The sequence below is a fragment of the Aeromonas sp. 603079 genome (assembly GCF_049172135.1).
Classification (GTDB): Bacteria; Pseudomonadota; Gammaproteobacteria; order Enterobacterales; family Aeromonadaceae; genus Aeromonas; species Aeromonas veronii.
On the sequence record NZ_JAAKPX010000028.1, the window covers coordinates 1 to 56,697 of the forward strand.

Below are 56,697 nucleotides of genomic sequence, written 5' to 3' on the forward strand. Positions count from 1 at the left end.
GATTTGAACCGACGACCTTCGGGTTATGAGCCCGACGAGCTACCGAGCTGCTCCACCCCGCGTCCGAATTGTCACCCTCAAGCCGAGCAGTAGCTTGATGGCGTTTGTCTGCTTTCGACTGTTTACACAATCGCAGGCTGACGAAAAGTTGGTTGCGGGGGCCGGATTTGAACCGACGACCTTCGGGTTATGAGCCCGACGAGCTACCGAGCTGCTCCACCCCGCGTCTGAGGTCGCCAATAATAGGCGCCAGCGCACAGATTGCAAGTAAATATCTCAAAAAAAGTTTATTCGTAGATTAATCAGACAGAGAGTGAGGACATTAGCAGCATCATGCTGTTTTTTCAGGCAATAGAGTCAAAGCCACATACCAGGCACTACACTCAGTGAGATGAACACTCCTCATTTTGGGTAGGTATGATATGCGCATCTCCGCCGGTCACTGCCGTCAGTTGGGGGCGACACCCGACAACCGCGGCGTCAACTTCGCCATCTGGGCCCGCTTGGCCAGCCGGGTAGAGCTGCTGCTTTTCTCCAGTGCCGAAGATGATAGTCCCGAGGTAATTCCCCTCTCCCCCCGTTTCAACCGAACTGCCTACTACTGGCATATCCATATTGAAGGACTCCCCATCGGGCAACGCTACGCCTACCGTATCCAGGGACCATGGCGTCCCTATTGTGGCACCCGCTTTGATGGTGACAAGGTTCTGCTCGATCCCTATGGGCGCAGTATTGAACTGGGCCCCAACTATGACCGATGGGCGGCTGCACGCCCCGGCAGCAATATGGCTTGCTGCGCCAAAAATCGGGTAGTCGATACCCGCCACTACAACTGGGAAGGAGACAAACTGCCTGCTCACTCTCTCTCCCGCTCGGTGATTTACGAACTCCATCTGGGGGGGTTTACCAACTCCCCGAGCTCCGGGGTTGATCCTGCATTGCGGGGCACCTATCTTGGATTGATTGAGAAGATCCCCTATCTGCAATCTCTCGGGGTCACCGCCGTTGAACTGCTGCCGGTGTTTCAGTTCGACCCTCAGGATGCTCCCAGGGGGCTATCCAACTACTGGGGATACAGCCCCATGTCCTTTTTCGCCCCCCATGCCCAGTACGCCTGTGGCGATGATCCGCTGACCGAATTTCGCGATATGGTCAAGGCGTTGCACAGGGCCAATATCGAGGTGATCCTGGATGTGGTCTACAACCACACCGCCGAGGGGGGAGATGATGGCCCCACCTTCTCGTTTCGCGGCATCGACAACGAGGCCTACTACATCCTCGACAACAACCAGAAGGACACTAACTACTCGGGCTGTGGCAACACCTTCAACGGCGCACACCCGGTGGTACTGCGGATGATCATGGACAGCCTGCACTTCTGGCGCCAGGAGATGCACGTCGATGGCTTCCGGTTTGATCTGGCTGCCATTTTGTCGCGGGATGAATCGGGCCAGCCACAGGCCAATGCCCCGACCCTGCGCACCATAGATACCGATCCCAAGATCGCCGATATCAAGCTGATCGCCGAGGCCTGGGATGCAGGGGGGCTCTATCAGGTGGGATCACTGGCCGGCGCCCGCTGGCGTGAGTGGAACGGCCAGTTCAGGGACGACGTACGCCGGTTTCTGCGCGGGGATGACAACAGCGTCACCGCCTTTGTCGAACGGTTGTGCGGTAGCCCCGATATCTATCACTATCACCATGCAGATCCCGAGAAGAGCATCAATTTCGTCACCTGCCACGACGGCTTTACCCTGTGGGACTGGGCCAGCTACAACAACAAGCATAACGAGGCCAATGGCGAGCAGAACCGTGATGGCTGTGATCACAACTTCAGCTGGAACCACGGCCATGAAGGGGTAACGGACGATCCCCAGATCAATGCCCTGCGCACGCGCCAAGCCAAGAACATGATGGTGGCAACCCTGCTCTCGGTGGGATCCCCGATGCTGTTGATGGGGGATGAACTGCTGCGCACCCAGCACGGCAACAACAACGGTTACTGTCAGGACAACGCGACCTGCTGGATGGATTGGCAACCAACTCCCCGCAGCCAGGAGATGTTCCGCTTCATGAAGGAGCTGATCCAATATCGCAAACATCTGTTCCAGCGCCCGGAGCAGGAGAGCATGCCACTGTCGCTCACCGAAATCCTGCGGCACAGCGAGATCTGCTGGCACGGAGTCAATGCCATGCAGCCAGACTTCAGTCCCCACTCCCATGCCATCGCCATGTCGGCCCTGTCAAGCGAAACCCGACTGGCCCTTTACGTACTGTTTAACGCCTACTGGGAGCCCCTCACCTTCAACCTGCCCAGCCCGCCCAAGGGAGTTGGCGGCTACTGGCGGCGGATCCTCGATACCGCCCTCCCCTCACCGCAAGATATCTGCACTTTCGGCATGCCACTGGAAGGGTTGACCAGAGAGTATCTGGCCCAGCCACGCAGCAGTTGCCTGTTTATCTGCGGGGCCGATGACTTCTATTGATTCTCGAGAGTCAGATATGAAAAAGCCCCGGGCCTTGGCTCGGGGCTTGCTCTTTTCAGTACCAGTGTCAGATCAGCTGGTACAGCACGCTGGTAGCGGCGATCTGGGCGATAAGCAGGCCACACAGGGAAGTGGAAACCACCACAGGCGCGGTATCACGCTGCAAGTAGAGCGGGCTGAACCAGAGCAGCAGGGAAGCCACCAACAAGGCAGCCTGTGTCACCACCGCCGGGATCAGATCATCGAGATTGGCTTCAGCCCCTTGCCAGCCCACCAGCACGGCCAGCCAGATAAGGCTGGCCATGGCGCCCGCCAGCGCAGCCAGCGGCAGCAGAGTATTAAACGCCTTGAGGCGGTGACGGGCTCGCAACAGCATCAGGTGAGCAAAGGCAGCTCCCAGCATCACCATCTGCAATAAACCGCTCACCCAGCCCTGCAGCTGCAGCAGCCCGAAGCCATAAACAGCGAGTGGCAACGCCGGCAACCAGAGCAGCGTTGAGGGGACTGCACGCTTGCCCTCCAACCGTGACTGGGCCAGCGACAAGCCGACCCCGAGCACCAGTGCGGCACCACCACTCCAGATCAGCCAACTGGCCGCCTTGGCCTCTACCGCCAGCATCAAGGAGAGCGCGGTAATGACCCAGATGGAGAAGAGCTGCTGAGTGATGCGTGAGCGCTGGCCGGGGCAGATATCACCGCGCCATAACACGATACCGAGGGCAATGAGGGCACCAAGTGCCATCAAGCCGGTAAGGGGAAAGAGCCAAAGTGGGAGTTGGACGAACATGACGCCTCCAGCAGCAAGAATTCGGGAGCGCCACCGGGGCGCCAGAGAAGAGTGGGCGAGTATACCCAAACCTGCGGCTATCCCCAATCACGACAAACAGACCGGCAAAAAATGAGCAGATGCCCCGAAGGTCATGATGCAGCCGACAGGCCCATTATCACACCGACTTCACACCTGACCGCGAGCCAGTGCCACTACCCGCGCAAACATCTGACGCAGCACGGGAGGAATATGCTCGGCACCAAGCCGCTCGGCTTCTTCCACCACCGCCAGTGCCATCCCCGGCTTGCTGCGGTGATGAATCGCCTTATTGATGATATGACTGGCACTCCACATGGCTCGTCCGCCCACCCCTGCTTCCCGCCGGAACACGGCTTCAAAACCATTGTGATAGAGGTAATGTTCAATGTCAGAGGCTGGCAACTGAGTCAACCGATCCCGTTCCCGCTCCCCTTTGAGTTGGCCCCGGGCCGAAGCAGCATACTTGAGCCCCGCCTCGTCGCCATCGGTCAACAGGTGCCACTCGATACCAAAATCCCGCGCCACCTTGATCAGCGGTGACTGGCCGCACTGGGCAAACTCGATAATCCGCACCCCTTCGGCCCGCAAACTGTAACCACAGATCTGGGCCAGCTCGGAGAGCAGCCAGATCTCGGTCTCCCCCTCCACCAGCAGCCAGCAACGGGCAAACAGCGACATGGGGCGGTTGATCCGCACGTGGAAGGCGATCTTGCGCAGATCGTCGCTGCTGTAACGCTCGCCCCCCAGCTGGTGACAGAGGATATCCTGCTGACGGCGCACCAGTCGTCGCACCTGATTGAGCGGCAGGGAAGAGAGCAGATCTCCCGAGTTGGTGGTGAGCAGCTTCTGGCCCGGCAGTTGTTCCAGCAGCCCCCACGCCAGCGCCAGCATGGTCGGGTGCAGCCGGCTCTCAGGATCCTCCAGGATCATGATGGGACGGGCCCCCTCCTCCAGCTCGCGATTGCCTCGCGCCTGCAGCAGGGTCGCCGCCATCCCGGCCATCGCCAGTTGCAGGGTGCGGTTATCGGCATGGCGCAGCAGGGTGTGCAGGTTGCCAGGATTGCGCAACGTCATGGGACGATTGATGATGTCACGCTGGCTGCGCGGTTTGTTCTTGATGGGGGCCAGAGCGTTGAAATAGTGATCCATCAGCTGGCGCACTGCTTGCAGCGCCTCCTTCAACTCCGGCTCCCCGATGCGCTGGGGCTCATCGATCAGCTTGTCGGCCAGTTCACTGAGTCTGTGCTCCGAGAGATCTCCCCACTGCAGGGTTTCCACCCCGTTGCGGGCACTGCGAGCGTCCCGCAGCCGGAACACCGGGTTCATGGTGATCAGCAGGCTAACCAGTTCGTTAGTATTGGCAATAGGCAGGCTCTTGCCCACCCCGTCGAGAAAGTCGTGAATGGTGAGCACAGAGCCATCAGCTTGCAGCTCGGCACTGGCACGATAGTGGATGCGATGAAACTTGTCCTTGTGCAGCACCCAGGAGGCGCCAAGACGAGCCAGACGGCGAGAATGCTGGCACATTTGTGGCCTGTGCTCACTGAAGGTGAGCACCAGTTGCAGATGACGCGAAGGGGCCAGCTCGGGATCTTCCGGTTGGTGAAAATCATCGGCGGTGAACTGATAGGGCTCGGCATTTTGCCCCAGCAGACACCAGAGCGCGCGCAACAGGCTCGACTTGCCCCAGGTATTCTCGCCAATCAGCACTGTGGTGTGATCCAACCCGAGCGAAAGACGATTTATACCGCGAAAACCTTTTACTTCAATACGTTCCAGAAACATCCTGCAATGTCCACGTCACTCAGATTGAGCAATAGTGGCAAAGTTAACTGGAAAATCCTATCGGCAGCCGGGCTTTTTCAACGTGAACTGTGAGGCACTGCAGGTTCGGGAGGGGTGACGACAGCGGTGCGATCTTGCGGGGCATTCCAGTGGCTGAACCAAAGGTGACGGGTACGGATTTGACGTTTGCGATAATTCAATGGGCATTCCTTTCAATGGATAAGTGGTAGAGAGTACACCTCTTTTGCCCAAAGTCTCAGGCTTATCTGTGACGGGAAGATGACAATTGCGCCCGCCACTGCCCCGGCGTCAAACCAAACGCCTCGCGAAAACGATTACCGAAATGGGCCTGCGAAGAGAAGCCACACTGACTGGCGATGCTGGCCAGCGGCTCGGGGCCAGCCAACAGCTGCTTGGCCCGTTTGAGCCGCAGCCCCAGCAGGTAACGGTGGGGCGGGCAGCCGAGACTCTGGCCGAACATGCGGGCAAAGTGATACTCGCTCAGCCCCGCCTGCTGGGCCAGCTCTGCCAGCGTGACCGAATCGGCCAGATGGGCCTGCAGATACTCCTGCACCCGCTTGATCACCACGGGCGCCAGCCCGCCGCGCAGAGGCGGCAGACCGGGAGCCTCCTCGGTGTGGTGGCGATAGGCGTGGAGGATCAACATCCAGGCGCCGTGGGAGAGTGCCAACCGATCGACCCCGTGCTGCCACTGAAGTTGCATCAACTGGCGCTGCACCAGTCCGGCCGCCTGCGGATCATCGATGAAAGTCTTGTCCACCAGTTGCAGGTGGCGCCCCTCCTTGTCACACACCTCCTCGGCGATACGGGTGAGGTGAGTCGGGGTGAAGTAGAGATGAAAGAAGCGAAACTCTTCGCGCACCAGCCACTCGGATCTGTGGTGATCCGGCATGATGCACACCTTGCCGGTGCCGCCGTGGCCACCCGGCCCATCGAGTCGCTCGGTCTGCTCGCCTCCTTGCAGATAGACGCTCAGGGTGTGGTGGCCCGGCTTGTGATAGCGGGTCTGGTCATAGCAGTTGCGCCAACTGGCGACGCCAAGCCCGGGTTCGAGCCAGCAAGCGTCGTCCAGCCGGGCGCCGGTGCTGACCAGAGCATCAAATACCCCTGCTGTTTTCATTCGCCCCTGCCGCCTGTTCCGGTGTAAGTGTTATGTCGCTGCCACCCATCTTACCGACCGCGCCCGCAGATGACAGCGCAGGGCGATGAAAAACCGCAAGATGGTGCAATCCAGCCATCAGGGCTTGCCCCATAGTGGGTCATCTCTCCCTGACTCACCGGAACAGTGATGAACCTGATGCTCTATCTTGCCACCGTGCTTATCTGGGGCAGCACCTGGATTGCCATCGCCTGGCAACTTGGCCCCATCCCCATCGAGGTGTCGGTGCTCTACCGCTTCCTGCTGGCTGCGGTGGCACTGTTTGCCCTGCTCACCGCCAGCGGCCGCTTTCCGCGCCTGCCGTGGCATGGCCAGCGCTATGCGGCGCTGCTCGGTGCCCTGCTCTTTTCCACCAATTTTCTCTGTTTCTACCACGCCACCCGCTATATCCCGAGCGGCATGTCGGCGGTGATCTTTGCCAGTGCCAGCATCTTCAACGGCCTCAACCTCTGGCTGTTCGAGAACAAGCGCCCCACCCTGCGCTGGCTGCAAGGCTCCTTGCTGGGGCTCTTTGGCACCCTGCTGCTGTTCTGGCCGGTGCTGGCGGATGCGCAACTGGGTGCAAACGGCTGGAAGGGGCTGCTGCTCGCCTGCGGCGGCACCCTCTGCTTTTCGCTGGGCAATCTGGTCTCGGCACGGGGCCAACGCCATGGCTACCACGTACTGCAACTGGTGCCCTGGGGCATGGTTTACGGCGTGGTGCTGTTGCTGGGCTGGGTCATATTGCTAGGCCAACAGCTGGTGGTGCCGACCGATGGCCACTATCTGGTGGCCATGGTCTACCTCGCCCTGTTTGGCTCGGTGATCGCCTTTACCGCCTATCTGACGCTGGTGGGGCGCATCGGTGCCAGCAAGGCCTCCTACGCCACCGTGCTCTTTCCATTGGTGGCGCTTACCCTCTCCACCTTCTATGAAGGCTTTGTCTGGCAGCCGGTCTCGGTGGCCGGAGTGGTGATCAGCCTGATCGGCAATCTGGTGATCTTCGCGCCGCCCTTGAGCGAATGGCGCATTCGACCGGCCAAGGCAGCAAACGACCCTTGCTCCTGAGCCAGTCAGCCCCTAAGGTAGCGCTGATCAATCTGTGACGATCCTGATGGCGATAAACAAGGGGGCGAGATGTTACTGGAAGGGCTGGAGACGCTGAGCCTACTGGCAAGTGAAGGAACCATGGCCAAGGTGGCCAGTCGCCTCTATATCAGCCAGTCGGCGGTGAGCAAGCGGATTGCCCAGCTGGAGCAGCGCCTCGGCAAGAAGCTGATCGAGCCGGAGGGGCGCCAGATCCGCCTCACCCCGCAGGCCAAGGAGCTGCTGGAACGAGTGGCCCCGAGTCTGGCCGAAATGAAAGGGGTGCTTGCCGATAGTCAGGATCTGGCGGATCAGAGTCCTCTCCCCATCGCCTGCTCCGAAACCCTGCTGGCGGGTTATCTCGCCCACTTCATGCGCGACTATCTGGAGCACGATCCCCACCTTGCCCTCTCTACCCACCACACGCCGGTCATTCTGGCGCGGGTGCGCAGCGGTGATGCCCTGCTCGGCATCTGCGCCGGTCGGCTCCCACCCGGCCATGGCCTCGGCGCCGATCTGCTACTGGAAGAGCCCTTTTATCTGGTTGGCGAGGCGCAGCAGAGCCTGCCGCCAGCCAGCGCAGAAAGCAGGCGCAAGATCCTCACCATGGATCTGGAGAACCCCTCCAACCGCTACCTGCGCGAACCGCTGGCAGATATGGGATTGGAGCCCACCATGGAGCTCGACTCCTATCTGGCGCTCATCGAACTCGCCAAGGCAGGCATTGGCCCTGTGCTGCTCCCCGCTGGCCTGCTCGGGCTGGTGGGAGAACAGGGGGAGATGGCGCGCCCACTGCCCGGGCTGGGCCGCCCCCTCCATCTGGTCTACCGACCAAACAGCCTAAAGCGCGAGCGCATTGCCAGGCTGGTGAGCACCCTGCACCAACACTTTAGCCACCGCAGCGACACGCCGAGCTAGCGCTGTAAAACACCAGATGTGACAACGGGGCCCTTGGGCCCCGTTAACAATTGCGATGCGGCAAGCAAGGCGCACATCAGATCCAGGCAAACAGCTCCGGATACTGGCTCCAGACCAGCTTGGCAGACATCAGCAAGGAGACGGTCACCAGCAGCGGCTTGATCAGCTTCACCCCTTTTTTCAACACCATCTTGGAGCCAAAGCGAGCGCCGATGAACTGCCCCAGCGCCATGCAGAAGCCGACACTCCACACCACCTTGCCACCGAGCGCAAAGAACAGCAGGGAGGCGATATTCGAGGTGAAGTTGAGCAGCTTGGTATGGGCGGTGGCGCGCGCCATGCCAAAGCCCGCCAGCGCCACAAAACCGATGGCAAAAAACGAACCTGTGCCCGGCCCGAAGAAGCCGTCATAAAAGCCGACCCCGCCCCCCACCAGCAGCGCAAACAGCATGGGAGTCAGACGGCGGGAGCTCTCGGCATCGCTTACCCGCGGCGAGAAGTAGAAGTAGCAGGCAAAGGCCATCAGCAGGAAAGGGAGCAGGCGCTCGAGAATGGCGGCGTCTATGGTCTGCACCGCCAGCGTGCCGATGGCCGCACCGATAAAGGTGCAGATCACCGCAGGCCAGATCATGGCCCACTCCAGCAGCCCCTTGCGGGCATAGAACCAGGTGGCGGAGAAAGAGCCAAAACTGCTCTGCAGCTTGTTGGTGCCAAGCACCAGCGCCGGCGGCATGCCTGTCGCCAGCAGCGCCGGCACCGTCAACAGGCCGCCGCCACCGGCGATGGCATCGATAAAGCCGGCGACAAGCGCTACACCGAACAGGGCAAACAGGGTAACCAGTTCCAATTCCATCCATAGACCTCACGAGAGTGGGTTGCCCTAAGGGGTTGGGCAACCGGAGAACACCAAAACGACGTTGTGCGGGGAGCACAGGCTGTCCGCTATCCTAGCGGGCCACTGACCATGAATCTAACGAAACAGTGGCAGCCAATTGATTCCTGATTTTCATTAATTTGAGCGGTCACGCCCCTGCCCCAACCCTCAGAGGGCCCGTTACAGCGCGGGTGACGGGACTTCCGCTTCCTTGATGGCCGCCAGCGCCTCACATAGATGATCCTCATCGGCACCGGGGAAACGGCTGACCCGACCGGCCATGTAGCGGCTGCTGAACAGATTGAACCAGTGCTGCAGTGCCTGCCCCGCCTTGAGCTCTCCCGCCACTTCCAGCACGCAGGCCGCCACTTCGGCGGTGCAGAGGTGCTCCTCGCTGTTGGCCACCCGCATGCCGTAGGTGGAGAGCGCATCGGGTTTGATGGCAAGCACCGGAAAACCGTCCAGGTAGGGGCTCTTGTTGAACATCTTGCGCGCCTCCGGCCAGGTGCCATCGAGCAGGATAAAGAGCGGTTTTTTACCCGGTGTCAGCGTCACCTCGCCGGTCAGGCGGGCAGGCTCCTTCTCGCAAGCGGGAAAGACCACATAGGGCTGCCAGGTGGGATCGGCCAGCAGGGCCAGCAGCTCGGGATGGGGTTGGGTGCGTGACCAGAGAAACGCCCAGGTGGTATCCGGTAACACATCGGCGATGAGGCGACCGGTGTTGGAGGGCTTCATCGGCTCGCTGTCATACATCAGCAGGCAAAAGCCCGCCTCCGCTTTGAGCTCGGGGCGCCACTCGCAGGCACACCAATCCTCGCGCAGCTGACAGGCCGGACAGCGGGCCAAGGTGCCGCCACGGGCAAGAAACGGTCGGGTAGAGATACTCTTGCGCCAGGCCCGCAGGCGGTTGACGGCGTGATCAGGAACAGGCTTCATCTAGGTTCACAACTGGAGTCAAAACAGGAACGGCAGCGGTGCCAACATGTCATGGCGCCACAGGGCGCGATAACAGGGGGCTGCCGGAAAAGCGCAAGATTGTACCGAGTTACGCGCTGGCGGAACAGCAATCCCTGCCCCTTTCGCCAGACGCAGTGCCAACTCCTCTTGTCTTACGACTCCTGACAGCTGCGCAGCAGCTCCAGCAACAGGCTGCCATCGCGCAGTGCCTTGTGCACCTGCACCGAGGTGGGCTTGGTAGGATCTTCGTAGAAGTGGGTGGATTCGATCTGCAGCCGAACCAGATATTCGGCGGGCAACTGGCTGGCCAGCGACTGGTGCAGCATGGGGAACAGCAGCCGATCGGCACGGGTGATCTCGCCCCCCAGCAGCAGCTTGCCCGGATTGAGCAGGCAGATGAGGTTGGATAGCACCTTGGAGAGGCGGCCCGCCGCCTGATGGAGAATATCCTGACAGAGGCTGTTGCCCGCCAGCGCCAGCTCGCACAGCTCGCGGATGGTAACGCTCTCGGGCAAGTCGTGCTCCTGCATCCGCTCGCGCAGATCCCGGTATTGCGCCTCCAGCGCCTGATTGGTCACCAGGGTACAGGCGCAGCCAAAGCCGCCGCAGTAGCAGCGCTGGCCATAGGGCTCGAGCTGCAGGTGGCTGAGATCACCGAGCAGCGCATTCTCGCTCTCGATAAGCTGGCCATTGACCACCATGCCAACCCCGATGTCGTTGTGGACAAACACCAGCACCGCATCGGCGCAATTTTTGGCGGCCCCCCACTCCCGCTCTGCCTGGATCCAGGTGCGCACATCACCACTCACCAACACAGGTACCGAGAACACCTCCTGCAAGGTCGGCCCCAACGGCCAGTTGCGTAGATCGTAGAAGGGGAAGTGTTTGACCATGCCGGAGTGGCGCTCCACCTGACCCGGCAGGCAGAGGGCGATGCAGGCCAGACTGAGGGACTTTCTCGGCAAGAACCCCTGGATCGCATGTACTAAGCTGCCCAGCAGGTCGTTACGCTCAAGCTCGGTAAAGAGATGGCGATGGCGGGCCAGGGAGCGGCCTGAAAAGTCGAACAGCGCCATATCCACGTAACCACGACCAAGACGCATGGAGAGAAACTGGAAGCGGCGCTCGTTAATACGCAGCAGGGTCTGACGACGGCCGCGCCCCACCGAACTTTCACCACAGGTGACCACCAGACCCCCATCGAGCAGTTCCCTGGTGATCTTGGTGATACTGGCTGGCGAGAGGCCGGTCAGGCGGGAGAGATCGGTGCGCGACAGCTCCTTGTGCTCCTCCAGACTGGCATAGACCAGGCCATAGTTGAGCTGACGGATCAAATCGATACTGCCTTTCACGATCTCATTCATAGGGTATGGATTAAGGGCTGAAACTGGGGCCACCGATTTTCACACATTATTGCTCGATCCCCAAATAAAGCGCGGTCTGAACCGGGGTTCAGACCGCATTGTTGAGTGAATATCACCGAGATGGTCGGGCTCAATAACGGAACTGGGAGACCAGTTTGCGCAATTTGTCACCGGTATTGGCCAGATCGCGGGTGGTGCTATTGGACTCCATGGCTGCGTCGGTCAGCTCGCTGACTATCTGCTGAATGGCTACCAGGTTCTTGTTGATCTCCTCGGAGACCGCGTGCTGCTCTTCGGCAGCGGTAGCGATCTGAATATTCATGTCGTTGATGGTACTGACCGCCATCACCATGCTGTCGAGGGAGCTGGCAATATGGCTCGCCTCCTGCACTGTCTCCTGACTGCGATCCTCGCTCGCCTGCATCACATCCACCGCCTGCTTCACCCCCCCTTGCAAGCGCTGGAGCATCTCATTGATCTCCTTGGTGCTCTGCTGGGTACGACCGGCCAGCGAACGCACCTCGTCCGCCACCACCGCAAAACCGCGGCCCTGCTCGCCCGCCCGAGCAGCCTCGATCGCCGCATTCAGCGCCAACAGGTTGGTCTGTTCGGCAATGCCGCGAATAACCTCGACCACAGAACCAATCTTGGCGGTCTCTTGGGCCAACTGTGCGATGACGCCAGCCGCGGTATGCACCTCCCCCACCAGTCGGTTGATGCTGTTGATAGCCGTGCTGACCACACCACGAGCGGCGTCCGATTCACGGGCTGCATCACTGGTTGCCGTCGCCGCGTTGGAGGCACTGGCCGCCACCTCCTGGGCAGTGGAGCTCATCTCGGTCACCGCAGTCACCACCTGATCGGTTTCCCGGCTATGGCCATGCATCTGCTGGTCATAGTGCTCGCTCAGATGGTGCAGCTTGTCAACAGCGGTGAAGAGATGGTTACTGGTCTCGCCAACCTGACTCACCACCGACTGGATCCGCTCGACAAAGCGGTTGAAGGCGCTGGCCAGCTGGCCAATTTCATCGTCGCTCTGCACCTTGAGGCGCTGGGTGAGATCCCCGTCACCATTGGCAATATCGTTCAATGCCAGCACGGCATCAGCCAGCGGCTTGGTAACCCGATTCCCCACGATCACGGTCGCCGCCAGGGTGACACCCAGGATCAGCAAGATCACCAGCACACTGCTCTGCAGCGACTCGTGCATATTGCTTTCGCGCTCGGCGCGCAGGGCCGCCAGCTCGTTGTCGATGTCATCGATATAGAAACCGGTACCGATAACCCACTGGTATTTGTCGAGCGCAATGTTGTAGGCGAGCTTGGGAGCATCACGACCAATGGAAGGTTTGGCCGTCCAGTACTCGGCAAAGCCATCCCCCTGACGGGCCACCTTGATAATGTCCTGGATCAGCAACTTGCCCTTGGCATCCTTGTCGTTCCAGCGATTTTTTCCCTCCAGCTCGGCACGGGTAGGCAGCAATATAGTGTTGCCCTCAAAGTCATAGACAAAGAAATAGCCATCGCTGCCGTAACGCAACGGCCTGAGCAGCTCTTTGACCTTCTGACGATTTTCCGGAGAATCCGGCTGTGCATAAACGGCATCGACGGCGGTTTTGGCCATCATGATGTAACTGCTGAGCAGCGCTTTACGCTCCTTGATGGCATTCTCCCTCGCCACCACCAGCTCAGACTCCAGGTCGCTCTTGGAGACCATGTAGTTACTGAGATTGACCACCAGGGCCATCAGCAGCACGGGTACTGCACCCAATAACAGGATTTTCTGTTTTAGCGTCATCTTTCACATCCTTGCAGCTGTTTTTATTGGAATTCCTTGCTTACCCATCAGTATAGGTGCTGGCAGGGCGAGCCCAGCTTTCGTTACAATTCCCTTAAACAAATCGGCCAGAACGTGAAAATCATGAATCTTTGTCCTTGCGGCTCAACCCTTTCTCTCGAATTGTGCTGTGGCTTACGTCACAGTGGCGCGGTGGCTGACACCCCGGAGCAGCTGATGCGCTCGCGCTACAGTGCTTTTGTGCTTGGTCTGGGGGAGTATCTGGTCTATAGCTGGCACCCGGCCCACCTTGGCAGCCTCACCGCCGAAGAGCTTTCACGCATCGACACCCGCTGGGATGGTCTAGAGATCATCGCCAGCCAGGGCGGCTCGGAGGAGGAAACCGGGATGGTGGAGTTCAAAGCCTGGTTTCTGGAGGGGGATGAGCGCCACTGCCTCCATGAGCGCTCCCGCTTCGTGCGTTATCAGGGCCGCTGGGTCTACACCGAGGGAGAGCAGGATCCGGCGCCCCTCAAGGCGGGGCGCAACGATCCCTGCCCCTGTGGCAGCGGCAAAAAGCACAAGAAGTGCTGCGGCTGACCCCTAACACACCCACCAGACTCGTCAAACAGTGACAAGGGGCATCCGATGCCCCTTTTTTGTGCCTGTTATTCGCCACCAGCCCACAAACCGATGCGATAACAAGCGTGACAAATGTCACACAATGCTCATTAACGCGCGAGCAAATGAGCGTTTGCGAGCGCAAATTTGGCCCATATCAAACATTTCCACTCAGAAGTAGGCCACACTGGCCTCATCTGGAAGAGATGAGACGGGCAACAATGAAAAGAATAACTACACAAGTCGTCATCATAGGCGGCGGTGCCACAGGGGCCGGCATCATGCGCGATTGCGCACTGCGCGGCATCGACTGCATCCTGCTCGAGCGCGATGATATCGCCGCCGGCACCACCGGCCGCAACCACGGCCTGCTCCATTCCGGTGCCCGCTACGCGGTGACGGATCAGGAGTCCGCCCGCGAATGCATCCAGGAAAACCGCATCCTCAAGCGGATTGCCAGCCACTGTGTCGAAGACACGGGCGGCCTCTTCCTCACCCTGCCGGAAGATGACATCAATTTCCAAACCACCTTTATGGATGCCTGCGCCCTGGCCGGTATCGAAACCCGCCAGCTCGATCCCGGTGAAGCCCTACGCATGGAGCCCAACGCCAACCCGGCGATGATCGGCGCCATCCATGTGCCGGACGGCACGGTCGACCCGTTCCGCCTCGCCGCTGCCAACGTGTTGGACGCTAAAGAGCACGGCGCCCGCATCTTCACCCACAGCAAGGTGCTGGGGCTCTTGCGCACTCAGGATCGGGTACACGGGGTCAAGGCGATCAACACCCGCACCGGCGAAGCGTTCGAGGTGGAGTGTCAGGAGGTGATCAACGCCGCTGGCATCTGGGGCCAGCAAATTTGCGAATATGCCGATCTCGGCATCCGCATGTTCCCGGCCAAGGGCTCCCTGCTCATCATGGATTACCGCATCAACCAGTTGGTGCTCAACCGTGCCCGCAAACCGGCGGATGCGGACATTCTGGTGCCGGGCGACACCATCTCCCTCATCGGCACCACCTCCAGTCGCATCGATTACAACAAGATTGACCAGCTCACCGTCGAACCCGAAGAGGTCGAAGTGTTGCTGCGCGAAGGTATCAAGCTTGCTCCCATCATGGCCCGCACCCGCCTGCTGCGCGCCTACGCCGGGGTGCGCCCGCTGGTAGCGGTGGACGGTGACGACACCGGCCGCAACATCAGTCGCGGTATCGTGCTGCTGGATCACGCCGAGCGCGATGGTCTCAAGGGGTTCAACACCATCACCGGCGGCAAGCTGATGACCTACCGCCTGATGGCGGAGTGGGCCACCGATCTGCTGGCCAAGAAACTCGGTAACAGCAAACCCTGCCAGACCGCCGAACTGAGCCTGCCCGGCTCGCGGGATCCGGAGAAGGTCTCCGCCCCCGGTCTCTCGGTGCCGGTCGAAGGCTCCGCCCAATACCGCCACGGCGAGCGGGTCATCGCCTTCTTCCGTGACAATCCCAAGGCCAACGCCCTTATCTGCGAGTGCGAAATGGTCACCGCGGGCGAAATCGAATACGCCCTGCGCGAGCTCGATGTGGACAACCTCATCGATCTGCGCCGCCGCACCCGTCTGGGCATGGGCCCCTGTCAGGGGGAGCTCTGCGCCTACCGCGCCGCCGGACTGATGCAGGAGTACGGCAAGGCCGACGGTCGCCAGGCCTGCGTCATGCTGCGCCAGTTCCTCGAGGAGCGTTACAAGGGAACCCGCCCCGTCCTGTGGGGCGATGCCTTGCGCGAGGCCGAATTCACCTACTGGATCTACGAAGGGCTGTTTGGCCTGGGGGAATGGACGGCGCCACAGCTGGTCGCCGATACCCCACGCGACCCAACCAGCGAGACCACTCACAAGGAGAGCCGTCATGAAGTTTGACAATATCGTTATCGGCGGTGGCATGGCGGGACTCTCGGCTGCCCTGCGGCTGGTGGAGGCGGGCCAGAAGACCCTGCTGATGGCCTCCGGCCAGAGTGCCCTGCACTTCTCCTCCGGCTCGGTAGATCTGCTCGAAAGCGAGGGGGATCCCCGCGCTGCGCTGCCTGCCTTTATGGCAGCCCATCCGGATCACCCCTACAGCAAGGTGGGGATGCAAAATATCGAAGCGAGTCTGGCCGATCTGCAGCGCCACTGCGCCGAGCAGGGATTGCCGCTGGTTCGCCACGACACCAATCACCAGCGCCTGACTCCCATCGGTACCCTCAAGCGCACCTGGCTCTCCCCCGATACCTGTGCCTGCGTCACCGATGCGCCGATCCCGGATGTACTGCTGCTGGCCACTCTCGAAGGCTTTCGCGACTTTCATCCGGCACTGGCGGCGGCCAATCTGGCGACCCATCCGCGCTTCGCCCACTGCCGCATTCTGACTGGCGAGATCCGCCTGCCCCAGCTGGCCGAATTCAGCCGCAATCCCCATGAGTTTCGCTCTGCCGACATCGCGCGCCTGTGTGACAAGCACCATCTGGTGGCCGATTTGGCCAGCGAGATCAGTCGAATGGTGCAGGAGAGCGGCGTGCCCGACTGCCGCCATATCGTGCTACCAGCCTGCCTGTCGCTGGGGCTGGTTGGCCCGCGTCTGGCGGAGCTGGAGCAACGTACCGGCTGCACCATCAAGGAGGTGGCGACCATGCCGCCGTCGCTGATCGGGATGCGGATGCAGGAGGCGCTCAAGCGCCGCTTCATGGCCCTTGGCGGCACCTTCCTCACCAGCGAGCGGGTGCTGGGCGCCCGTTACGAGGGGGATCGGGTGGTCGGCGTACACACCCAGAATGGCGATGATCAGCTGTTTGAAGCGGACAACTTCGTGCTCGCCTCCGGCAGCTTCTTTAGCCGCGGTCTGGAGTCCCGTCTGCGCGGCATTCGCGAACCCATCTTCGATGCCGATGTGCTGAGTCTGGAGGAGCGCGACGCCTGGGCCGGTCGTCGCCTGTTCGACCACCACCCCTTTATGGGTTTCGGAGTCAAGACCGACGACAAGCTGCGTGTGCTGCGTGGCGGCAAGCCGCTCGCCAACCTCTACGGCGCCGGCAGCGTGCTGGCTCACTATGACCCCATCAAGGAGGGGTCAGGTTCAGGTGTCGCCGTTGCCACCGGCTGGCAGGCCGCCGGCCATATTCTGGGCGCCGCCCAATGATTTATTTGTCCCATATCCCGTGCCTTCACACCCTACGGGAGGAGAACTGACATGCTACTGGATCACGCCAACCAAACTTTCGATCAGTGCATCAAATGCACCGTCTGTACCGCCTACTGCCCGGTGGCCAAGGCCAACCCCGCCTACCCCGGCCCGAAACAGGCGGGCCCGGATGGCGAGCGGCTGCGCATCAAGAGCCCCGAGCTGTTCGATAGCGCCCTCAAGCACTGCACCAACTGCAAACGCTGCGAAGTAGCCTGCCCGAGCGGAGTGCGCATCGGCGACATCATCGCCAAGGCCAAGCATCAGTACAGCGGTTTCACACCGGGGATCCGCGAGTTCGTGCTCTCTCACACCGATCTGATGGGCAGCATGTCTACCCTGATGGCCCCGGTGGTCAACTTCACCACCGGCCTCAAGCCGATGAAGCTGGTGCTGGACAAGGCGCTGGGGGTCTCATCCCACCGCGATCTGCCCAAATACTCCCAGGGCACCTTCCGCGGCTGGTACAAGAAGCAAAAAGAAGCGCAGGCCCGTTATGAGCGCCAAATAGCCTATTTCCACGGCTGCTATGTCAACTACAACCATCCTCAGCTTGGCAAGGAGCTGGTGCAGGTGCTCAACGCCATGAACATCGGCGTGCAGTTGCTGGAGCGGGAGAAGTGCTGCGGCGTGCCGCTGATTGCCAACGGCTTCATGGACAAGGCCAAGCAGCAGGCGGCCTTCAACATCAAGCAGATGGAGAACTCCCTGCTGGGCAACGAGATGCCGCTGCTGGCCACCTCCTCCACCTGTGGCTTTACCCTGCGCGATGAATACCCCCACCTGCTGGAGCAGGACAACCACAAGGTGAGGGATCGCATCTCACTGGTGACCCGCTTCCTGTGGAACGAGTTCTACAAGGGCAACAAACCGGCGATGAAGCCGCTCAATCTGCACATCGCCTACCACACCCCCTGCCACATGGAAAAAATGGGGGGCGTCATCTACACCCTCGAATTGCTGCGCGCCATTCCCGGGGTCAAGGTGACGGTACTGGAGTCCCAGTGCTGCGGTATCGCCGGCACCTACGGCTTCAAGTCGGAGAACTACCAGACCAGCCAGACCATCGGCGAGGGGCTGTTTGATCAGATCAACCGCCTCTCCCCCGATCTGGTGATCACCGATTGCGAGACCTGCAAATGGCAGATCGAGATGAGCACCAGCTTCCGCTGCGAGCATCCCATTCATCTGCTGGCCCAGGCTCTGGCATAAGATGAGCGTGACCATATCCGCTGGTGTAAACCCCGAAGCCGGGGTATTCGTTGGTTCACCACCATGCCTTTGGGGCTGCAACCCAAACAGTATCTGATCACGATAAGACCTGAGAGGAGCCGGCATTGCCGGCTTCTCTCATTGATGTTGCCGACCATCTCGCCCATCGGCGGAACGCCCGGCCCGTACAGACTGTAACCGACAGCCCTCTCAAAAAAAGAATATTTATTCATTTATTATTTTTATACCCATAAATAGATAATTGATATGACAGATAACCCTGCATGCCTTGCCAAATAACACAGGCATACCTCAGGTGTCGCTCCGTCCCGCCACAGAGACTCATTACACTTCCAATATTCTGACTTTCTTAATAATTTAACCGGGATCTCATTTCTGTCTGTTGGTGCTCTCGGTAATTGATCTAGCGCAAGCCCCCCTCTGATAAATCATCATTCTTTTTGCCCATTTGGTAATATCCAATTCGAGCAATCGCATAAAAACATGGGTTTTATTCACTAATAACAATGAAGCGGCCTGCCTGCTCCTGCTTGGCGGGGGCGAACCAATGCCCACATCCAGGATGGAACTGTCAGGTCTGGCAATGAGATCGATTAGGGAGTGATGATCGTGAGTTCACGCAACAGACAGATCAAGCTGGGCCTCGCCGCCCTGCTGCTGACTACCAGCCTTGGCACCAGCGGCTGGGCACAGGCAGCCGATGACACGCAACCCAAAGGCAAGATCGAGGCGCGCAGCGAGCTGTTCGCCAAGGATCACGCCGATCAGTTCACCAGCTGGCAAGCCACCAGCGAAAGCAAGGAACGCACCGATGCGCTGGCGGAAGATCCCAATATGGTGGTGCTGTGGGGCGGTTACCCCTTCGCCAAGGATTACAACAAGCCGCGGGGCCACTTCTATGCGCTGACCGATGTGCGCGAAACCCTGCGTACCGGCGCCCCCAAGACAGCCGAAGATGGCCCGCTGCCGATGGCCTGCTGGAGCTGCAAAGGCCCGGATGTGGCCCGCGTTATCGACGAGAAGGGTGAGGATGGCTACTTCAAGGGGATGTGGGCCAAGGGCGGGCCGGAAGTAGTCAACACCATCGGCTGCGCCGACTGCCACGACACCGCCTCGAAAGAGTTCAAGGAGGGCAAACCTGCCCTGCACCTCTCCCGTCCCTATGCCGATCGGGCCATGACCACCATCGGCAAGCCGTTCAAGGAGCAGGGGCGCTTTGATCAGCAGTCCCAGGTGTGCGGCCAGTGCCACGTGGAATACTACTTCAACGGCCCCACCAAGGCGGTCAAATTCCCCTGGGACAAGGGCACCACGGTGGAGCAGATGGAGGCCTATTACGATGAAATCGGCTTTGCCGACTGGACCCATGCCCTCTCCAAAACCCCCATGCTGAAAGCCCAGCACCCCGAGTACGAAACCTGGCGCGCCGGCATTCACGGCCAGAACAACGTCGCCTGTGTCGATTGCCATATGCCCAAGGTGCAGAACGAGCAGGGCAAGGTCTACACGGATCACAAGGTGGGTAACCCCTTCGATCGCTTCGAGCAGACCTGCCGCAACTGCCACACCCAGAGCAAGGAGATGCTGCAAGGGATCGTCAAGCAGCGCAAAGAGGCTGTGATCGAAACCAAGCTGAAGGTCGAGAAGCAGCTGGTACACGCCCACTTTGAAGCCAAGGCGGCCTGGGATGCCGGCGCCACCGAGGCAGAGATGAAGGATATTCTGCAGGACATCCGGCACGCCCAGTGGCGCTGGGACTACGCCATCGCCTCCCACGGGGTGCAGATGCACGCCCCCGAAGTGGCCCTCAAGGTACTTGGCAGCGCGCTGGATAAAGCCGCTGACGCCCGCACCAAGCTGGCACGCCTGTTGGCCAGCAAGGGGATCAGCCACGAAATCGCCATCCCCGACATCTCCACCAAGGAGAAAGCGCAAGCGGCCCTTGGCATGGATATGAAGCAGTTCAACAGCGACAAGGCCCAGTTCCTCAAGACCACGGTCCCCGCCTGGGATGCCGAGGCCAAAGCGGCCGGACGGCTGGCACAGTAACGGCGCCTGCGGGTCCGGCCAGACCAGGCCCGCAGCGGATGGAGGCTTCCTATGGGTGATTTAACGATGGATTTTTTACGACTGATGCTGATGGCAGCCATGCTGCTCACCAGCCTGCAGGGTCAGGCGGCCGAGCCGGCAGCAGCCCCTGTACCAGCTACACATGAGGTGGAATTTTTACGCAATCCCGACAAGGCCTGCACCGACTGTCACAAGGAGCAGAGCGAGGGAATGCACGGCAAGCATGGTCAGGCGACCAATCCCAACAACCTCAAGCCGGTGACCTGCACCAACTGCCACGGCCAGCCCTCCCCCCAGCACCGAGAAGGGGTCAAGGATGTGATGCGCTTCAGCCACAGCCTGAAGGATAAAGAGAGCATCAAGCTTTATCCCATCAGCGAGCAGAATGGAGTCTGCATGAGCTGCCACGAGCCCAAACCACTGCGCGAGGCGCTCTGGGCCCACGACGTGCACGCTACCAAGCTCACCTGCACCAGCTGCCACCAGTTGCATCCGGCCAAGGAGCCCATGGTGGGGATCCCGGAAAAATCCCGCATCAAGCTCTGCGTCGACTGCCACAGCAAGCAACATGAGGCCAGCAAGGCCCGGCAGGAGCAGTCCAAACCGGCTACCGGCAAGGAGGCATCATGAGCTGCTCTCGCCGTGACTTTATGGCGGGCATGGGCGCGGGGGCCCTTATCATGATGACGGGGCCGACTCGTTCCCTTGCTACCCCCCTCGCCCACAGCCAGACCATCGACGGGATCCGCTATGGCATGATCTACGATGAGACGGCCTGCATCGGCTGCACCGCCTGCATGGACGCCTGCCGGGAGGTGAATCAGGTGCCACAAGGGGTCTCGCGCCTCGAGATCATCCGCTCAGGCCCGGTCGGTGAATATCCCGATGCCGAGTACCGCTTCTTTCGCAAGTCCTGCCAGCACTGCGACAACGCCCCCTGCGTCCACGTCTGCCCGACCGGCGCCTCCCATATTCGCAAGGAGGATGGCATCGTCGATGTCGACGCGGATCTCTGCGTCGGTTGCATGTATTGCCTCGCCGCCTGCCCCTATCAGGTGCGCTTTATCAACCCGGTCACCCGAGTGGCAGACAAGTGCGACTTTTGCCGCAAGACCAACCTGGCGGCGGGCAAGGAGCCGGCCTGCGTGGAATCCTGCCCCACCAAGGCGCTGGTGTTCGGTAATCTGGATGATCCGGACAGCCCCATCGCCCAACGGCTGGTGAAGGAGACCACCTATCGCTACAAGCAGGCGCTCGGCACCTCGCCCAAGATGTACCGCGTGCCCAAAGGGGAGATAACGTCATGACCATGCAAGCGGCATTTCAATTCCTCTCCCTTGTCTGGGGATTTGTCCGATCGCCATCTACCGAAGCAACAGAAGGAGGAATGGATCATGTTGCATGACGCATTTCACTTCCCTTCACTTGTCTGGGACTGGCCGATCGCCATCTACCTGTTCCTGCTCGGCATCTCCGCCGGAGCCACCACCCTCTCGGTGCTGTTGCGCCGCAAGGGAGCAGGCAGCGAGAGCGGCATCATCAAGGCGACCGCCATTCTGGCGCCGGTGAGCGTGGTGCTGGGGTTACTGATCCTTATCTTCCATCTGGCCCGCCCCTGGACCTTCTGGAAGCTGATGTTCCACTACCAGTTCGACTCAGTGATGTCGATGGGGGTCATGCTGTTTCAGTTCTATATGGCGGTGTTGTTCGCCTGGCTGGCGGTGGTGTTTCGGGCCGAGATCGAGACAATGCGCAGCCGGTTGCTGAAAGAGAAGTTCGCTTTTGTGGATGAGCTGATTGGCTGGCTCGCCCGCATCGAACGGCTGCTGGCGCCGCTGTTGCTGCTGCTCGCCGTGCTGCTGGGGGCCTACACCGGCTTTCTGCTCTCGGCGCTCAAGACCTATCCGCTGTTGAACAACCCGGTGCTGCCGGTGCTGTTTCTGGTCTCGGGCATCAGCTCAGGTATCGCCTCCACCATCTTGCTGGCGGTGACGCTCTTCAAGGAGAACCACCACAGCCAGGGGGTGAGCTTCGTGCATCGCTTCGAGCGGCCGGTGCTGGCGGTGGAGGTGTTGCTGCTGGTCTGCTTCTTTACCGGCCTCTACTTCGGTGGCGGCCAGAAAGAGGTAGCGATGTGGGCCGCCATCGGCAGCGGCTTCTGGGCTCAGGTGTTCTGGCTCGGCGTGGTGGGCATCGGCATGCTGCTGCCCCAGCTGCTGGCTCTGCTGACTCCTGCGCCCCTGCGGGAGCGAAACGGCCATCTGGTGCTGGTCTGCAGCCTGACCCTGGTGGGGATCCTGCTGCTGCGCTACTTCGTGCTCTATGCCGGTCAAATGACAGTCGTATAACGGTATGATCACCAGCGCCAGCCACCTTCGGGTGACTGGCGCTGGCTCGTTGATTCGCAAGTGAAATCTAAATGGGGATAACAACGTTGGAATTTCTTTATCGAGGGTTCAACTGCCATATGACAGTGACCGATGCCATGGTTCCCAAATCGCTATCGGATGATCCAGAGCAAGGCGCTGAGTTTGGTGATGACAGAGTTCAATGCGGAGACTCAGATTTCACATGCGGACTCTCTATCACCAATAGCATTCACTCACACGAATACGGTGGGAATGGTGAACCAACTGGAGGGATATCGACAACCCCGCATTTTGAAGTAGCCAAACGCTATGCCTTGGGAAATGGAAGGTTTGCCAACGGCCATGTCATCCGAATGTCCATCCCAGAATTAAAGAAAGCTGGCGTAACCATCTATCGAGTCAATGATTGCCTTGATACCCCCTCAGTCCCTTCGGATGACGAACATTGGATCTATTTCAAAGGCGAGTTTCCTCAAAGCACCATTGTGGAAACGTTCCACGTCTACTCAGAAGCGCCTTCTGGACCTGAGTTGAAAGACTGAAATTTGTAATTAATTCAATTAATTTCTAATTGCATTTGGAGGTTGTGTGCTGGCGGAGCTCGGCTATCTCTCACTGTTGCTGGCGACCGGGCTCGCCCTGCTGCAAGGGCTGCTGCCCTGGCTGGGGCTGCGGCTCGCCTCACGGCCGCTGCTCGGCTGCGCAACACCGCTGGCCCTCCTGGTCGCGCTCCTGCTGTTGGCCGCCCTGCTGCTGCTCGCCGGCTGTTTTGGCCTCGATGACTTTACCCTGGTCTATGTGGCCCAGCACGCCAACAGCGCCCTGCCCCTGGGCTTCAAACTGGCTGCGGTCTGGGGCGGCCACGAGGGCTCCATGCTGTTCTTCGTCTTTGCGTTGGGGCTGTGGGGCGCTCTGGTGGCCCTTTGCTCCAAGCGGGTCGATCCGCTGATCACAGCCCGGGTACTGGCCATCATGGGGCTGATCGTCGGGCTGTTCGGCCTCTATACCCTGATCTTCTCCAGCCCGTTTGACCGCCAATTCCCGGGGCCGCTGGAGGGGCGCGATCTCAACCCCATGCTGCAGGATATCGGCCTCATCATCCATCCGCCCCTGCTCTATCTCGGTTACGTCGGCTTTGCGGTCAACTTCGCCTTCGCCATGGCGGCGCTCCATTCGGGCAGACTGGATGGCGCCGTGGCCCACTGGAGTCGCCCTTGGGCGCTCGGCTCCTGGGTCTTTCTCACCGCCGGCATAGTGCTGGGCTCCTGGTGGGCCTATTACGAGCTCGGTTGGGGCGGCTGGTGGTTCTGGGATCCGGTGGAAAACGCCTCTCTCTTGCCCTGGCTGCTGGGCACTGCCCTGCTGCACGCCCTGATTGTCTGCGAGAAGCGCGGCGCTTACGGCCACGCCGTGCTGTTGCTCTCCATCTTCACCTTCGCCTTGAGCCTGCTCGGCACCTTTGTGGTGCGCTCCGGGGTGCTCACCTCGGTGCACGCTTTTGCGGTGGACCCCAGCCGCGGCCTCACCCTCTTGTTGCTGCTCGGCTTGCTATTGACCAGCGCCCTCACCCTGTTTGCCCTGCGGGCGGATATTCGCGCCCCCTATGCCCGCTTTGGCTTCTTGTCAAAAGAGGGGCTGCTCGGCGCCACCATCCTGCTGCTCTGCGTGGCCTGCGCCAGCGTGTTGCTCGGCACCTTCTACCCCATGGTGTTCCAGTCGCTCCATTTGGGCTCGCTCTCGGTGGGCGCCCCCTATTTCAATACCATCTTCGTGCCGCTGGCCCTTTGCCTGATGGTGCTGATGACCCAACTGCCGCGCCTGCGCTGGCAGCTGCTTGCCGCAGGTTCCCGACTCAACACTTTGTTGCCGCCACTGTTTGGCCTGCTTGGTGGCGGGCTGCTTAGCCTTGCCTATCTGGAACAGGGATCGTTTTCCGCTAGCTGGAGCGGTATCCTCGCCAATATGGTGAGCCTCTGGCTGATGGCCAGCCTGTTGCTCCCGCTCTTGCAACTGACGTCGCGGCGTGAGCTCACCCTCAATCGGTTCGGCAGCCTGCTGGCCCACCTCGGGGTGGCGGTGTGCGCCCTCGGCATCGCTCAGGTGAGTCACCACAGTCAGGAGGGGGGCGCGGTACTCGCCGCAGGCCAGCCCTATCGGCTCGGCGCCTTCGAGTTTCGCTATGAGGGGAGCGAGCCCATCATCGGCCCCAACTACACCGCCGAGCGCATCACGCTTAGCGTGCACAAGGACGGTAAAGAGGAGGTGCGGCTGACGCCGGAGCGGCGTCACTACAGCGTGCGCACCATGAACATGAACGAGCCCGGGATCAAATGGGGAATGCTCGGCGATCTCTACGTGGTGCTTGGCGAGAAGATGGGACCCGGCGCCTATGCCATGCGACTGCACTACAAGCCGCTGGTACGCTGGATCTGGCTCGGCGGCCTGTTGATGATGGCGGGTGGCACCCTGCGCCTGCTCGCCCGCCGGCCGCTGCTGGCTAGCCATCCTGCGCCAACTACCGCCCCCTACCCTCGGCTTGAACAGGAGTCCTTATGAACGCTCGTTTGCGCCTGTTCGTGCCACTCGTGCTCACCCTGGGGCTCGGTGCCCTGCTCTGGCTCGGCCTTGGCAACAACCCCTACAGCCAGGATGAGGCCATCGCCGGCCGCACTCTGCCTGCCTGGCAGAGTGATGATCTGCTTGGCGGCGCCCCCATCCACACCGCGGCGCTCAAGAGGGAGCCCTTCGTGCTCAACGTCTGGGCCAGCTGGTGCCCCAACTGCCGCGCCGAGCATCCGCTGCTGGGTGAGCTGGCCAGCGCCGTGCCCCTCTATGGCCTCAACTACCGGGACAAGGGGGACGCCGCCCGCGCCTGGCTCACCGAGGCGGGCAACCCCTACCGCACCGTGCTGGCCGACCCCGACGGCCGACTGGCCCTTGAGCTCGGCGTCTACGGCACGCCGGAGACCTATCTCTTTGCCGGCGACGGCACCCTGCTGACCCGCCATACCGGCCTGCTCACCCGCGAGATCTGGCAACGCCAGTTTGCCCCCCTGCTTGCAAAGGCCCGCAGCAACAGCGCCAGCCAGCCCGAAGTGGAAAGAGCAGTGGAGAGAGAAGTAAAGAGACAAGTGCAGGAGAGCAAGCCATGAGCCGCCTCGGCCACGCCCTGATCGCGCCGCTCTTGCTGGCCTTGAGCTTCGGGGCCCTTGCCAGCGGGGTCGATACCTATCAGTTTCGCCACCCCGAGCTGCAAAATCGGGCGCAAGAGCTGGCCCGCGCCCTGCGCTGCCCCCAGTGCCAGAACCAGAATCTGGTGGAATCCAACTCCCCCATCGCCCGGGATCTGCGGCTCGAGGTCTACCGCTGGGTGGACGAGGGGCAGTCTGATGAGCAGGTGATCGCCCGCATGACGGAGCGCTTCGGCGATTTCGTCCGCTACGATCCCCCCTTCAAGCGCAGCACGGCGCTGCTGTGGGGCGGCCCCGCCCTCTTGCTGTTGCTGGCGCTCCATCGCCTGCGCAGAAGCCTGCATCGCCAGCAACCGGCGCGGGTACCGCTTATTGGCGACAGAGCCGAGGGGATGCTCGCCCACGACCCCAGGGCCGAGCTGAACCGGCTGATCATGGCCGAGCAGCAGGCGGGGCTTGCACCCCACAGCCGCCTCTACCGGGAGCTGGAGCTGGCCCGCCTCGCCAACACCACCCCAACCGCCGAGCAGGCCCTGCGCGAGCGGCTGGCCAAGGATCGCACCGCCCGTCCGCTGCCCTGGCTGCGGTCATGGATACTGCTTGGGGCCCTGTTGCTGGCGCTGATGGCGGGCATTTATGCCGGCACCGGCCGCTATCAGGCGTGGCAGGCTTATCAGTCGCGCACCGATCCGCTGGCGGGATTGAGCCCGCGGGATCTGCAGGACAAGGAGCTGGGCGCCCTGCACCAGCGCCTGCAAACCAACCCCGCCGATCTCGACAGCTGGGCGGCGCTCGGCCAGCTCTATCTCTATCGGGGCGAATATGACAACGCCCTGCTCGCCTACCAGCGTCTCGCTCTGCTGGAGGGGGGCGCCAGCGCGGCGACTCAAGCCGCGCAAGCCACCGTGCTCTACTATCAGGCGGGCCAGCAGCTGACTCCCGAGGCAACCCGCCTGCTGGAGAGTGCCCTCAAGCAGGACGCGGGGGAAGTGAGCGCCCTGATGCTGCTGGCCTCCGATCACTTCCTGCATGGTCGCTACAGTCAGGCCATTGCGCTGTGGCAGCAACTGCTCGATGGCGAGCGCCCTCGCATCAATCGGGCCGCGCTGATCGAGGCGATCCAGACGGCAAGCATAATGGGCGGGTAACCCCTTGATTAAAGGAGGGTAATCGTGGTGATATGGCGCCGCGACCACGCAAGTGGCTCAGCACTCTTTTTCAATAGACAAGGATGTCTGGATGCAACTCACCCTGTTAAACGACTCGGGCAAATTCGATGGGCTCGATGACACCATTAGGCACGTTTTTGCCGAGACGGCGCACAAATTGAATGCCTTGTTCGATCTCTCCCAACTGGATGTCACCTTCAGCCCTTTTGCCGAGGGGGATGCTCCCGACTCAGGTATCGGTGGCTGGGCCATCAACATGTATCGAATAGAACTCCAGCTTGATCTGGAACGGCCCGACATCAAAGAGGTGATCATCACCGAATTACCTGCCGTGCTGGCCCACGAAGTCCACCATATCGTGCAAAAGAAGAACAAGGTGGAAGCAGAAACACTGGCCGAAAACCTGATTTTTGAAGGGCTGGCCTGCTACTTTGAGCAGAGGTTCAATGGCGGCACACTCCCCTCGCTGTTCAAGGAGTCTCATCACCATGACTGGCAATCGCTCCTGGCAGAGATGACGCCCCATCTATCCAGCAAGCAGTTCAACTTTTTAGACTTTTTCTACTGCCGTGATAACCGGCCATTTCCCAAATATGCCGGTTACTGGGTGGGGTTCAATCTGGTGGCCAACTATCTGGCCAAAAATGGACTGAATGAAATAGAGGTCATGGGCCTACCCGCCGAGGCGTATTTCAATTAACACGCCTTCACACTGTTCATGGCGATTACAGAGCCCAAATCCGGAGAGAAGATCATGATCCCCATTCGCTGCAAGGCCGTCTCTGGCGTTGCCCTCACCACTGTCGATGGCGAAACAAAATTGCTGGTGATGAAGCGGGGCAAGGGAGGCTTCTGGTGCCATGTGGCGGGCACGGTGGAGGTGGGTGAAACCGGCTGGCAGACCATTATTCGGGAGTTTGGCGAAGAGACGGGTATCACGGTTTGCGAGTTATACACAGCCCATTATCTGGAACAATTTTACGAAAGCGCTTCAAATACGGTGGAGGTGGTGCCGGTCTTTGTGGTCTATTGTCCGCCCAATCAGGCGGTGACCCTCAACGACGAGCACACCGACTATCGCTGGTGTTCCCTGGCAGAGGCCAAGGCGCTGGTGAGTTTCCCCGGCCAGAAGGCGCTCTACGACCATATCTGGCACCACTTTGTCGACAACGTCCCCTCTCCCCTGGTGCGGGTCGATATCCGCTGACCGCGCACGGCTTCCCCCTGTAAATACAACACGCCCCCGGATGGGGGCGTGTTGTATCTAAAGCCAGCCAAGCGCTTTTGTTAGACCCTACCGATGGCCTATGGCCGCTCGCCAGCCGCCAGACGGCGGTTGATATCGGCGATAACCGGGGCGATATCCGCCAGAGTGTCGATCACATAGTGCGCCCCCGCCGCCCGCAGTTTGGCCTCGGCCGGTGCGCGCCGGGCGGCGATCTCCGCCTCGCTCATGGCGGCAAACTCTTCCCAAGTGGCACCAAATTCGTTGCCAGAAACCGACAATCCCACCGTCCACATGCCCGCGTTAAGCCCTTCGCTGATACCCGGCACGGCGTCATCCACCTTGATGCAGCGATGCACCGCACTCACTCCGAGCTCAATTACGTTGGCCAGCGCCATCCAGGGGCCGGGGCGACCACCTGCCTTGAGATCGTCGGTGGCGACCCAGTGATCCGGGCGGTAGCCGTGATCGGCCGCAGCAGGTACCAGCGCCGCCATCACCGGACGGGGGTAACCGGAGCAGGAACCGATTTTCATCCCCTGACCCCGCAGAGCGTCCAGCACCGGCAGCACACCGGGGATGGGTGCAGCAAAGCGGGTCACGGCGGCAATCTGCAGCGGCATAAAGGTGTGATAAATGTGGTCCACCTCGGCGTGGCTCATGTGATGGCCGAAGCGAGCCTGCCAGCGCGCATCCACCGAAGGCAGACGGCCCAGCGCGGCGATATGATCCCACTTGCCAAGGCCCATGGGCTGGCGTGCTTCGTCCAGAGTCACGGGGAAGTCATAGGCGCGGGCGAAGGCCTCGACGAAGATGGAGGTGGGGGCGAAGGAGCCGAAATCAACGACGGTGCCGGCCCAGTCGAGGATCAGCGCCTCTACGTCGGTGGTCGGGTCTACAGCAATCTGCAAGTCAGTCATGGTGGTGTTCCTATTTCGGTGAAAGTGCGATCTCGCAGAGGGCGCGATCGAGAATGGTGATGGCGCGCACCAGATCGGCGCGGGCGATATTGAGCGGCGGCGAGAGCTGGATAACGTTGCCCTGGGAGACCTTGAAGCTGAGCCCCAGCTCCAGACAGCGGTAGAGCAGCCGCTCGGCGGCCTGGCTATTGCGGGTGCGACTCTGATGATCGACCACCAGATCGAGCGCCCAGAGCAAACCGATACCGCGCACCTGCCCGATCAGCGGGTGACGCTCAGCCAACTTGCCGAGCTCGGCCGCCATAAAGCGGCCATCCTCCTGCGCTTTTGCCAGCAATCCCTCTTCACGGATGGTCGCGATGGTAGCGAGGGCCGCCGCGCAGCCGATAGGGCTCTTCTCGTGGGTGTAGTGACCGAGCGAAATAGCTGCAGCCTGATTGAAACGGTCGCGGGTGATGAGCGCTGCAAACGGCACCACCCCGCCCCCCAGCCCCTTGCCCAGACAGATGATGTCGGGCTCAATGCCGAACTCTTCAAAGCTGAACCAGTGGCCAGTGCGCCCCAGGGCATTGGGGATCTCGTCGACGATCAACAGCACCTTGTGGCGATCGCAGATCTCCCGCACCCGCTGCCAGTAGGCCTTCGAGGGCACCTGTACATCGGTATTGCGGATAGGTTCGGCGATAAAGGCGCCTATTCCTCCCTCCTTCTCGATGACGTACTCCAGATAATCGGCGTAGTGCAGGTCATCCCCTTCCCCGCGATACCAGACGCCGCGATAACGGGTGGGAGGCGGAATGCGCTCCACTCCGGCCATCAGCGGGCCCATACCGGCGCGAAAACAGGCCTCGCCACCGACCGAGATGGCATCGAGGGAGGCGCCGTGAAAGGCATCCCACAGGGACACCACCTTGCTGTTGCCGGTGATAAAGCGGGCAAGCTTCAGGGCAATCCCCACCACCTCGCTGCCACCGGGGGCGAACAGCACCCGGTTAAGATTGCCGGGGGCCAGCTCGGCCAAGGTGCGGGCACAATCGATGGCGACCTGATGGGTGTAGCGGCGGGGCGCAAACGGCAGATCGGCGAGTTGCTGCTGCACCGCGGCCACCACCCTGGGGTGGCCGTGGCCCAGATGATGAACGCTGTTGCCGTGAAAATCGAGATACCGTTTGCCCGATACGCTGGTCAGCCAGCTCCCCTGCGCGCGCTCAAGCAGATCGAGACAGGGGGTGGAGAGCGCCTGATGGAGAAAGTAGCGGCTATCCTCCGCCAATCCGGCCTGCACATCTTTGCTCTGGCCCGCCCACCAGCGCGCCCGCCCCTCGCCAAGGTTGATATCCCCTTCGCTGTCGGCGCGGCCGCTGCCGTGCAGCTTATGGTCATGCAAATCGCGGCCACGCAGATCACGACCCTGAGCCAGCATGCTGGTCATCGCGCGTCCCCTTGCCAGTAGCAGGCGCTGGCCATGGCGGCGAGCAGATCGCGCACCCGCCCCGGGGTCACATCACCGATATTGCCGATACGGAAGCAATCGGCTTGGGAGACCTTGCCCGGGTAGATAACAAAGCCCTGCGCCTTGAGCCGCTGGTAGAAATCGGCGAAGCGATAGTCAGGGTGGGCCGGAGAGTAAAAGGCGGTGATGATGGGGGATTGCCACTGCTCTGGCAGCAGCGGCGCAAAGCCGAGCGCCGCCATCCCCGCCACCAGCGTACGCTGATTTTCACTGTAACGCTGATGGCGGGCGGCGATGCCCCCCTCCTCGTCCAGCTCGCGCAGCGCCTGGGCAAAGGCAAGCACGGTATGGGTGGGCGAGGTAAAGCGCCACTTGCCCCCTTGCTGCTCCATGGTCTGCCACTGGGCGTGCAGGTCGAGGGAGACCGAGCGGGCACGACCGGCGCAGGCCGCCAGCGCAGCGCGGCGGGCGATGACGAAGCCAAAGCCCGGCACCCCCTGAATGCACTTGTTGGCCGAGCTGATAAGAAACTCGATGCCAAGGCGTCCCATGTCGATGGGGATACCGCCAAAGCTGCTCATGGCATCGACGATCAGGCGAATGCCGCGGCGCTGGCAGAGCGCAGCCACCTCCTCAAGGGGGTTGAGCATGCCGGTGGTGGTCTCGCAGTGGACCATGGCCAGATGGGTGATCTCGGGGTGGCGCCCCAGCATCGCCTCGATGGTAGCGGGTTCCGGGCGGGTGGTCTCACCGCAATCCAGCTCATGGTGGCGCAGGCCAAGACAGCGGGCCATCTCCCCCATGCGGGCACCGTAGGCGCCGTTGTTGATGATCAGCAGACACTCATCGCTACCTATCGCCGAGCCCAGCACGCTCTCCACCACATAGCTGCCACTGCCCTGCAGCAAGACGGCGCTGTAGTCACTTTCATATTCAGGGCCAGTGGCGAGGCGCACCAGCTCGCGGCGGATGGGCTCCACCACACCCTGGTTGTAGTCCGCATCCCAGGTACAGCTGTCTTGCAGCATGGCGGCGCGCACCGTCGCGGTGGTCGAGAGGGGGCCCGGGGTCAGCAGCAGGTAATCGACGGCGGCGGGGGCCGCAGGAATATGGGTCATGACTTCGCTCCTTTTGGTATATACCAGAATGAGCGCATTGTGGGTAACTGCCCCGCCAAGGTCAAAGGGGTGGCGCTACGTGCAACAAAAAATTCATTTTCAGCGCCGGGATCGCGATAATCTAGGAAGCCTGAACAGCAGGGGCGATGCTGGTATCTACCAATATTTTTGACGCCGTCGTTTAACGACCGCGCAAATGACCTGCCCTGTGCCCAGCCCATTGCCCAACTTATTGCAAAACCAGGGATTTTCATGAGCAAACCGCAATATCTGCAGATCAAGGATGCCCTCGCCAACCAGATCCTGGCGGGGGGTCTGGCCCCCAACGACAAGCTCCCCTCCGAGCGGCTGCTGGGAGAACTCTATGGCACCACAAGGGTCACCATCCGCGAGGCACTGGTGCAGCTGGAGGCAAACGGCCTTATCTATCGGGAAGATCGCCGCGGCTGGTTTGTCACCCCGCCGCGCTTTCGCTTGAACCCCAGACGCACCTCCAACTTTCACCAGATAGTGCGCGAGCAAGGGGGCGAGCCACGCACCGAGCTGCTGGAGAAAAGCCGCCAGGCGGTGCCGCCCGTGTTGATGGCGCAGTTGCAGCTCAAGCCGTTCGACAGCCTGTTTCAGCTCAAGCGGCTGCGCTATGCCAACGGGCGTGCCATCTGCTACTGCGAGAACCACTGCCTGCCTGAACGAGTACCGGGCCTGCTGGAACTGGATCTCAACGGCAGTCTGACCGAGATCTACCAGGCCCATTACGATCTCCACTACGCCCGCATGCAGGTACGTTTTTTCCCCACCGCCCTGCCGGACGAGGTGGCCAAGGCGCTGGGGGCCACCGCCGGTCTGCCTGCCCTGCGCCTCGAGCGACTCAACTTCGATCAGCACGGCCGGGTGCTCGACTTCGATCTGGAGTACTGGCGTCACGACAGTCTGGAGATCGAGGTGGATACCCAGGATTAGTCACGGATAAATCAGGAACGGCAAAACGTCACGGGGCTGTCACGGTCACGTCATAAAGATCCCCTAGCCTCTCTCTCGACCAATCTGGTTTATACCAAACCAATTTAACTGGAGAAGAGGATGAAACAGGGAACCCATCTGCTGGCCGCCGCCGTGCTGGCTGCCATGACCGCCCCGGCACTGGCCGCGACCGATCTCACCGTCTATACCGCCTTCGAACCGGAGCAGCTCAACGAGCTGAAAACCGCGTTCGAACGCCAGCATCCGGACATCAACATCAAGTGGGTGCGTGACTCCACCGGCGTGGTCACCGCCCGCTTGCTGGCAGAAAAAGCCCAGCCCAAAGCGGATGTGGTATGGGGACTGGCCGCCACCAGCCTGATGCAGCTCGATCAGCAGCAGATGCTCAATGCCTATGCACCGAAAGGACTGGATAAGCTCGACAGCCGCTTTCGCGACAGCAAGGCCGAGCCGCACTGGATCGGTCTGGACGCCTTCTTCAGCGCCATCTGCTTCAACAAGGTAGAGGCGGAAAAACAGGGGATCCCGGCCCCCACCAGCTGGGCCGACCTCACCAAGCCCATCTACAAGGGCAAGGTGATCATGCCCAACCCCAGCTCCTCCGGCACCGGTTACCTGAGCGTTGCGGGCTGGCTGCAGACCATGGGCGAGCAGCAGGGCTGGCAATTTATGAACGGCCTTCACCAGAACATCGACCGTTACACCCACTCGGGCTCCGCCCCCTGCAAGCTGGCCGCCAGCGGTGAAACGGTGATCGGTATCTCCTTCGACTTCCCGGCTACCAGCCTCAAGGCCAAGGGAGCCCCCATCGAGGTGGTGTTCCCGAAAGAGGGGTCGGGCTGGGATATGGAAGCCGCCGCCATCATCAAAGGCACCCCCAAGCTGGATGCCGCCAAACAGCTGCTCGACTTTGCCGCCACCGAACAGGCCAACGCCCTCTACAACAAGTCGTTCGCCGTGGTCGCCATCCCCGATGTGGCCCAACCGAGAGCGGGCTATCCGGCGGATATCAAAGGCCAGATGATCGACAACGACTTTAGCTGGGCAGCCCGCGAGCGTAACGCCATCCTGGCCCAGTGGAGCGCCAGCTTCGACGGCAAGACCGAAGCCAAACAGTAAGCGTGAAGGGCGGCGGTTTGTTCACGCCAGACACACCGCTGCCAATAAACTGCCAGTCGAAGGCCAACAGCTGTTGGCCTTCGCTTTTTGGTTTTAACTTCCCGAGTGTGTAGTGCCTTCAATTAGCGATGCTTAGTCCATTCGCACAGTGCCCAGCCACTTGCTGGCGACCCGCTCTCATTTGACTGTCATCAAGCTGTCATCCCCCGATCACCTGACCGTCACACTTCACCCGCAAACTGGTATATACCAAATCAGTAGCGAGTCGAACCATGACCCAGCCCTATCTGGACATTCAACATCTCAACAAGCAGTTCGGTGCTTTTCAGGCCCTTAAAGGGATCTCTCTGACCATTGAGCCGGGGGAGTTTATCTGCTTTCTCGGCCCCTCCGGCTGCGGCAAGACCACTCTGCTCAGAGCCATCGCCGGCTTGGATCTGCCGGACAGCGGCGAGATCTGGCAAGAGGGGCGCAATATCTCCCGCCTGCCGCCCCAGGAGCGCGATTTTGGCATCGTGTTTCAGTCCTATGCTCTCTTCCCCAACCTGACGGTGGCCCAGAACATCGCCTTCGGCCTTGAGAATCAGGGGCTGGCGCGGGATCTCATCAAGGAGCGAGTCGATCACTGGCTGGGGCTGGTGGATCTCACTGCCCAGTCCCACAAATACCCGAGCCAGATCTCCGGCGGCCAGCAGCAGCGGGTGGCGCTGGCCCGGGCCTTGGCCCTCTCCCCCGGCCTGCTGCTGCTGGACGAGCCGCTCAGCGCGCTGGATGCACTGGTACGCACCCATCTTCGTAGCGAGATCCGCGCCCTGCAGCAGCGCCTTGGCATCACCACCATCATGGTGACCCACGATCAGGAAGAGGCGCTGACCATGGCCGATCGCATCGTGGTGATGGAAGGCGGCCGCATCGTACAGGTGGGCACCCCGCAGGAGATCTACCACCAGCCTGCCAGCCGTTTCGTGGCAAGCTTTGTCGGCACCATGAACTTCCTCGACACCCTGGTGCTCAGCCCCACTCAGGTGCGCCTAAACGAACAACCGCTGACACTTGCCAACCGGGCCGCGGCCGGCAGCAAATTGCAGGTGGCAATCCGCCCCGAGGCGATCACCCTGAGTGCGCCGAGCGAGCCGTATCTTGGGCAACATGGCATTGAAGCAACCATCGATCAGGTGGAGTTTCTCGGCGCCGCTCAGCGCCTGATCTGCACCGCCGACACCTATCTGGGCCCGCAGCAGATCCTGGTGGAACGCCCGACCCACGAGCTGCCCCGCCACGAACAAGGTGGCTGGCGCAGCGGCATGCGCTGCTCGCTGCACTGGCCCGCCGGGGCGATGCAGCTGTTTGAAGGAGAGCGCCCATGACTGCCCCCTTCGCGACCTCCTCCCTGTTGCCGCCAGCGACAGCCCGGCAAGACGCCCGCTGGCAGCGGCTCTGTCGCGGCTGGAGCCGGGATCAGCTGCTGCAACTGATCCTGCTTGCGCTCGGTATCGCTCTGCTGGTGGGGGGCCTCTTGCTGCCACTGCTCACCATGCTGCAAAAGAGCCTGCAGGATGAGAACGGCCTCTGGGTGGGCCTTGCCAACTTCAGCGCCTATTTCGACTCCCCGCATCTGGGTCGCACCATCGGCAACACCCTCTGGCTCGGTGTGCTGATCACCGCGCTGGTGGTGACCATCGCCTTTGGCTACGCCTATGCCCTCACCCGCACCTGTATGCCGGGCAAGCCCCTGTTTCGCCTCATCGGTTTGATCCCGCTCCTAATGCCCTCCCTGTTGCCCGCCATCAGTCTGGTCTACTGGTTTGGCAATCAGGGGATCGCCAAGGGGCTGCTCGGCGGCGAGAGCATCTACGGCCCCATCGGCATCGTCATTGGTCTGGGCTTCTGGTGCTTCCCCCACGCTCTGATGATCCTCATCACGGCGCTCGGTCAGAGCGACGCCCGCCTCTATGAAGCCTCCCGGGTGCTCGGCAGCAGCGGCTGGCGCACCTTTGTCACCGTCACCCTGCCTACCGCTCGCTACGGTCTTTTGAGCGCCGCCATCGCCGTCTTCACCCTCACCATCTGCGACTTCGGGGTGGCCAAGGTGATTGGCGGCCAGTACAGCGTGCTGGCCACCGACATCTACCGGCAGGTGATCGGGATGCAGAACTTCTCGCTGGGCGCCGTTGCCAGCGTCACCCTGCTGCTGCCGGCACTGTTGAGCTTTGCCCTGGAGCACAGGGTGCGCAGCAAGATGCAGGAGCAGAGCAGCACCAAGGCGGTGCCCTATCAACCCAAGCCCCATCAGCTGCGGGATCTGCTGGCGCTCGGCTGGTGTACCCTCTGGGCCCTGCTGTTTCTGGCACTGGTGGGCATGGCCGTTTACGGATCCCTGGTGCAGTTCTGGCCCTACAACCTCGGGCTGACGCTGGATCACTACGCCTTTGACAGCAACAGCGTCTATGGCTGGCAGCCCTTTACCAACACCTTGCAGCTGGGCCTCTATACCGCGCTGATCGGCACCGTGCTGGTGATGGTGCTGGCCTGGGCGCAGGAGAAGGGGCGCCACTTTGCGCCGCTGCGCCAGCTGCTGCATCTGCTCGCCATGCTGTCGCTGGCGGTACCCGGCATGGTGCTGGGGCTGGGTTACATCTTCTTTTTCAACGGCAATCCACTCTTTGGCGGCCTCTACGGCACCCTGCCACTGATGGTGCTCTCTTGCGTCATCCACTACTACACGGTGGGCCATATGACGGCGCTGACCAGCCTCAAGCAGCTGCCCAAGGAGCTGGAGCTGGTGGCCATCTCATTGCGCATTCCGCTCTGGAAGGCGTTCTGGCGGGTCACCCTGCCCGCCTCCCTGCCAGCGCTCTTGGAGATCTTTATCTATCTGTTCGTCAACGCCATGACCACCACCTCGGCGGTGATCTTCCTCTATTCGAGCGACAGCGTGCTCGCCTCCATCGCCGTGCTCAATATGGAGGATTCCGGCGATACCGCCGCGGCCGCCGCCATGGCCACCCTGATCCTGCTGGCCGCCGCCACCGTCAAGCTGCTCCAGCTCTTTTTAAGTCGCGCCCTGCTGGATCGCACCCAGCGCTGGCGCCACCAATAACCTTATCGAGGAGTCATCATGTCCACTCTCCCCTTCTGGCTGGCCGAGGCGCTCACCGCCGAACAGCCCGCGCCACCCACGCCCCTAGTCGGCCACCACGAGGCCGATATCTGCATCGTCGGTGGCGGCTTTACCGGGCTCTGGAGCGCCATCGCCCTTAAACAGGCCGAGCCACACTTGCGCATCATGGTGCTGGAAAAAGATCGCTGCGGCAGCGGCGCCTCCGGGCGCAACGGCGGCTGTTTGCTCACCTGGTCGGCCAAATACCTGACCTTAAAGCGCCTCTTTGGCGAGCGGCAGGCCGCCTGGCTGGTGCAAAGATCCGAGCAGGCGGTGCACGAGATCGCCCGCTTCTGCGAAACGCACAACATAGAGGCACAGCTGAGGGTCGAGGGCACCTGCTACACCGCTACCAGCGAGGCGCAGCGCGGCCTGATGGAGCCGGTATTGCAGGAACTCAAACGCGCAGACCTTAACCAGTGGCAAGTGATTGAAGAGGATAAACTGGCGAGCCAGAGCGGCTCCCACGTTCATCTGGAGGGGCTCTACAGCCCCCACGCGGGCTCGGTGCAACCGGCACTGCTGGTGCGCGGCCTGCTGCGGGTGGCACGGGAATTGGGGGTCGAGGTCTATGAACACTCTCCCATGCAGCGCCTTGAGGCGGGCCAGCCGGCGCGGGTGCAAACGCCGCAGGGTGAGGTGCGTGCCCGCAAGGTGGTGCTGGCCCTCAACAGCGCCATGGTGCAGCACTTTCGCGAGTTTCGCCGCAGTATCGTGCTGGTCTCCTCCGATATGGTGATAACCAACCCCGCGCCGGATGCAATGGCCGCCCAGCAGCTTGCGCACGGCCGCAGCGTGGTGGATGGCCGCACCTTTGTTCACTACTACCGCTCCACTCCGCAAGGGCGGCTGATGCTGGGCAAGGGGGGCAACACCTTCGCCTTTGCCAACCGCCATCTGGCCGAGTTCGATGCCCCTAGCCGCTATCTTGCCCCCCTCACCCGCACCCTGCGCCGCTTCTTTCCGGCACTCAAAGAGGTGCCCATCGCCGCCAGCTGGTGCGGCGCCTCCGACCGCTCGGTAGATGGCCTCCCCTTCTTCGGCCACTGGCGAGGGCAGCCCAATATCGTCTATGGCCTCGGCTACTCCGGCAACGGGGTGGCGCAAAGCTGGATCGGCGGCCAGATCCTGGCAACTTTGGTGCGCGATGAAGTGCGGGAGGAGGACAAGCCGTGGCGCGACTGCGCGCTGGTCAGCGGCCCGCGCGGCTATTTTCCGCCCGAGCCGTTTCGCTGGCTGGGGGCCATGGCGGTGCGCAACGCCATCCGGCGCAAGGAGCGGGCGGAAGATGAGAACCGTCCGGTGGCCTGGTATGACAAACAGCTGGCCAAACTTGCCGATGCGGCGGGCAAGGCGGATAAATAGCCCGGCGATAGAGGGCAACAATTTCTCATACTGTTTCGCCCCACACCCTATTTCTTGAAACTGCCGACCCGAGGGTCGGCATTTTTACAGGTGAAATCTGAGGGGGCATTATCGCCAAGCGTGATCAGCTGATGGTCCCAGCGGCGGCAGGATTGAGATAGCGTGATTTGTAGGTTGGCGCAGAGCGTAGCGAAGCCCAACAGACGAGCATGATTACGCCAACCAGGGCGGAATAAACAAGGATGTGGCCGAGCAGTAAACAGATTGACAAGCATATATCACGGTAAACGTTGGGCTTCACTTCGTTCAGCACCAACCTACCTTTTTAGCCCAACATACGAGATGGCTTTTATCAAGTTTAAAAGATTGATCTGCCACTATAAAATTCATGTAGGTCCTGTGGCATACTATCTTCTTTGAGTGTAACGATTAGCATCTATTTTGAAACTTATCAACCGCCTATTAAAATGATTCGTAAAACACCAACCAATATATAGCAGGCATTTTACTTCACTCGTTAGGAAAATAAAATGAAAGCTTTTCTAAAGAAAATAAATGAAGCCGCATTGGATAGCGCTTGGGTGTTTGACTTGGCAAGATCAGCAGAGAAAATGTTAGATCCAAATTGCTGTGGAGACGATAATTTGGCGTGGAAAGATGGGCCATATCTATCTGCCCCTGCAAATGAAAAAGAAATCATAAGAACTCACCCCTACTGTTTTAAAACAAGTAATGAAATGTCTGTTCTATCTGCTATGATTCTTGGTGATAAACCAACTAGAAATAAAAACGGTGGCATTAAAGCACCATTCAAAAGTATTCCTAACGGCGTATCTAGGGCTGAACCTGTAATTGCAAAACTTGCAATCATTGAACTTTTTGAGATATTTAAAGATTTCCTTGTATCTTTCAATGGCCCATACAACAAGAAAAAACTAACTGAATGGAACAACAAGATCGATGATGATGACATAGATAAAATAACCAAATTGGTTGATAGACGAAATGAATTAACTCATGATGATGCAGGTACTGCTCTACCAACAATGAAGGAAGCTGTCGATTACTATCGGATGATAAGAGCCTATGGTATTTATCTTTGGATGGTAGCAACCGACTGTGAAAGTGAAGAGGTTGATAGAATAATGGCCGATGTTGCTGAGCAAAGATTTTAATACTCAGATGAGCTAAAATTTTTGAGACAATTAGACATAAATAAAAAAGCCGCCCATCGGGCGGCATTTTTATTAGAGATAACGGGCTAACAAGAGTTACCAGCCAGTCACTTCACGCAGGGCCTTGCCGATATCGGCCAGGGAGCGGACGGTTTTCACGCCAGCATCTTCCAGCGCGGCAAACTTCTCGGCGGCGGTACCCTTGCCACCGGAGATGATGGCGCCAGCGTGGCCCATCCGCTTGCCGGGAGGGGCAGTAACACCGGCGATATAGGAGACGACCGGCTTGGTGACGTGGGCCTTGATATAGGCGGCCGCGTCTTCCTCGGCGTTACCGCCGATCTCGCCGATCATCACGATCGCTTCGGTCTGCGGGTCGTTCTGGAACATCTCCAGAATGTCGATAAAGTTGGAGCCCGGGATGGGGTCGCCACCGATACCGACGCAGGTGGACTGGCCAAAGCCCTCGTCAGTGGTCTGCTTGACCGCTTCGTAGGTCAGGGTGCCGGAGCGGGAGACGATGCCCACCTTGCCCGGCTTGTGAATGTGGCCCGGCATGATGCCGATCTTGCACTCACCCGGGGTGATCACACCCGGGCAGTTCGGGCCGATCATCCGCACGCCGGTCTCTTGCAGCTTCACTTTGACGTCCAGCATATCCAGAGTCGGGATGCCTTCGGTGATGGTGACGATGAGCTTGATGCCCGCGTCGATCGCTTCCAGGATCGCGTCCTTGCAGAACGGTGCCGGCACATAGATGACGGAGGCAGTAGCGCCGGTCGCTTCGACCGCGTCACGGACGGTGTTGAACACCGGCAGGCCCAGATGGGTAGTGCCGCCCTTGCCGGGGGAGACGCCGCCGACCAGCTGAGTGCCGTAGGAGAGCGCCTGCTCGGAGTGGAAAGTACCCTGACCGCCGGTAAAGCCCTGGCAGATGACTCGGGTGTCCTTGTTGATCAGTACGCTCATCAGTTGGCCTCCGCTGCTTTGACGACTTGCTGCGCGGCATCGGTCAGACTCTTGGCCGCAATGATGTTGAGGCCGCTCTCGGCCAGCTTGATACCACCCAGCTCGGCGTTGTTGCCTTCCAGACGAACCACGACGGGCACCTTGACCCCCACTTCCTTAACCGCACCGATGATGCCTTCCGCGATCATGTCGCAGCGCACGATGCCGCCGAAGATGTTGACCAGCACCGCTTTGACGTTGCTGTCGGAGAGGATGATCTTGAACGCCTCGGTTACGCGCTCCTTGGTGGCGCCGCCGCCGACGTCAAGGAAGTTGGCCGGCTTGCCGCCATGCAGGTTGACGATATCCATGGTGCCCATGGCCAGACCGGCGCCGTTGACCATGCAGCCGATGTTGCCATCGAGGGCCACATAGTTCAGCTCCCACTGGGCAGCGTGCGCTTCGCGGGGGTCATCCTGTGACGGGTCGTGCATCTCGCGCAGCTTGGGCTGACGGTAGAGGGCGTTGGCGTCGATGTTGATCTTGCCATCCAGGCAGTGCAGGTTGCCCTGCGCGGTGATCACCAGCGGGTTGATCTCCAGCAGCGCGAAATCACAATCTAGGAACATTTGGCCCAGACCCATGAAGATCTTGGTGAACTGCTTGATCTGATCGCCGACCAGACCCAGTTTGAAGGCCAGTTCGCGGGCCTGATAAGCCTGCGGACCCACCAGCGGATCGATGGCCGCCTTGTGGATCAGATGGGGGGTTTCGTGGGCGATCTTCTCGATATCCACGCCACCTTCGGTTGAGGCCATGAAGACCACGCGGCGCGAACCACGGTCAACTACGGCGCCCAGGTAGAGCTCTTTGGCGATGTCGGTGCAAGATTCCACCAGGATCTTGGTGACCGGCTGGCCGTTGGCGTCGGTCTGGTAGGTCACCAGATTTTTGCCAAGCCAGTTCTGGGCGAAGGCACGGATCTCATCCTTGCTCTTGGCCACTTTCACGCCGCCAGCTTTACCGCGGCCACCGGCGTGTACCTGGCATTTGACGACCCAGGTATTGCCGCCAATCTTGTCGGCCGCTTCGGCCGCTTCTTGTGGGGTAGCACAGGCATAACCTTCGGAGACCGGCAGGCCATACTCGGCAAACAGCTGTTTTGCCTGATATTCATGCAGATTCATAGATGCTCTATCCGTGTTGTAGGTATTTCCGTCCGGGGCTGGTGTTTCTCAATCCCCTGTGAATGGGGGCCTGGGCGGCCCCTCGTTATCTTTCAATCGCTCGGGTATTACTCAAACGTCCAGCAGCACATCTGGCTCAGGGCGCAAACCCCTTGCCCGGGTACCACAGGCTTAGACGTCCAGCAACAGACGGGTCGGGTCTTCCAGCAGCTCCTTGACGGAGACCAGGAAGCCTACCGATTCGCGTCCGTCGATGAGACGGTGATCGTAGGAGAGCGCCAGATACATCATCGGCAGGATCTCGACCTTGCCGTCAACGGCCATCGGGCGATCCTGGATCTTGTGCATCCCCAGAATGGCGCTCTGGGGCGGGTTGATGATCGGGGTGGACATCAGGGAGCCGAACACGCCACCGTTGGTGATGGTGAAGTTGCCGCCAGTCAGTTCATCCACGGTCAGCTTGCCGTCACGGCCCTTGCCCGCCAGATCCTTGATGGCCTTCTCGATGTCTGCCAGGCTCATGTTGTCGCAGTCGCGCAGCACCGGCGTCACCAGACCACGGGGGGTAGAGACGGCGATACTGACGTCAAAGTAGTTGTGGTAAACCACGTCATCACCATCGAGCGCCGCGTTCACTTCCGGATAGCGCTTGAGGGACTCCACCACCGCCTTCACGTAGAAGGACATAAAGCCGAGCTTGATGCCGTGCTTCTTCTCGAAGATCTCGCCGTACTGCTTGCGCAGATCCATGATGGGCTTCATGTTGACCTCGTTGAAGGTGGTCAGCATGGCGGTGGTGTTTTTCGCTTCCAGCAGACGCTCGGCAATGCGCTTGCGCAGACGGGTCATGGGCACCCGCTTCTCGCTGCGACCGGCCAGTGCGGCAACCGGTGCGACCGGCGCAGCAGCAACCGGAGCGGCTGCGGCAGGCTTGCTCAGCGCCTTGATGTAGGCTTCCACATCATCCTTGGTGATGCGACCGCCCTTGCCGGTGCCGGTCAGCTTGGCCACGTCGATGTCGTGCTCGCCAATCAGGCGGCGCACCGAGGGACTCAGGCCATCGGCGCCATCGTCGGCAACCGCTTCAGCGGGTTTCTCTTTGGTCTCTTCACCGGCCACCGGAGCGGCGGTGAGGATGGCAATCAGCTGACGGGACAACACGGTCGCCCCTTCCCCTTGCAGAATATCCCCCAGCACACCGGCTTGCGGTGCCGGCACTTCCAGCACCACCTTGTCGGTCTCGATGTCGACCAGCACTTCATCACGGGCGACCAGATCACCCGGCTTCTTGTGCCAGGTGGCAATGGTGGCATCCGCCACTGATTCCGGCAGGTCCGGTACCTTGATCTCGATAGTCATCTAATCAGTTCCTTGTTACTTCTTGTTCAGGGCTTAGGCCAGAGTAAGGGCATCTTCCACCAAGGCTTTCTGCTGCTTGGCATGGACGGACATGTAACCAACCGCCGGTGAGGCGGACGCCGGACGACCGGCATAACGCAGGGTGGCTCCGGTCGGCAGCACGTCATCGTAGTTGTGACGGGTGCAGTACCAGGCGCCCTGGTTTTGCGGCTCTTCCTGACACCAGACAAAATCGGTGACGTGGCTGTAATCGTCCAGAATGGCGCGCACTTCCTCTTCCGGGAAGGGGTAGAGCTGTTCGATACGCACGATCGCCACATCCTTCTGCTCCGCCTTGCGACGGGCTTCGAGCAGGTCGTAGTAGACCTTGCCGGAACAGAAGACCACCCGCTTGACCGCTTTCGGATCCAGCGCGTCGATCTCGCCAATGGCGTTCTGGAAGGTGCCTTCCGCCAGCTCTTCGAGCTTGCTCACCGCCAGCGGGTGGCGCAGCAGGGATTTGGGCGTCATCACGATGAGCGGACGGCGCATCGGACGTACCACCTGACGACGCAGCATATGGAACACCTGCGCCGGGGTTGAGGGCACGCACACCTGCATGTTGTGCTGGGCGCACATCTGCAGATAACGCTCCAGACGGGCGGAGGAGTGCTCCGGGCCCTGCCCCTCGTAACCGTGCGGCAGCAACATGGTCAGGCCGCACATCCGGCCCCACTTCTGCTCACCGGAGGAGAGGAACTGATCCACCACTACCTGGGCACAGTTGGCGAAATCGCCGAACTGGGCTTCCCATATGGTGAGGCCAGCCGGCTCGGCGCTGGCGTAACCATATTCAAAGGCCAGTACCGCGTTCTCGGTCAGCACAGAGTCATACACCTCGAACGGGCCCTGCTCGTCGTGCAGGTTGCACAGCGGGGTGTAGGTGCTGGCATCGGTCTGGCTGTGCAGCACGGCGTGGCGGTGGAAGAAGGTGCCACGGCCGGAGTCTTCACCGGTAAAGCGGATGCGGGAACCCTTGTCCACCAGAGTGGCGTAGGCCAGGGTCTCGGCAAAGCCCCAATCCACCAGCTTCTCGCCCGCTGCCATCAGACGGCGGTCTTCGTAAATCTTCTCGACCTGACGCTGCAGCACGTGGGTTGCCGGATACTGGCTCACCCGCTCGCCGAGGCTCTTGAGGTGATCCATCGGCACGGCACTCTCATAGGCCATGTTCCAGTCGTGGCCCAGATACGGCGTCCAGTCGACGGAGTGTAGCTCCATCGGCCGCCACTCCTTGCTCACCCGCTCACCGCGATCCAGCGCTTCACGATACACGTTGACCAGTTCGGTCGCCCGCTCCTGAGCGAGGCTCCCCTCGGCCACCAGCTGATCGGCGTAGATCTTGCGCGGGGTCGGGTGCTGCTTGATCTTCTGGTACATCAAAGGCTGGGTCGCGCTCGGCTCATCCGCTTCGTTGTGGCCGTGACGACGGTAGCAGACCAGCTCGATCACCACGTCGCGTTTGAAGGTATTGCGGTAATCCAGCGCAATCTGGGTCACCAGCACCACGGCTTCCGGATCATCCCCGTTGACATGCAGCACCGGCGCCTGCACCGCCTTGGCGATGTCGGTGCAATATTCGGTGGAGCGCAGGTCACGGATATAGGAGGTGGTGAAACCAACCTGGTTGTTGATGACGATGCGCACCGTCCCGCCGACACCATAGGCGCGGGTCTGGGACATGTTGAAGGTCTCGGCCACCACGCCCTGACCGGCCATGGCCGAGTCACCGTGAATAGTGATGGGCAACACGCTGGAGCCATCCTTGTCACCGCGACGATCCATGCGGGCACGGACCGAGCCGATGACCACGGGGTTGACGATCTCGAGGTGAGAGGGGTTGAACGCCAGCGCTAGGTGGACGTTGCCACCCGGGGTGGCGAAGTCGGAGGAGAAGCCCATATGGTACTTCACATCACCGGTACCCCAGGATTCGCCATGCTTGCCGGCAAACTCGTCGAACAGATCCTGCGCGCGCTTGCCCAGCACGTTGATCAGCACGTTGAGACGACCGCGGTGGGCCATACCGATAACGGCCTCTTTGCAGCCCTGCTCACCGGCGCGACGGATCAGCTCCTTGAGCATGGGGATCATGGCGTCGCCCCCTTCCAGCGAGAAGCGCTTGGCTCCCGGGAACTTGGCGCCCAGATATTTCTCCAGCCCTTCGGCGGCGGTCAGGCTCTCGAGGAAACGGGTCTTCTCTTCGAGGGTGTAGCTCCCCTTCCCTTCAATGGATTCGAGGCGCTGTTGCAGCCAGCGCTTCTCTTCCGTGGAGGTGAGGTGCATGTAGTCGGCACCTATGCTGCCGCAATAGGTCTTCTTCAACGAGGCGTAGAGGTCGGAGAGCACCATGGTCTCGCGACCGATGGCGTAGGAACCCACATTGAAGGTGGCCTCCATATCTGCGCCCTGCAGGTTGTGGAACGCAGGATCCAGTTCGGCAACGGTTTCACGCTGCCACAGGCCCAGCGGGTCCAGATTGGCATTCTGGTGACCACGGAAACGGAAGGCATTGATCAACTGCAATACCCGCACCTGCTTGGCATCCACTTGCGGATCGGAGACGGGGGCACTGTAGCGAGAGGGATCCTTGGCCAGACGACGGAAATAATCGCGGACCTGGGAGTGGGGTTGTTCGACCGCATGGCCATTGACCTGGGGCAGCTCGCTAAACAGGCTGCGCCACTCATCGGATACGGAGTCAGGATTTTCCAGGAAGGATTCGTACAAATCCTCGATATAGCTTGCATTCGCACCAGCCAGGTGAGATGACTCCAACCAGGCCTTCATCACGCCGTTATGCATTTCTATCCCTTGTACTTCTTGTTACTGCTACGCAGCTTGTAGGGTTCAAACAGCCATCCTGCCACGGGTGGGATGGCTATCCGGAAGTCGGGCCAGCACAGGGCCGGCCCAAATACTAAACAGCCCGATTGAGCAACATCGACTTGATCTGGCCAATCGCCTTGGTCGGGTTCAAGCCTTTCGGACAGACGTTCACGCAGTTCATGATGCCGTGGCAGCGGAACACGCTGAAGGCGTCGTCCAGATTACCCAGCCGTTCGGTGGTCGCGGTGTCGCGGCTGTCAGCCAGCCAGCGGTAGGCGGCAAGCAGCCCGGCCGGACCGATGAACTTGTCGGGGTTCCACCAGAAGGAGGGGCAAGAGGTGGAGCAGCAGGCACAAAGAATACACTCGTACAGGCCATCCAGCTTGGCACGCTCTTCGGGGGATTGCAGGTGCTCACGCACCGGCGGCAACTTGTCTTCATTGATGAGGAAGGGTTTGACCTTCTCCCACTGGGTGTAGAACTGGGTCATGTCGATCACCAGATCACGGATCACCGGCAGGCCGGGCAAGGGGCGGATAACGACCTTGTTGCCCTTCTTCAGCAAATCGGAGAGCGGGGTGATGCAGGCAAGACCGTTCTTGCCATTCATGTTGAGACCGTCAGATCCACAAACCCCTTCGCGGCAGGAGCGGCGGAAGGCGAGCGTGGGATCCAGCTCTTTCAACTGGATCAGTGCATCGAGCACCATCATGTCGGAACCTTCAGGAATATCAAGATGATAATCCTTCATATGGGGGACGTTATCAACATCCGGATTGTATCTGTAGACAGAGAATGTGACGTTCATAGGGCTGGCTCCGCAATCAGTAAGTCCGAACCTTGGGCGGGAACGCCTCACGGGTCTTGGGTGACATGTTGACAGCACGACGGGTCATGGACTCGGTGTCCGGATGATAGAGGCTGTGGCACAGCCAGTTCTCATCGTCGCGATCCGGGAAGTCGAAGCGGCAGTGAGCACCGCGACTCTCGGTACGGAAGTTGGCGGCAACCGCCGTGGCAAACGCCGTCTCCATCAGGTTGTCCAGCTCCAGGCACTCGATGCGCTGGGTGTTGAACTCTTTGGAGGTGTCATCCAGACGGGCTGACTTGAGGCGCTCGCGGATAACCTTGAGCTCGGCCAGCCCCTCTGCCATCGCAGCCCCTTCGCGGAACACGGAGAAGTTGTTCTGCATGCAGCGCTGCAGGTCTTTGCGGATCTGCACCGGGTCTTCCCCGTCACGGCAATTTTCCCAGCGGTTGAAGCGGGCCAGTGCGGCATCCAGATCCGACTCAGAGGCATCGCGACCATGTTCCATCTCGCCCAGAGTGTTGACCAGATGCATGCCGGCCGCGCGGCCGAACACCACCAGATCCAGCAGGGAGTTGCCACCCAGACGGTTGGCGCCGTGCACCGAGACGCAGGCAATCTCGCCCACCGCAAACAGACCGACCACCGGCACATCGTTGCCGTTCTTGTCCTGGGTCAGGCACTGGCCATTCACGTTGGTCGGCACGCCACCCATCATGTAGTGGCAGGTCGGGATGATCGGGATCGGCTCTTTGACCGGATCCACGTGGGCGAAGGTGCGAGAGAGCTCGCAGATCCCCGGCAGACGGGATTCCAGCACCTCTTTGCCGAGGTGATCCAGCTTGAGCTTGATGTGCGGGCCCCAGGGACCGTCGCAGCCACGGCCTTCACGGATCTCGATCATGATGGAGCGGGCCACCACGTCGCGGCCGGCCAAGTCCTTGGCGTTTGGGGCGTAACGCTCCATGAAGCGCTCGCCATCTTTATTGAGCAGATAGCCGCCTTCACCACGGCAGCCTTCGGTTACCAGCACCCCAGCCCCGGCGATGCCGGTCGGGTGGAACTGCCACATCTCCATGTCCTGCACGCCGACGCCGGCACGCAGCGCCATGCCTACGCCGTCACCTGTGTTGATGTGGGCGTTGGTGGTGGACTGGTAGATACGACCGGCACCGCCAGTCGCCAGCACGGTGGCCTTGGCCTTGAAGTAGACGACTTCACCGCTCTCCATATCGATGGCGGTACAACCCACCACGTGGCCATCCTGGTTTTTCACCAGATCCAGCGCATACCACTCGGAGAAGACGGTGGTCTTGTTCTTGACGTTCTGCTGATAGAGGGTGTGCAGCAGGGCGTGACCGGTACGGTCGGCGGCCGCTGCGGTACGAGCAGCCTGCTCGCCACCGAAATTCTTGGACTGACCACCAAACGGACGCTGGTAGACAGACCCGTTATCGAAACGGGAGAAGGGCAAGCCCATGTTCTCCAGCTCATAGATAGCCTCGGGACCGGTTTTGCACATGTACTCGATGGCTTCCTGATCACCGATGTAATCGGAACCTTTTACCGTGTCATACATGTGCCACTGCCAGTTGTCGTCGTGGGCATTGCCCAGCGCAACCGTGATCCCGCCCTGAGCGGAAACAGTGTGAGAACGGGTTGGAAAAACCTTGGACAACAGAGCGCAGCTCTTGCCGGACTGGGCAATCTGCAACGCGGCGCGCATACCGGCACCACCGGCACCAATCACCACAGCATCAAATTCACGAGTTGGAATAGTCACCTTACACACCCCACAGCACGACGAAACCCGTCATCAGATAGACAAACAGCACCACGACCAGGGCAAATTGCAGCGCCCCGCGCAGCCCTACCGGCTTGATATAGTCGGTCAACACCTGCCACAGACCGATCCAGGCATGGATCAGTACGCAGAGCAGGGCCAACAGGGTGAATACCTTGGTGAAGGTATTGGCGAAGAAACCTGTCCACACCTCGTAGGTGATGTCGTTGAACGCGACAAAACTCACCAGATAGAGGACATAGCAGGTCATGATGAGGGCGGTGGCGCGGATCAGGATGTAATCGTGAACGCCGCTGCGCCCGAAAGTTGCAGAATTGGTTACCATACAAGCACTCCCGCCAATACAGCCAGGATCACGGTGATCACGAAGGCCACACGGGCACTCTGATTACCGGATTCCAGCTCTTCCCAATAGCCCATGTCCATGACCAGATGACGCAAACCGCCCACAATGTGGTAAGCCAGCGCAGTCAGGATCCCCCACAGCACGAGTTTGACCAGGAAGTTGTCCATGATGGCAACCACGGTTGCAAACCCTTCGGGAGAGGCGAGTGAAGTGCCAAGCATCCACAGCAAGATGCCCAGTGCCACAAAGGTAATAACCCCTGAAACACGGTGCAGGATGGAGGCGATGGCAGTGACAGGAAAGCTGATCGTTTGTAGGTCGAGGTTGACCGGTCTCTGTTTATTTTTCACGCTTGCCCACTCAGCTCTATTGAGCACGTTAGTTATTGTTTTAACTCACACTTGAGGGTACGGGATGGTGATTGTTGGCTATTTGTTACCAAAACACTCTGAAAAAGCCAAAACGCGAATTTTCGGTTTCACATCAGGCTTTGCCAAAGCGTTTCAAACACCAGCAGCCATGACCCACGTGGCGCAGTATATCGACGGCCTTAACCGAAGACAATCAAACAGCTACAAAGAAAACACAAAACCGCAAACTTGATCGCATATTTAATTTAACATTCCGTTAATGCCTTTAATGCCGCCCCAGCAAAATTGACATTGATAGGGAACTCTGTTTCAAATAGGGCGCTCCAGCCACCTCGGTATGGGTAACAACCTTTGCCAGCGTCATAAAAGTCGTAATAGAGTAGGACTGGAACCAAATTATAAAGAGCAAAGGAGACGTGCTATGGCTGATAAGATAGCCACCCTACACCTGCCCGGGAAAGATCCGGTTGAACTGCCGATCCTGTCTGGAACCGTTGGACCGGATGTTGTCGATGTTAGAAAGCTGGGTGGGCAAGGGTATTTCACCTTTGACCCGGGCTTTATGGCGACCGGTTCTTGCAAATCTGCCATCACCTACATTGACGGGGATCAGGGTGTCTTGCTGCACCGTGGCTACCCCATCGCCCAGTTGGCCAAAGAGTCCAACTACCTCGAAGTCTGCTATATCCTGCTCTACGGCGAGGCGCCCACCAAGGCACAGTTTGCCGATTTCCAGCGTACCGTGACCCGCCATACCATGGTGCACGAGCAGATTGCCTTCTTCTTCCGCGGCTTCCGTCGTGATTCCCACCCCATGGCCATCATGTGTGGTGTGGTGGGCGCACTCTCTGCCTTCTATCACGACGCCCTGGACATCAACAACGAACAGCACCGCGAGATCTGCGCCTTCCGCCTCATCTCCAAGATGCCGACCCTGGCGGCCATGTGTTACAAGTACTCCATAGGCCAGCCGTTCATGCATCCGCGCAACGCCCTCTCCTATGCAGGCAACTTCCTGCATATGATGTTTGCGGTACCGACCGAGGAGTACAAGGTCAATCCGGTGGTCGAACGCGCCATGGACCGCATCTTTACCCTCCATGCGGATCACGAGCAGAATGCCTCTACCTCAACCGTCCGTCTGGCTGGCTCCTCCGGTGCCAACCCGTTTGCCTGTATCGCCGCAGGTATCGCCTCCCTGTGGGGTCCGGCCCATGGTGGTGCCAACGAAGCCTGCCTGCGCATGCTGGAGGAAGTAGGCTCGGTGGATCGCATCCCCGAGTACATCGCCAAGGCCAAGGACAAGAACGATCCGTTCCGTCTGATGGGCTTCGGTCACCGTGTCTACAAGAACCATGACCCTCGTGCCACCGTGATGCGCGAAACCTGCCACGAAGTACTGACCGAGCTGCAGATCAAGGATCCGCTGCTGGACGTGGCCATGGAGCTGGAGCGCATCGCGCTCTCCGACCCCTACTTCATCGAGAAGAAACTCTACCCGAACGTGGACTTCTACTCCGGTATCATCATGAAGGCGATCGGTATCCCGATGAACATGTTCACCGTGATCTTCGCCATCTCCCGTACCATCGGCTGGATTGCCCACTGGAACGAGTTCCACTCCGATCCGGATAGCAAGATCGGCCGCCCGCGCCAGCTCTACGTGGGCCACCCGCAACGGGACTTCACGCCGCTTGATCAACGCTAATGAACTGAATCAACATGGTTTGTTACAAAGGCGGTCATTGACCGCCTTTTTGTTTGCCGCTTTAATGCCCTTTTAAGCTCAAGGAGCCCTTATGAAACCTCTGCTTACCAGCGCCGTCCTGCTGCTCACCGCCTGTCAGGGCACCACGGTCCAACAGGGTGAGACCCTCTATATCAACAGCCAGCTGGTCGATTGCGTCGGGGTTGGCCCGATGCAGTGCATGCAGGTTCGCAGCGACGAGCAGCAGCCCTGGACGCTGTTCTACCAGCAGATAGAGGGCTTCCAGTTCGAGCCGGGCTACGGCTATCAACTCATTGTCAGCAAAGAGCAGCTCACCGATGTGCCGGCCGATGCCCCCTCCCTGCGGTATAGGCTGATCAAAGTGGTGAACAAGGTCGCCAGCAAGTAACAAGATCAAAAAACGGGGGATGGCTGATGCCATCCCCCGTTGCTTTATGGGGACTGCGCCTCATCAGGCACGATCAGGTCGGCACCAGTGCCATATGCAGCAGCGGATAGGGCTTACCCTGACCATCCAGCGGCGAACGACCCGTCACAGTAAATCCCATCTTCAGATAGAAGCCCACCGCCTGTTCGTTCTGCTCATTGACGTCAACCAGCGTCGCGCCGCACTGGCTGATGGCATGTCCCACCAGCCGGCGACCCACGCCACTGCCGCGCACCGCCGGTGCCACAAACAGCATCTCTATCTTGCCATCGCATAGCCCGCAAAAACCGGCAATACGCCCCTCTTCTGTGCGGGCACAGTGCAGTGTCACCGCATCGAAGTAGTGCTCCAGAATAAGCGGTTTAAGCGCCAGGATCTCGGCCTCGGGCAGGAAGTGGTGGGTCGCCCGAACAGAGGCCTCCCACAGATCGATCAGGGCCGGATAATCGGCCCGCGTTGCAGTATCAATCTTCATCAATGACTCTTTGTTGCAGCCCGCAGGATGGCAATTGCCGCCCCGCGGGCCAATCTGATTAGCGCGCCTGCACCGCTTGCAGCAGCACCGACACATCGGCACCAAAGCTGCGGGTACGGATCGCCTCGCGGATATCCGCTTCGCTATAACGGCTGCCCGGATAGACCACCACACAGGAGGTGTCGCCGGGCTTGAGGAAGTGGGTCTCGCCAAACGAGGTATAACGGGTGGCGCCGATACTGATGAGCGCGTGGGGAGGATGCCCCGCCTGCGCCAGCAGCCCCTGAATGTGCTCCGCCGGCCCCTCATCCTGCTGATGTTTGAACTTGTCGATGGCCCAGTCGAGCAGCTTGCCGTGGAAGTAGCTGTAGTCGATGGCGGCGCTGTCTACCCCGTAAGCGTGCAGCTCGCCATCGCGCTCCAGATAGCAGGCGATGCGATAGTCATCGAGCTCGCAACCGACGGCAAAACCGGAAAGCGGCAGCAGATTGGCCGCCAATCCCTTGCTCTCTTCGCCCCAGTTCTTCTTCTCGCTGATCTTCTTGGCATTGGGACGACGGATGGAGCAGTCGTTATAGGCGCCAAAGGCACGGGGATGGATCGCTACCACCTGCTTGCCGGCATACTCCAGCTCGCACCAGAGGGCTACTTCCGGCTCGATCTGCACCTTCTCGTCACCACTGACCGCCGCCTCCGGCAGGAAGATAGCCTTGTCGCTCAACGGGAATACCCCGAGCTGACCCGGATGGCCCGGCACGAAAAAGGGGAACAGCGCCTTGGGCGCCGTGGTATCCCGCACGACTACCGCTACGAAGTCCGACGCTTCACCCGCCTGCTCCAGATGACCGGCGAAATTCCCCGCGACCCCGAGTCCGATAAATTTGCTCTCTGCTGCTATCTGCATCTTGCTCACCTGCATCTTGACCACGCAAGGTAGCAGGCCCGTCGCCCACTACCGCTAAAGTGGCAAGATTAAACCACAAGGGCCCCGCCTTCGCCCAGTCCGGCCCTGTCGTGGTGTGCGCCAGCCCACTTTTTTAGGGACGAGAAGGCTGTGGTGAAACAGCCATTGCGTACTCTTCCAGCTACGCTGGTCACCACGCAGGAAACAGTGCGTTTCCGGCATCTTCCCTCTTTCTCCTTGGGACTCAACTTCATCTTTGTTAGGCTGCCGGCATGCAAAACAACGGTGTGCTTGAGTGCGCCACTGCTCATCACGGCAACCCCATTGGAGAGAAAACGGATGATCGACAAACTTGCCTGGCTCACCTTTAAAGATCAGCAGCTGCTCTGCGCCCGCTCCCACGGCAAGGACATCTATTACATCCCGGGCGGCAAGCGGGAACCGGGTGAGAGCGACGAGGCAGCCCTGATCCGCGAGATTGAGGAGGAGCTGGCTGTTACCCTGCAACCCGACACCCTGCGCTTTGCCTGCGAATTCAGCGCCCAGGCCGATGGCAAACCGGCAGGTGTCGAGGTGAGACTTCGCTGCTACACCGGCGAAGCAAGCGGCACCCCCATCGCTTCGGCCGAAATTGCCGAGCTGCGCTGGCTCGACAGCTCTCACCTCGATGAGCTCTCCCCCGTCTCACGTCTGCTGTTTGCCTGGCTGGTTGAGCAGGGGTTGATCCGCTGACCCCATAGCCGGGAGCGATACAAACAAAAAAGAGGTGAACCAATGGCTCACCTCTTTTGCTTCAGACATGGCAGCAATCAGGGTAGTATCACCGCTCGCACCTCCACCTTCGGCGAATCAAACGCATCTTGCGCGGCGATGAGTTGCAGCTCGTAAGCCTGCTGGCGCCAGGTCTCCTGCAGCACCGCATCCACCGAGGCGTTGGTGCGTTCGAACGCGCTGACCGCATCGTGACCAGCAAGCAAATTCGCCAGCATCAGGGCGCTGATAAGATCGCCAACCCCCACCGGCTGGCGGGCAAAGTCATAGAGCGGACGGGCAATCAGGTAATCCCCTTGCGGGGTCGCCAGCAGCATCTCGAAGCGGCTGGAGTCCTGCGCCGCACGACCGAGATGCTTGACCAGCACCAGCTTGACGCCGCGAGCCAGCAGCTGATGGGCAGCCGCGCGGGTCTGATCCAGATCAGCCAGATGGGTATCGCAGAGGGTCTCCAGCTCCAGCAGGTTGGGGGCCATCATGTCGGCCACCGGCAACGCCTGCTCGGTCAGGAAACGGGTGACGCCAGGAGCGACGATACACCCCTTCTCCGGGTGACCCATCACAGGGTCGCAGAAGTAGATGGCATCGGGGTTGGCCGCCTTGACAGCGTTGACCACGGTCAGGATCTCGTCCCCCTGCTCGGCGGAGCCAAGGTAGCCACTCAGCACGGCGTCACACTGGCTCAACACCTCGATATTGCCCAATCCTTTCACCAGCGCACTGATATGACCCGCCGGCATCGCCATCCCCTGCCACCCCTGGGCATATTGGGTGTGGTTGGAAAACTGCACCGTGTTGATGGGCCATACATCCATACCAAGGCGGCGCATGGGGAAGACGGCCGCGCTGTTGCCGGCACAACCAAAGACCACGTGGGACTGAATAGAGAGAACGGATTTCATCGGGAATACCACAGCAAAGGATCAGCAAGGTGGGCAATATATCGGATGAAGATAACGATGCGCCACCTTGGCGCGGGATGAACAGGCAATTTCCTGACTAAAGACAGGTTTTTTACGCCATTTGGCCCACATCAACAAGGTGAGCGGAGCCATGATGCGCCGCGTCCGTCCGTCACATCCCGTTGTACTCAACGCCATGACGGGCAAAGTGATAGACCCATCCCTCATCACACGGCATGTCACTGGGTGGCGAAATCAGCTCAGGCAACACAGTCACCTTGCCACCAGCGGCATATTGCAGCGCCATCAGGGCGCAGAGCGCCGCATCGTAGCGATCGGTGCCTGCCAGCACGCCCGCGGGCAGCAAGGCCGCCAGATCGGGCCGTGCCGGAGAGGCCTTGCCGCCCACTTTGGCCAATGCCGGATAGACCTCCAGCACGGCGCGACTGGCCTTCGGGGCAACGGTCGGCACCAGTTGCAGATCCGAGAGTCGCGGCAGCATGGAGAGCGCCAGGGTGGCATTGTTGCCAAGCCGGTCGAAGGTGGCCGACAGCGGCTTCTTGCCGTACTGCTGATACAGCCAGCGCTCGCAGTCGCGATAGGCGTAGGGGTTGTCTATCTCACGCTCGGGAGCTGCGCAGCTATGTGGCTGGCCATTTAGCAGATCCCGCAAGGCACGGGGAAAAGCGAGTGGCGCATCGATACCGAGCGCCAGTTGCGGGCAGGCTTCTACCTGCATCAGGGTCAGCTCGTTTTGCAGGGCCGGACGCAGCAGAGCGGCCAGATCCGGCGCCACCCGCGAGCTTAGACGAAACAGCGGCGACACCCCAAGCCAGTGCCGGCGGTTGGAGTCGGCCTGCCAGCCCACCACGGCCACCGCCTGGGCGCTGCCCTGCCAGCCACGCACATCCCAGCCGATCCCGATTGCACTCATTTGCCCTGCCGTCATCAATTACCTCTGTTCGCCTGTCACAAGTTGCAAGAGGCACAGGGTAATCAGCAGATGCCTTTAACGCAAAGCGAACTGCCTTGGTCAGAACGATTTCTGGAAGTTCACCAGCGGCAGAATGGGGAACACGCCGTTGGCGGCATAGTTGGCCAGCCCGATCTGCAAGCCATCGAGGTGCTTGGTTGCATTGATAAAGCCAATCTGGAAGGTGGTACGCTCGGCATAGTTGACGAAGCCGACGTTGGCCAGCGCATTGCCCTTGGCGATATTGACCGCCCCCCAGTTAAGCCCCTGCACATTATTGGTCAGGTTGACCAGCCCCAGATTGACGCCGGTATCCTGCCCTTCGTGCCAGTTGATGGCGTTGATGGCAACTCCGCCAAACTGGTGGCGCACCCTACCGGCACCGAGAAAGATCCCGAGCTGCAGGCCGCTGAACTGATCCACATCGGAGAGGGCGAAGATCGGCAGATCAATACCCTTCACCTGACCGGTCCGACCGTAGAGCAGCGAGGCGCGCGCCCCTTCCACCTGATGGGACGCGGGCAAATTGACCCCGGGCAGCGAGACCTGCACCGGAGTACTGGCCTGCGCGACACAGCACAGGGTCAGGGCGCTGCATGCCAGCAGCAGGCGGGAGAGTGTCATGGAAAGTTCCTTGGGCCATTGAGAGTGACCCGATCCTAACAGTAAGGGGCTAGTGTGGGCACACCAGCAGGGACGAGGTGCGTCACGATACGTCACGGTTGGCCCTCTCACCTCTCCATCAGGTCTTGCGAAAGCGCCACCTCAAGGACAATCGGCCACTTTTTCGCAGCGAGTGGCCCCTCTTCCTTTCTTTGCCTGAGCGAACTGCCTAAAATAGTCGCCCTGCTGTATCCGGCATTCATCCATCTAGAGGATTTCCCATGGAGACGTTTCTGCTCGAAGGTCACCCCTTCGTTGCCTTGTGTGACCTTATCAAACATCAGGGGTGGGCCGATTGTGGCGGCGCCGCCAAAGCCCTCGTTGCCGAAGGGCTGGTCGAGGTGGACGGTCAGGTGGAGACCCGCAAGCGCTGCAAGATCGTGGCCGAACAGGTGGTCAACTTCAACGGCATGAAGGTCGTGGTGAAAGAGGGCGTCAGCCCGGAGATTGGCTAAACCCGTTTCGGGGAGCCACTCTCCGGCAACCCGCTAGCTGGCCTTGATCGACAGGGTCAGCACAAAACGCGCCATCGCCTCATCCCCGTTCAATGACGGACAGGTGGCTACCACCTGGATGGGGCGATTGAT

52 protein-coding genes and 1 tRNA gene (1 of these 53 only partly in view) are annotated in these 56,697 nt (G+C 60.4%); 28 read left to right on the top strand and 25 right to left on the bottom strand.

Annotation, left to right across the window (positions count from 1 at the left end; all coding sequences use genetic code 11):
• Positions 1-149: 149 nt before the first annotated feature.
• Positions 150-226, bottom strand: a tRNA-Met gene (locus G5287_RS18380).
• Between the two features lie 196 nt (positions 227-422).
• Here G5287_RS18380 and glgX point away from each other — a divergent pair.
• Complete coding sequence (glgX, locus tag G5287_RS18385; protein ID WP_151285686.1) at positions 423-2,486, top strand: glycogen debranching protein GlgX; 2,064 nt, start codon at positions 423-425, stop codon at positions 2,484-2,486.
• Between the two features lie 67 nt (positions 2,487-2,553).
• Here glgX and G5287_RS18390 read toward each other — a convergent pair whose 3' ends face one another.
• The 3 genes from G5287_RS18390 to G5287_RS18400 form a co-directional block, all read right to left on the bottom strand.
• Positions 2,554-3,273, bottom strand: coding sequence for a hypothetical protein (locus G5287_RS18390; protein ID WP_151285685.1), 720 nt, complete (start codon positions 3,271-3,273; stop codon positions 2,554-2,556).
• A 168-nt stretch (positions 3,274-3,441) separates the two neighbouring features.
• Complete coding sequence (locus G5287_RS18395; RefSeq protein ID WP_216953487.1) at positions 3,442-5,079, bottom strand: ATP-dependent endonuclease; 1,638 nt, start codon at positions 5,077-5,079, stop codon at positions 3,442-3,444.
• 262 nt (positions 5,080-5,341) lie between these two features.
• Positions 5,342-6,220, bottom strand: coding sequence for a helix-turn-helix domain-containing protein (locus G5287_RS18400; RefSeq protein WP_421231689.1), 879 nt, complete (start codon positions 6,218-6,220; stop codon positions 5,342-5,344).
• A gap of 168 nt (positions 6,221-6,388) precedes the next feature.
• Between G5287_RS18400 and G5287_RS18405 the strand changes: the two genes are divergently transcribed.
• Both G5287_RS18405 and G5287_RS18410 read left to right on the top strand, forming a co-directional pair.
• Positions 6,389-7,306 (top strand): DMT family transporter, encoded by a 918-nt coding sequence (locus tag G5287_RS18405; protein ID WP_167574347.1) that lies wholly within the window; start codon positions 6,389-6,391, stop codon positions 7,304-7,306.
• 69 nt (positions 7,307-7,375) lie between these two features.
• Positions 7,376-8,242, top strand: coding sequence for a LysR family transcriptional regulator (locus tag G5287_RS18410; RefSeq protein WP_421231690.1), 867 nt, complete (start codon positions 7,376-7,378; stop codon positions 8,240-8,242).
• A 76-nt stretch (positions 8,243-8,318) separates the two neighbouring features.
• Here the strand turns inward: G5287_RS18410 and G5287_RS18415 are convergent, their stop codons facing one another.
• From G5287_RS18415 to G5287_RS18430, 4 genes are all read right to left on the bottom strand, one after another.
• Positions 8,319-9,095 carry a TSUP family transporter gene (locus tag G5287_RS18415; protein WP_005333472.1) on the bottom strand — a complete coding sequence of 259 codons (777 nt, stop codon included), beginning with the start codon at positions 9,093-9,095 and terminating at the stop codon, positions 8,319-8,321.
• A gap of 201 nt (positions 9,096-9,296) precedes the next feature.
• The gene (locus G5287_RS18420; protein ID WP_227342729.1) at positions 9,297-10,052 is read right to left on the bottom strand and encodes a tRNA-uridine aminocarboxypropyltransferase; all 756 of its coding nucleotides are present in this window, start codon (positions 10,050-10,052) and stop codon (positions 9,297-9,299) included.
• Between the two features lie 173 nt (positions 10,053-10,225).
• Positions 10,226-11,437 carry an ROK family transcriptional regulator gene (locus tag G5287_RS18425; protein ID WP_159143801.1) on the bottom strand — a complete coding sequence of 404 codons (1,212 nt, stop codon included), beginning with the start codon at positions 11,435-11,437 and terminating at the stop codon, positions 10,226-10,228.
• Between the two features lie 130 nt (positions 11,438-11,567).
• Positions 11,568-13,235 (bottom strand): methyl-accepting chemotaxis protein, encoded by a 1,668-nt coding sequence (locus tag G5287_RS18430; RefSeq protein ID WP_103251177.1) that lies wholly within the window; start codon positions 13,233-13,235, stop codon positions 11,568-11,570.
• A gap of 123 nt (positions 13,236-13,358) precedes the next feature.
• Here G5287_RS18430 and G5287_RS18435 point away from each other — a divergent pair, with 123 nt between their 5' ends.
• The 14 genes from G5287_RS18435 to G5287_RS18500 all read left to right on the top strand — a co-directional run bounded on the left by G5287_RS18435 (position 13,359) and on the right by G5287_RS18500 (position 28,266).
• Positions 13,359-13,814, top strand: a complete 456-nt coding sequence (locus G5287_RS18435; protein WP_159143802.1) for a YchJ family protein — start codon at positions 13,359-13,361, stop codon at positions 13,812-13,814.
• Positions 13,815-14,056: 242 nt separating this feature from the next.
• Positions 14,057-15,730, top strand: a complete 1,674-nt coding sequence (glpA, locus tag G5287_RS18440; RefSeq protein WP_150389008.1) for an anaerobic glycerol-3-phosphate dehydrogenase subunit A — start codon at positions 14,057-14,059, stop codon at positions 15,728-15,730.
• Positions 15,720-16,985, top strand: coding sequence for a glycerol-3-phosphate dehydrogenase subunit GlpB (glpB, locus tag G5287_RS18445; protein WP_159143803.1), 1,266 nt, complete (start codon positions 15,720-15,722; stop codon positions 16,983-16,985). Before glpA ends, glpB begins: the two co-directional genes overlap by 11 nt.
• Positions 16,986-17,036: 51 nt before the next feature.
• A complete protein-coding gene (gene glpC, locus G5287_RS18450) occupies positions 17,037-18,239 on the top strand; it encodes an anaerobic glycerol-3-phosphate dehydrogenase subunit GlpC (RefSeq protein ID WP_323913125.1) in 1,203 nt (400 codons plus the stop codon).
• 624 nt (positions 18,240-18,863) lie between these two features.
• A complete protein-coding gene (gene nrfA / locus G5287_RS18455; RefSeq protein ID WP_421231691.1) occupies positions 18,864-20,309 on the top strand; it encodes an ammonia-forming nitrite reductase cytochrome c552 subunit in 1,446 nt (481 codons plus the stop codon).
• Between the two features lie 51 nt (positions 20,310-20,360).
• On the top strand, positions 20,361-20,960 hold the full coding sequence (nrfB, locus tag G5287_RS18460) for a cytochrome c nitrite reductase pentaheme subunit (protein ID WP_106843831.1): 600 nt from the start codon (positions 20,361-20,363) through the stop codon (positions 20,958-20,960).
• The gene (gene nrfC, locus G5287_RS18465) at positions 20,957-21,637 is read left to right on the top strand and encodes a cytochrome c nitrite reductase Fe-S protein (RefSeq protein WP_362782330.1); all 681 of its coding nucleotides are present in this window, start codon (positions 20,957-20,959) and stop codon (positions 21,635-21,637) included. The genes nrfB and nrfC overlap by 4 nt, the downstream gene beginning before the upstream one ends.
• Positions 21,638-21,724: 87 nt before the next feature.
• Complete coding sequence (nrfD, locus tag G5287_RS18470; protein ID WP_421231692.1) at positions 21,725-22,678, top strand: cytochrome c nitrite reductase subunit NrfD; 954 nt, start codon at positions 21,725-21,727, stop codon at positions 22,676-22,678.
• A 119-nt stretch (positions 22,679-22,797) separates the two neighbouring features.
• On the top strand, positions 22,798-23,241 hold the full coding sequence (locus G5287_RS18475; protein ID WP_270906057.1) for a hypothetical protein: 444 nt from the start codon (positions 22,798-22,800) through the stop codon (positions 23,239-23,241).
• A 46-nt stretch (positions 23,242-23,287) separates the two neighbouring features.
• Complete coding sequence (gene nrfE, locus G5287_RS18480) at positions 23,288-25,255, top strand: heme lyase NrfEFG subunit NrfE (protein WP_421231693.1); 1,968 nt, start codon at positions 23,288-23,290, stop codon at positions 25,253-25,255.
• A complete protein-coding gene (locus G5287_RS18485; protein ID WP_421173116.1) occupies positions 25,252-25,851 on the top strand; it encodes a DsbE family thiol:disulfide interchange protein in 600 nt (199 codons plus the stop codon). The genes nrfE and G5287_RS18485 overlap by 4 nt, the downstream gene beginning before the upstream one ends.
• Positions 25,848-27,038, top strand: a complete 1,191-nt coding sequence (nrfF, locus tag G5287_RS18490; RefSeq protein WP_421231694.1) for a heme lyase NrfEFG subunit NrfF — start codon at positions 25,848-25,850, stop codon at positions 27,036-27,038. The genes G5287_RS18485 and nrfF overlap by 4 nt, the downstream gene beginning before the upstream one ends.
• A gap of 91 nt (positions 27,039-27,129) precedes the next feature.
• The gene (locus tag G5287_RS18495) at positions 27,130-27,759 is read left to right on the top strand and encodes a DUF2268 domain-containing putative Zn-dependent protease (RefSeq protein WP_043824168.1); all 630 of its coding nucleotides are present in this window, start codon (positions 27,130-27,132) and stop codon (positions 27,757-27,759) included.
• Positions 27,760-27,813: 54 nt separating this feature from the next.
• Positions 27,814-28,266: an NUDIX hydrolase gene (locus G5287_RS18500; RefSeq protein WP_227342717.1), complete on the top strand. Its 453-nt coding sequence runs from the start codon at positions 27,814-27,816 to the stop codon at positions 28,264-28,266.
• A gap of 98 nt (positions 28,267-28,364) precedes the next feature.
• Here G5287_RS18500 and phnX read toward each other — a convergent pair whose 3' ends face one another.
• From phnX to phnW, 3 genes are read right to left on the bottom strand one after another with little or no spacing between them, the layout of a single operon-like run.
• Positions 28,365-29,204: a phosphonoacetaldehyde hydrolase gene (gene phnX, locus G5287_RS18505; protein WP_227342716.1), complete on the bottom strand. Its 840-nt coding sequence runs from the start codon at positions 29,202-29,204 to the stop codon at positions 28,365-28,367.
• Positions 29,205-29,214: 10 nt separating this feature from the next.
• Positions 29,215-30,636: an aspartate aminotransferase family protein gene (locus tag G5287_RS18510; protein ID WP_421231695.1), complete on the bottom strand. Its 1,422-nt coding sequence runs from the start codon at positions 30,634-30,636 to the stop codon at positions 29,215-29,217.
• Complete coding sequence (gene phnW, locus G5287_RS18515; protein ID WP_421231696.1) at positions 30,633-31,775, bottom strand: 2-aminoethylphosphonate--pyruvate transaminase; 1,143 nt, start codon at positions 31,773-31,775, stop codon at positions 30,633-30,635. The genes G5287_RS18510 and phnW overlap by 4 nt, the downstream gene beginning before the upstream one ends.
• 252 nt (positions 31,776-32,027) lie before the next feature.
• On the opposite strand from phnW, the gene phnR reads away from it, so the two are divergent.
• The 6 genes from phnR to G5287_RS18545 all read left to right on the top strand — a co-directional run bounded on the left by phnR (position 32,028) and on the right by G5287_RS18545 (position 39,575).
• Positions 32,028-32,735, top strand: coding sequence for a phosphonate utilization transcriptional regulator PhnR (gene phnR / locus G5287_RS18520; RefSeq protein ID WP_421231697.1), 708 nt, complete (start codon positions 32,028-32,030; stop codon positions 32,733-32,735).
• Positions 32,736-32,855: 120 nt separating this feature from the next.
• Positions 32,856-33,875, top strand: coding sequence for a putative 2-aminoethylphosphonate ABC transporter substrate-binding protein (locus tag G5287_RS18525; protein ID WP_088868815.1), 1,020 nt, complete (start codon positions 32,856-32,858; stop codon positions 33,873-33,875).
• A 272-nt stretch (positions 33,876-34,147) separates the two neighbouring features.
• The gene (locus G5287_RS18530; protein WP_421231698.1) at positions 34,148-35,242 is read left to right on the top strand and encodes a putative 2-aminoethylphosphonate ABC transporter ATP-binding protein; all 1,095 of its coding nucleotides are present in this window, start codon (positions 34,148-34,150) and stop codon (positions 35,240-35,242) included.
• Complete coding sequence (locus G5287_RS18535; protein ID WP_421231699.1) at positions 35,239-36,975, top strand: putative 2-aminoethylphosphonate ABC transporter permease subunit; 1,737 nt, start codon at positions 35,239-35,241, stop codon at positions 36,973-36,975. Before G5287_RS18530 ends, G5287_RS18535 begins: the two co-directional genes overlap by 4 nt.
• An 18-nt stretch (positions 36,976-36,993) precedes the next feature.
• The gene (locus tag G5287_RS18540; protein ID WP_421231700.1) at positions 36,994-38,400 is read left to right on the top strand and encodes an FAD-dependent oxidoreductase; all 1,407 of its coding nucleotides are present in this window, start codon (positions 36,994-36,996) and stop codon (positions 38,398-38,400) included.
• Positions 38,401-38,930: 530 nt separating this feature from the next.
• Positions 38,931-39,575, top strand: coding sequence for a hypothetical protein (locus G5287_RS18545; RefSeq protein WP_139407497.1), 645 nt, complete (start codon positions 38,931-38,933; stop codon positions 39,573-39,575).
• Positions 39,576-39,671: 96 nt separating this feature from the next.
• Here the strand turns inward: G5287_RS18545 and sucD are convergent, their stop codons facing one another.
• From sucD to sdhC, 8 genes are all read right to left on the bottom strand, one after another.
• Complete coding sequence (gene sucD / locus G5287_RS18550; RefSeq protein ID WP_005333542.1) at positions 39,672-40,544, bottom strand: succinate--CoA ligase subunit alpha; 873 nt, start codon at positions 40,542-40,544, stop codon at positions 39,672-39,674.
• Complete coding sequence (gene sucC / locus G5287_RS18555) at positions 40,544-41,710, bottom strand: ADP-forming succinate--CoA ligase subunit beta (RefSeq protein ID WP_005361097.1); 1,167 nt, start codon at positions 41,708-41,710, stop codon at positions 40,544-40,546. Before sucC ends, sucD begins: the two co-directional genes overlap by 1 nt.
• 171 nt (positions 41,711-41,881) lie before the next feature.
• Entirely contained in the window at positions 41,882-43,069 is a 1,188-nt protein-coding gene (odhB, locus tag G5287_RS18560; protein ID WP_201937995.1) for a 2-oxoglutarate dehydrogenase complex dihydrolipoyllysine-residue succinyltransferase, read from the bottom strand.
• Between the two features lie 33 nt (positions 43,070-43,102).
• Positions 43,103-45,913, bottom strand: coding sequence for a 2-oxoglutarate dehydrogenase E1 component (sucA, locus tag G5287_RS18565; RefSeq protein ID WP_216953468.1), 2,811 nt, complete (start codon positions 45,911-45,913; stop codon positions 43,103-43,105).
• A gap of 115 nt (positions 45,914-46,028) precedes the next feature.
• Positions 46,029-46,745 carry a succinate dehydrogenase iron-sulfur subunit gene (locus tag G5287_RS18570; RefSeq protein WP_216953467.1) on the bottom strand — a complete coding sequence of 239 codons (717 nt, stop codon included), beginning with the start codon at positions 46,743-46,745 and terminating at the stop codon, positions 46,029-46,031.
• 16 nt (positions 46,746-46,761) lie between these two features.
• Positions 46,762-48,528 (bottom strand): succinate dehydrogenase flavoprotein subunit, encoded by a 1,767-nt coding sequence (sdhA, locus tag G5287_RS18575; RefSeq protein WP_013723668.1) that lies wholly within the window; start codon positions 48,526-48,528, stop codon positions 46,762-46,764.
• Between the two features lies 1 nt (position 48,529).
• Positions 48,530-48,874, bottom strand: a complete 345-nt coding sequence (gene sdhD, locus G5287_RS18580; protein ID WP_216953466.1) for a succinate dehydrogenase, hydrophobic membrane anchor protein — start codon at positions 48,872-48,874, stop codon at positions 48,530-48,532.
• Positions 48,868-49,245, bottom strand: a complete 378-nt coding sequence (gene sdhC, locus G5287_RS18585; RefSeq protein ID WP_236340408.1) for a succinate dehydrogenase cytochrome b556 subunit — start codon at positions 49,243-49,245, stop codon at positions 48,868-48,870. Before sdhC ends, sdhD begins: the two co-directional genes overlap by 7 nt.
• Before the next feature lie 64 nt (positions 49,246-49,309).
• On the opposite strand from sdhC, the gene G5287_RS18590 reads away from it, so the two are divergent.
• The 3 genes from G5287_RS18590 to G5287_RS18600 all read left to right on the top strand — a co-directional run bounded on the left by G5287_RS18590 (position 49,310) and on the right by G5287_RS18600 (position 51,383).
• Complete coding sequence (locus tag G5287_RS18590) at positions 49,310-49,498, top strand: hypothetical protein (RefSeq protein WP_216953465.1); 189 nt, start codon at positions 49,310-49,312, stop codon at positions 49,496-49,498.
• Between the two features lie 189 nt (positions 49,499-49,687).
• A complete protein-coding gene (locus G5287_RS18595; RefSeq protein WP_005346116.1) occupies positions 49,688-50,974 on the top strand; it encodes a citrate synthase in 1,287 nt (428 codons plus the stop codon).
• A gap of 91 nt (positions 50,975-51,065) precedes the next feature.
• Positions 51,066-51,383: a DUF4377 domain-containing protein gene (locus tag G5287_RS18600; RefSeq protein WP_421231701.1), complete on the top strand. Its 318-nt coding sequence runs from the start codon at positions 51,066-51,068 to the stop codon at positions 51,381-51,383.
• A 73-nt stretch (positions 51,384-51,456) separates the two neighbouring features.
• Here the strand turns inward: G5287_RS18600 and G5287_RS18605 are convergent, their stop codons facing one another.
• Together G5287_RS18605 and G5287_RS18610 are read right to left on the bottom strand one after the other, a co-directional pair.
• Positions 51,457-51,897 carry an acetyltransferase gene (locus G5287_RS18605; RefSeq protein ID WP_421231702.1) on the bottom strand — a complete coding sequence of 147 codons (441 nt, stop codon included), beginning with the start codon at positions 51,895-51,897 and terminating at the stop codon, positions 51,457-51,459.
• Positions 51,898-51,955: 58 nt separating this feature from the next.
• Positions 51,956-52,801 (bottom strand): DUF5718 family protein, encoded by an 846-nt coding sequence (locus G5287_RS18610; protein ID WP_421231703.1) that lies wholly within the window; start codon positions 52,799-52,801, stop codon positions 51,956-51,958.
• A gap of 339 nt (positions 52,802-53,140) precedes the next feature.
• Between G5287_RS18610 and G5287_RS18615 the strand changes: the two genes are divergently transcribed.
• A complete protein-coding gene (locus G5287_RS18615) occupies positions 53,141-53,533 on the top strand; it encodes an NUDIX hydrolase (protein ID WP_139478043.1) in 393 nt (130 codons plus the stop codon).
• A gap of 77 nt (positions 53,534-53,610) precedes the next feature.
• Here G5287_RS18615 and pdxY read toward each other — a convergent pair whose 3' ends face one another.
• The 3 genes from pdxY to G5287_RS18630 all read right to left on the bottom strand — a co-directional run bounded on the left by pdxY (position 53,611) and on the right by G5287_RS18630 (position 56,071).
• Positions 53,611-54,474, bottom strand: a complete 864-nt coding sequence (pdxY, locus tag G5287_RS18620) for a pyridoxal kinase PdxY (protein ID WP_216953460.1) — start codon at positions 54,472-54,474, stop codon at positions 53,611-53,613.
• Positions 54,475-54,646: 172 nt separating this feature from the next.
• Positions 54,647-55,423, bottom strand: coding sequence for a DUF429 domain-containing protein (locus G5287_RS18625; RefSeq protein ID WP_421231704.1), 777 nt, complete (start codon positions 55,421-55,423; stop codon positions 54,647-54,649).
• An 84-nt stretch (positions 55,424-55,507) separates the two neighbouring features.
• On the bottom strand, positions 55,508-56,071 hold the full coding sequence (locus tag G5287_RS18630; RefSeq protein WP_320546028.1) for a VC2662 family protein: 564 nt from the start codon (positions 56,069-56,071) through the stop codon (positions 55,508-55,510).
• 260 nt (positions 56,072-56,331) lie between these two features.
• Here G5287_RS18630 and ybcJ point away from each other — a divergent pair, with 260 nt between their 5' ends.
• Positions 56,332-56,565 (top strand): ribosome-associated protein YbcJ, encoded by a 234-nt coding sequence (gene ybcJ / locus G5287_RS18635; RefSeq protein ID WP_005361116.1) that lies wholly within the window; start codon positions 56,332-56,334, stop codon positions 56,563-56,565.
• A 33-nt stretch (positions 56,566-56,598) separates the two neighbouring features.
• Here the strand turns inward: ybcJ and G5287_RS18640 are convergent, their stop codons facing one another.
• Positions 56,599-56,697: the end of a DUF4442 domain-containing protein gene (locus tag G5287_RS18640; protein ID WP_019446113.1), read on the bottom strand. 375 nt of this gene lie beyond the right edge of the window; only the last 99 of its 474 coding nucleotides appear in the window; its start codon lies off the right edge, out of view; its stop codon occupies positions 56,599-56,601.

Bases quoted from the DNA above. Each gene is read 5' to 3' on its own strand.
- ybcJ (WP_005361116.1), top strand. From the start codon at position 56,332: ATGGAGACGTTTCTGCTCGAAGGTCACCCCTTCGTTGCCTTGTGTGAC.
- G5287_RS18615 (WP_139478043.1), top strand. From the start codon at position 53,141: ATGATCGACAAACTTGCCTGGCTCACCTTTAAAGATCAGCAGCTGCTC.
- G5287_RS18605 (WP_421231702.1), bottom strand. From the start codon at position 51,897: ATGAAGATTGATACTGCAACGCGGGCCGATTATCCGGCCCTGATCGAT.
- G5287_RS18570 (WP_216953467.1), bottom strand. From the start codon at position 46,745: ATGAACGTCACATTCTCTGTCTACAGATACAATCCGGATGTTGATAAC.
- G5287_RS18395 (WP_216953487.1), bottom strand. From the start codon at position 5,079: ATGTTTCTGGAACGTATTGAAGTAAAAGGTTTTCGCGGTATAAATCGT.
- G5287_RS18525 (WP_088868815.1), top strand. From the start codon at position 32,856: ATGAAACAGGGAACCCATCTGCTGGCCGCCGCCGTGCTGGCTGCCATG.
- G5287_RS18430 (WP_103251177.1), bottom strand. From the start codon at position 13,235: ATGACGCTAAAACAGAAAATCCTGTTATTGGGTGCAGTACCCGTGCTG.
- G5287_RS18600 (WP_421231701.1), top strand. From the start codon at position 51,066: ATGAAACCTCTGCTTACCAGCGCCGTCCTGCTGCTCACCGCCTGTCAG.
- G5287_RS18475 (WP_270906057.1), top strand. From the start codon at position 22,798: ATGACAGTGACCGATGCCATGGTTCCCAAATCGCTATCGGATGATCCA.
- phnW (WP_421231696.1), bottom strand. From the start codon at position 31,775: ATGACCCATATTCCTGCGGCCCCCGCCGCCGTCGATTACCTGCTGCTG.
- G5287_RS18625 (WP_421231704.1), bottom strand. From the start codon at position 55,423: ATGACGGCAGGGCAAATGAGTGCAATCGGGATCGGCTGGGATGTGCGT.
- sucD (WP_005333542.1), bottom strand. From the start codon at position 40,544: ATGAGCGTACTGATCAACAAGGACACCCGAGTCATCTGCCAGGGCTTT.
- nrfC (WP_362782330.1), top strand. From the start codon at position 20,957: ATGAGCTGCTCTCGCCGTGACTTTATGGCGGGCATGGGCGCGGGGGCC.
- pdxY (WP_216953460.1), bottom strand. From the start codon at position 54,474: ATGAAATCCGTTCTCTCTATTCAGTCCCACGTGGTCTTTGGTTGTGCC.
- nrfB (WP_106843831.1), top strand. From the start codon at position 20,361: ATGGGTGATTTAACGATGGATTTTTTACGACTGATGCTGATGGCAGCC.
- G5287_RS18410 (WP_421231690.1), top strand. From the start codon at position 7,376: ATGTTACTGGAAGGGCTGGAGACGCTGAGCCTACTGGCAAGTGAAGGA.
- odhB (WP_201937995.1), bottom strand. From the start codon at position 43,069: ATGACTATCGAGATCAAGGTACCGGACCTGCCGGAATCAGTGGCGGAT.
- G5287_RS18510 (WP_421231695.1), bottom strand. From the start codon at position 30,636: ATGACCAGCATGCTGGCTCAGGGTCGTGATCTGCGTGGCCGCGATTTG.
- G5287_RS18500 (WP_227342717.1), top strand. From the start codon at position 27,814: ATGATCCCCATTCGCTGCAAGGCCGTCTCTGGCGTTGCCCTCACCACT.
- glpB (WP_159143803.1), top strand. From the start codon at position 15,720: ATGAAGTTTGACAATATCGTTATCGGCGGTGGCATGGCGGGACTCTCG.
- phnR (WP_421231697.1), top strand. From the start codon at position 32,028: ATGAGCAAACCGCAATATCTGCAGATCAAGGATGCCCTCGCCAACCAG.
- glgX (WP_151285686.1), top strand. From the start codon at position 423: ATGCGCATCTCCGCCGGTCACTGCCGTCAGTTGGGGGCGACACCCGAC.
- G5287_RS18435 (WP_159143802.1), top strand. From the start codon at position 13,359: ATGAATCTTTGTCCTTGCGGCTCAACCCTTTCTCTCGAATTGTGCTGT.
- G5287_RS18595 (WP_005346116.1), top strand. From the start codon at position 49,688: ATGGCTGATAAGATAGCCACCCTACACCTGCCCGGGAAAGATCCGGTT.
- G5287_RS18610 (WP_421231703.1), bottom strand. From the start codon at position 52,801: ATGCAGATAGCAGCAGAGAGCAAATTTATCGGACTCGGGGTCGCGGGG.
- G5287_RS18390 (WP_151285685.1), bottom strand. From the start codon at position 3,273: ATGTTCGTCCAACTCCCACTTTGGCTCTTTCCCCTTACCGGCTTGATG.
- G5287_RS18495 (WP_043824168.1), top strand. From the start codon at position 27,130: ATGCAACTCACCCTGTTAAACGACTCGGGCAAATTCGATGGGCTCGAT.
- G5287_RS18400 (WP_421231689.1), bottom strand. From the start codon at position 6,220: ATGAAAACAGCAGGGGTATTTGATGCTCTGGTCAGCACCGGCGCCCGG.
- sdhD (WP_216953466.1), bottom strand. From the start codon at position 48,874: ATGGTAACCAATTCTGCAACTTTCGGGCGCAGCGGCGTTCACGATTAC.
- nrfF (WP_421231694.1), top strand. From the start codon at position 25,848: ATGAGCCGCCTCGGCCACGCCCTGATCGCGCCGCTCTTGCTGGCCTTG.
- G5287_RS18425 (WP_159143801.1), bottom strand. From the start codon at position 11,437: ATGAATGAGATCGTGAAAGGCAGTATCGATTTGATCCGTCAGCTCAAC.
- sucC (WP_005361097.1), bottom strand. From the start codon at position 41,710: ATGAATCTGCATGAATATCAGGCAAAACAGCTGTTTGCCGAGTATGGC.
- phnX (WP_227342716.1), bottom strand. From the start codon at position 29,204: ATGACTGACTTGCAGATTGCTGTAGACCCGACCACCGACGTAGAGGCG.
- glpA (WP_150389008.1), top strand. From the start codon at position 14,057: ATGAAAAGAATAACTACACAAGTCGTCATCATAGGCGGCGGTGCCACA.
- glpC (WP_323913125.1), top strand. From the start codon at position 17,037: ATGCTACTGGATCACGCCAACCAAACTTTCGATCAGTGCATCAAATGC.
- G5287_RS18415 (WP_005333472.1), bottom strand. From the start codon at position 9,095: ATGGAATTGGAACTGGTTACCCTGTTTGCCCTGTTCGGTGTAGCGCTT.
- G5287_RS18530 (WP_421231698.1), top strand. From the start codon at position 34,148: ATGACCCAGCCCTATCTGGACATTCAACATCTCAACAAGCAGTTCGGT.
- nrfD (WP_421231692.1), top strand. From the start codon at position 21,725: ATGTTGCATGACGCATTTCACTTCCCTTCACTTGTCTGGGACTGGCCG.
- G5287_RS18405 (WP_167574347.1), top strand. From the start codon at position 6,389: ATGAACCTGATGCTCTATCTTGCCACCGTGCTTATCTGGGGCAGCACC.
- G5287_RS18630 (WP_320546028.1), bottom strand. From the start codon at position 56,071: ATGACACTCTCCCGCCTGCTGCTGGCATGCAGCGCCCTGACCCTGTGC.
- G5287_RS18540 (WP_421231700.1), top strand. From the start codon at position 36,994: ATGTCCACTCTCCCCTTCTGGCTGGCCGAGGCGCTCACCGCCGAACAG.
- G5287_RS18535 (WP_421231699.1), top strand. From the start codon at position 35,239: ATGACTGCCCCCTTCGCGACCTCCTCCCTGTTGCCGCCAGCGACAGCC.
- G5287_RS18485 (WP_421173116.1), top strand. From the start codon at position 25,252: ATGAACGCTCGTTTGCGCCTGTTCGTGCCACTCGTGCTCACCCTGGGG.
- sucA (WP_216953468.1), bottom strand. From the start codon at position 45,913: ATGCATAACGGCGTGATGAAGGCCTGGTTGGAGTCATCTCACCTGGCT.
- G5287_RS18420 (WP_227342729.1), bottom strand. From the start codon at position 10,052: ATGAAGCCTGTTCCTGATCACGCCGTCAACCGCCTGCGGGCCTGGCGC.
- G5287_RS18545 (WP_139407497.1), top strand. From the start codon at position 38,931: ATGAAAGCTTTTCTAAAGAAAATAAATGAAGCCGCATTGGATAGCGCT.
- nrfA (WP_421231691.1), top strand. From the start codon at position 18,864: ATGATCGTGAGTTCACGCAACAGACAGATCAAGCTGGGCCTCGCCGCC.
- G5287_RS18590 (WP_216953465.1), top strand. From the start codon at position 49,310: ATGGTGATTGTTGGCTATTTGTTACCAAAACACTCTGAAAAAGCCAAA.